36 protein-coding genes and 3 tRNA genes (1 of these 39 cut by a window edge) are annotated in these 45,861 nt (G+C 72.8%); 26 read left to right on the top strand and 13 right to left on the bottom strand.

Going from position 1 to position 45,861, the window contains the following annotated elements; all coding sequences use genetic code 11:
• The 3 genes from BUE45_RS33380 to BUE45_RS14670 form a co-directional block, all read right to left on the bottom strand.
• Nucleotides 1-706, bottom strand: a 706-nt coding sequence (locus tag BUE45_RS33380; RefSeq protein WP_245833169.1) for a thioester domain-containing protein, incomplete at its 3' end; no start/stop codon positions are given.
• Nucleotides 707-1,001: 295 nt separating this feature from the next.
• Entirely contained in the window at nucleotides 1,002-2,195 is a 1,194-nt protein-coding gene (locus BUE45_RS14675; RefSeq protein WP_073379867.1) for a thioester domain-containing protein, read from the bottom strand.
• Between the two features lie 383 nt (nucleotides 2,196-2,578).
• Nucleotides 2,579-3,700 carry a thioester domain-containing protein gene (locus BUE45_RS14670; protein ID WP_073379866.1) on the bottom strand — a complete coding sequence of 374 codons (1,122 nt, stop codon included), beginning with the start codon at nucleotides 3,698-3,700 and terminating at the stop codon, nucleotides 2,579-2,581.
• 241 nt (nucleotides 3,701-3,941) lie between these two features.
• Between BUE45_RS14670 and gatB the strand changes: the two genes are divergently transcribed.
• From gatB to BUE45_RS14605, 13 genes are all read left to right on the top strand, one after another.
• Complete coding sequence (gene gatB / locus BUE45_RS14665; RefSeq protein ID WP_073379865.1) at nucleotides 3,942-5,438, top strand: Asp-tRNA(Asn)/Glu-tRNA(Gln) amidotransferase subunit GatB; 1,497 nt, start codon at nucleotides 3,942-3,944, stop codon at nucleotides 5,436-5,438.
• A gap of 414 nt (nucleotides 5,439-5,852) precedes the next feature.
• Nucleotides 5,853-8,558 (top strand): putative bifunctional diguanylate cyclase/phosphodiesterase, encoded by a 2,706-nt coding sequence (locus BUE45_RS14660; protein WP_073379864.1) that lies wholly within the window; start codon nucleotides 5,853-5,855, stop codon nucleotides 8,556-8,558.
• 122 nt (nucleotides 8,559-8,680) lie between these two features.
• Nucleotides 8,681-8,923 (top strand): hypothetical protein, encoded by a 243-nt coding sequence (locus tag BUE45_RS14655; protein ID WP_073379863.1) that lies wholly within the window; start codon nucleotides 8,681-8,683, stop codon nucleotides 8,921-8,923.
• Between the two features lie 349 nt (nucleotides 8,924-9,272).
• Nucleotides 9,273-11,066, top strand: a complete 1,794-nt coding sequence (locus BUE45_RS14650) for an acetolactate synthase large subunit (protein ID WP_281256347.1) — start codon at nucleotides 9,273-9,275, stop codon at nucleotides 11,064-11,066.
• A 19-nt stretch (nucleotides 11,067-11,085) separates the two neighbouring features.
• The gene (gene ilvN / locus BUE45_RS14645) at nucleotides 11,086-11,610 is read left to right on the top strand and encodes an acetolactate synthase small subunit (RefSeq protein WP_073379861.1); all 525 of its coding nucleotides are present in this window, start codon (nucleotides 11,086-11,088) and stop codon (nucleotides 11,608-11,610) included.
• Nucleotides 11,611-11,683: 73 nt separating this feature from the next.
• Nucleotides 11,684-12,679, top strand: coding sequence for a ketol-acid reductoisomerase (gene ilvC / locus BUE45_RS14640; protein ID WP_178378541.1), 996 nt, complete (start codon nucleotides 11,684-11,686; stop codon nucleotides 12,677-12,679).
• Between the two features lie 156 nt (nucleotides 12,680-12,835).
• Nucleotides 12,836-14,425, top strand: coding sequence for a phosphoglycerate dehydrogenase (gene serA, locus BUE45_RS14635; protein WP_073379859.1), 1,590 nt, complete (start codon nucleotides 12,836-12,838; stop codon nucleotides 14,423-14,425).
• Nucleotides 14,426-15,067: 642 nt separating this feature from the next.
• Entirely contained in the window at nucleotides 15,068-16,129 is a 1,062-nt protein-coding gene (locus BUE45_RS14630; protein ID WP_073379858.1) for a 3-isopropylmalate dehydrogenase, read from the top strand.
• A 218-nt stretch (nucleotides 16,130-16,347) separates the two neighbouring features.
• Nucleotides 16,348-17,472, top strand: a complete 1,125-nt coding sequence (locus BUE45_RS14625) for a branched-chain amino acid aminotransferase (protein WP_073379857.1) — start codon at nucleotides 16,348-16,350, stop codon at nucleotides 17,470-17,472.
• A gap of 299 nt (nucleotides 17,473-17,771) precedes the next feature.
• Nucleotides 17,772-19,388, top strand: a complete 1,617-nt coding sequence (gene cimA / locus BUE45_RS14620) for a citramalate synthase (RefSeq protein ID WP_073379856.1) — start codon at nucleotides 17,772-17,774, stop codon at nucleotides 19,386-19,388.
• 299 nt (nucleotides 19,389-19,687) lie between these two features.
• Nucleotides 19,688-20,656, top strand: coding sequence for a carbohydrate ABC transporter permease (locus BUE45_RS14615; protein ID WP_245833166.1), 969 nt, complete (start codon nucleotides 19,688-19,690; stop codon nucleotides 20,654-20,656).
• The gene (locus tag BUE45_RS14610) at nucleotides 20,653-21,540 is read left to right on the top strand and encodes a carbohydrate ABC transporter permease (protein ID WP_073379854.1); all 888 of its coding nucleotides are present in this window, start codon (nucleotides 20,653-20,655) and stop codon (nucleotides 21,538-21,540) included. Before BUE45_RS14615 ends, BUE45_RS14610 begins: the two co-directional genes overlap by 4 nt.
• A gap of 70 nt (nucleotides 21,541-21,610) precedes the next feature.
• Nucleotides 21,611-23,008 carry an ABC transporter substrate-binding protein gene (locus BUE45_RS14605; RefSeq protein WP_073379853.1) on the top strand — a complete coding sequence of 466 codons (1,398 nt, stop codon included), beginning with the start codon at nucleotides 21,611-21,613 and terminating at the stop codon, nucleotides 23,006-23,008.
• A 146-nt stretch (nucleotides 23,009-23,154) separates the two neighbouring features.
• Here BUE45_RS14605 and BUE45_RS33375 read toward each other — a convergent pair whose 3' ends face one another.
• Together BUE45_RS33375 and BUE45_RS14595 are read right to left on the bottom strand one after the other, a co-directional pair.
• A complete protein-coding gene (locus tag BUE45_RS33375; RefSeq protein ID WP_245833163.1) occupies nucleotides 23,155-23,436 on the bottom strand; it encodes a Rieske (2Fe-2S) protein in 282 nt (93 codons plus the stop codon).
• Between the two features lie 220 nt (nucleotides 23,437-23,656).
• Nucleotides 23,657-24,427 carry a DUF3152 domain-containing protein gene (locus BUE45_RS14595; RefSeq protein ID WP_073379892.1) on the bottom strand — a complete coding sequence of 257 codons (771 nt, stop codon included), beginning with the start codon at nucleotides 24,425-24,427 and terminating at the stop codon, nucleotides 23,657-23,659.
• 270 nt (nucleotides 24,428-24,697) lie between these two features.
• On the opposite strand from BUE45_RS14595, the gene BUE45_RS14590 reads away from it, so the two are divergent.
• The 6 genes from BUE45_RS14590 (at nucleotide 24,698) to BUE45_RS14565 (ending at nucleotide 28,715) form a co-directional block, all read left to right on the top strand.
• Nucleotides 24,698-25,498, top strand: a complete 801-nt coding sequence (locus BUE45_RS14590; RefSeq protein WP_073379851.1) for a fumarylacetoacetate hydrolase family protein — start codon at nucleotides 24,698-24,700, stop codon at nucleotides 25,496-25,498.
• A gap of 232 nt (nucleotides 25,499-25,730) precedes the next feature.
• Entirely contained in the window at nucleotides 25,731-26,600 is an 870-nt protein-coding gene (locus BUE45_RS14585) for a GDSL-type esterase/lipase family protein (protein ID WP_394328516.1), read from the top strand.
• A gap of 100 nt (nucleotides 26,601-26,700) precedes the next feature.
• The gene (gene gltX / locus BUE45_RS14580; protein WP_073379849.1) at nucleotides 26,701-28,146 is read left to right on the top strand and encodes a glutamate--tRNA ligase; all 1,446 of its coding nucleotides are present in this window, start codon (nucleotides 26,701-26,703) and stop codon (nucleotides 28,144-28,146) included.
• A 173-nt stretch (nucleotides 28,147-28,319) separates the two neighbouring features.
• Nucleotides 28,320-28,391, top strand: a tRNA-Gln gene (locus BUE45_RS14575).
• 51 nt (nucleotides 28,392-28,442) lie between these two features.
• Nucleotides 28,443-28,518 (top strand) — tRNA-Glu (locus BUE45_RS14570).
• Nucleotides 28,519-28,639: 121 nt separating this feature from the next.
• Nucleotides 28,640-28,715, top strand: a tRNA-Glu gene (locus BUE45_RS14565).
• 146 nt (nucleotides 28,716-28,861) lie between these two features.
• Here BUE45_RS14565 and BUE45_RS14560 read toward each other — a convergent pair.
• Both BUE45_RS14560 and BUE45_RS14555 read right to left on the bottom strand, forming a co-directional pair.
• A complete protein-coding gene (locus BUE45_RS14560) occupies nucleotides 28,862-30,646 on the bottom strand; it encodes an SDR family oxidoreductase (protein ID WP_084737246.1) in 1,785 nt (594 codons plus the stop codon).
• Between the two features lie 52 nt (nucleotides 30,647-30,698).
• On the bottom strand, nucleotides 30,699-31,382 hold the full coding sequence (locus BUE45_RS14555) for an IclR family transcriptional regulator (RefSeq protein WP_073379848.1): 684 nt from the start codon (nucleotides 31,380-31,382) through the stop codon (nucleotides 30,699-30,701).
• A 126-nt stretch (nucleotides 31,383-31,508) separates the two neighbouring features.
• Between BUE45_RS14555 and leuC the strand changes: the two genes are divergently transcribed.
• The 3 genes from leuC (at nucleotide 31,509) to BUE45_RS14540 (ending at nucleotide 34,166) form a co-directional block, all read left to right on the top strand.
• Nucleotides 31,509-32,906, top strand: coding sequence for a 3-isopropylmalate dehydratase large subunit (leuC, locus tag BUE45_RS14550; RefSeq protein ID WP_073379847.1), 1,398 nt, complete (start codon nucleotides 31,509-31,511; stop codon nucleotides 32,904-32,906).
• Between the two features lie 32 nt (nucleotides 32,907-32,938).
• Nucleotides 32,939-33,532, top strand: a complete 594-nt coding sequence (gene leuD, locus BUE45_RS14545; RefSeq protein WP_073379846.1) for a 3-isopropylmalate dehydratase small subunit — start codon at nucleotides 32,939-32,941, stop codon at nucleotides 33,530-33,532.
• A 352-nt stretch (nucleotides 33,533-33,884) separates the two neighbouring features.
• Entirely contained in the window at nucleotides 33,885-34,166 is a 282-nt protein-coding gene (locus BUE45_RS14540) for an HU family DNA-binding protein (protein WP_073379845.1), read from the top strand.
• Nucleotides 34,167-34,300: 134 nt separating this feature from the next.
• Here BUE45_RS14540 and cofC read toward each other — a convergent pair whose 3' ends face one another.
• The gene (cofC, locus tag BUE45_RS14535; RefSeq protein WP_084737245.1) at nucleotides 34,301-34,987 is read right to left on the bottom strand and encodes a 2-phospho-L-lactate guanylyltransferase; all 687 of its coding nucleotides are present in this window, start codon (nucleotides 34,985-34,987) and stop codon (nucleotides 34,301-34,303) included.
• Nucleotides 34,988-35,278: 291 nt separating this feature from the next.
• Here cofC and BUE45_RS14530 point away from each other — a divergent pair, with 291 nt between their 5' ends.
• The 4 genes from BUE45_RS14530 (at nucleotide 35,279) to BUE45_RS14515 (ending at nucleotide 39,537) form a co-directional block, all read left to right on the top strand.
• Nucleotides 35,279-36,067: a lysophospholipid acyltransferase family protein gene (locus BUE45_RS14530; protein ID WP_073379844.1), complete on the top strand. Its 789-nt coding sequence runs from the start codon at nucleotides 35,279-35,281 to the stop codon at nucleotides 36,065-36,067.
• Nucleotides 36,064-37,125: an NAD(P)H-dependent glycerol-3-phosphate dehydrogenase gene (locus tag BUE45_RS14525; RefSeq protein ID WP_073379843.1), complete on the top strand. Its 1,062-nt coding sequence runs from the start codon at nucleotides 36,064-36,066 to the stop codon at nucleotides 37,123-37,125. The genes BUE45_RS14530 and BUE45_RS14525 overlap by 4 nt, the downstream gene beginning before the upstream one ends.
• Nucleotides 37,126-37,137: 12 nt before the next feature.
• Nucleotides 37,138-38,346, top strand: a complete 1,209-nt coding sequence (locus tag BUE45_RS14520) for a trans-sulfuration enzyme family protein (protein ID WP_073379842.1) — start codon at nucleotides 37,138-37,140, stop codon at nucleotides 38,344-38,346.
• Between the two features lie 63 nt (nucleotides 38,347-38,409).
• Nucleotides 38,410-39,537, top strand: coding sequence for a D-alanine--D-alanine ligase family protein (locus BUE45_RS14515; RefSeq protein ID WP_073379841.1), 1,128 nt, complete (start codon nucleotides 38,410-38,412; stop codon nucleotides 39,535-39,537).
• 59 nt (nucleotides 39,538-39,596) lie between these two features.
• Here BUE45_RS14515 and BUE45_RS14510 read toward each other — a convergent pair whose 3' ends face one another.
• The 5 genes from BUE45_RS14510 to BUE45_RS14490 all read right to left on the bottom strand — a co-directional run.
• Nucleotides 39,597-40,433, bottom strand: coding sequence for an EI24 domain-containing protein (locus BUE45_RS14510; protein ID WP_073379840.1), 837 nt, complete (start codon nucleotides 40,431-40,433; stop codon nucleotides 39,597-39,599).
• A gap of 129 nt (nucleotides 40,434-40,562) precedes the next feature.
• Complete coding sequence (gene cydC, locus BUE45_RS14505) at nucleotides 40,563-42,353, bottom strand: thiol reductant ABC exporter subunit CydC (RefSeq protein WP_073379839.1); 1,791 nt, start codon at nucleotides 42,351-42,353, stop codon at nucleotides 40,563-40,565.
• Nucleotides 42,350-44,068 (bottom strand): thiol reductant ABC exporter subunit CydD, encoded by a 1,719-nt coding sequence (cydD, locus tag BUE45_RS14500; protein ID WP_073379838.1) that lies wholly within the window; start codon nucleotides 44,066-44,068, stop codon nucleotides 42,350-42,352. Before cydD ends, cydC begins: the two co-directional genes overlap by 4 nt.
• Nucleotides 44,069-44,223: 155 nt before the next feature.
• Nucleotides 44,224-45,252, bottom strand: a complete 1,029-nt coding sequence (cydB, locus tag BUE45_RS14495; RefSeq protein ID WP_073379837.1) for a cytochrome d ubiquinol oxidase subunit II — start codon at nucleotides 45,250-45,252, stop codon at nucleotides 44,224-44,226.
• 14 nt (nucleotides 45,253-45,266) lie between these two features.
• Nucleotides 45,267-45,861: the end of a cytochrome ubiquinol oxidase subunit I gene (locus BUE45_RS14490; protein WP_073379836.1), read on the bottom strand. Its footprint extends 866 nt past the window's final position; 595 of the gene's 1,461 nt are visible here — the last part of the coding sequence; the start codon falls outside the window, past its right edge; it ends in the stop codon at nucleotides 45,267-45,269.

The following is a 45,861-nucleotide window of genomic DNA, read 5'->3' as shown; positions in this document are numbered from 1 at the left end:
AGACGGCCTCGCCGGTCTCCAGGTCGACCAGCTCCACGCCCTCGGGGGCCTGGACGGTGACCGGCACGGAGGCGGCGCTGGTCTCGATGGTGAACCCACCGATCCGGGAGCCGGCCTCGCCCTCGGCCGAACCCGGGGTGACGGTCAGCGAGGGGCCGGGCTCCTGGGGCAGGTCCTGCGCGCTGTCGACCAGGTGGCGGTAGACCCTGGTGACGTTGCCCGGGGCGCGCCCCAGGTCGGCGCCGTTGGTGAAGTGCCAGATGGCGGCCTGGGTGGCGGCCATGGCGTCGGCCTCGGACAGGCGGGGCAGGTCGACCTCCTGCCCGAGCGTCCGGGCGGGGACCGTCGGGTAGCTGTTCTGAAGGATCCAGTGGACCTTGCCCGGTGCGGTGAAGTCGCCCTTGCCGGGGTAGTTCGCCCAGGCGTCCTCGACGTACCAGGCGTTGTTCCGGGTGCTCGTCTCCAGGTCGATGCAGTACGCGCCGAGGGTGTCCCCGCCCTCCAGCGTGAGCTGGAACATCGTGGCACCGACGTTCTGGCCGTCCATCGTGATCTGAACCCTGTCGGGGCCGGTCGTGCCCGTGTACTGGGCGCGGACGGCGTTGTCGGCGGCCGCGGGGGCGGCCAGGCCGAGGGCGAGGAGCGCGGCCGCGCCGGCGGCGACGGTCGTGCGCCCGAAGGCACGGGGGATGGACACGTTCGTCACGTCTTTTCCTTGGGTTCTGTGGTGCTGTCCGCGTGGAGCCGGGGATGCGGGGACGCCCGTACGGCCGGAGGATCACCGTGAGGGGTGCGAGCGGGGAGGCGGCGATTGCCGCATGACCGATATTAGCGATAGGGGGTGTCCCCACCGAGCCGCGGGTGCGGTGGTGCCGCGGGTCCCGGGGCACGGTTCGCGGCCCCTGCGAAGAAGACGCGCAGGTCGGGCGAACGGTGCACAGGGAAGAGCCCCCTTCCGGAATCGGAAGGGGGCTCTCCGGGGGTCACCTCAGGGGCTGGGCTCAGCCCTCGGTGGAGGTGCCGGCCGCCTTGCGCTTGCGGCTCAGGTAGATCGCGCCGCCGCCGGCGCCGAGGGCGGCGATGCCCGCGGCGACCAGGCCGGCCAGGGCGCCGCCGGTGACCGGCAGGCTCGGCTCGTTCTGGTCATCGCCCGGAGGGGTCGGCTTCGGCGAGGTCGGCTCGCTGGGCTCCTCGGACGGGGTCGGGGACGGCTCCGGGGAGGTCGGCTCGCTGGGCTCCTCGGACGGGGTCGGCTCGGGGCTGGGCTCCTCGCCGCCGCCGGCGGTCCAGGTGGCGGAGGCGGAGGCGGAGACCTTGGTCTCGCCGCCCTCGGCCGTGATCAGGGTCTGGGTCGCGGACTCGCCCTCGGCGCCGCGGAACAGGCGGCCGGTGGCGACCTCGGCGGTGGTCTCCAGGCTGAAGGAGGCCTCGCCGGGCTCGGTGCCGGCGGGGACCTCGAAGCCGACCTTGTCGCCGTTCTCGACGGCGGAGACGGCCTCGCCGGTCTCCAGGTCGACCAGCTCCACGCCCTCGGGGGCCTGGACGGTGACCGGCACGGAGGCGGCGCTGGTCTCGATGGTGAACTCGCCGATCCGGGAGCCGGCCTCGCCCTCGGCCGAACCCGGGGTGACGCTCAGGGTCGCGTCGGGCTCGGAGGTCTGCGGCAGGTCCTGGGCGTTCTCGACCAGGTAGTCGTAGACGGCCGTGACCGCGTCGCTGCCGCGGGTCAGGTCGGCGCCGTTGCTGAAGTGCCAGATCGCGGCCTGGGTGGCGGCGAGGGCGTCCTTGTCGTTCAGCGAGCCGATACCGGCCGCGGAGGCCAGGTCGGCGGCGCTCACGCGCGGGTACGCGTTCTGGAGGATCCAGTGGATCTTGGCGGGCTCCTTGAAGTCGCCCTTGCCCTCATAGGTGTCCCAGGCGTCCTCGACGTACCAGGCGCCGCCACGGATGCTGGTCTGCAGGTCGATGCAGTACATCGTGAGCTCGGTGCCGTCTTCGAGACGCAGGTTGAAGAGGTTCGTCCCGACGTTCTGGCCGTCCATCCGGACGGAGGAACCGGTCGCGGCGTTGCGGGTGTATTCGCCGCGCACCGTCTCGGCGGCGGCGGGAGCGGCGATGCCGAAGGCGAGGAGGGCGGCGGCGGAGGCCGCCAGGCCCGCGCGACCGGCGGTACGGGGGAGGGAGATCTGAGTCAAGTCGTATCCCGGTGTCTTCTAGGGGTAACCGGATGGAAACGGATCGTGCCGCGGAAGGGGACCGCGGTGGTGGTCCATTGCGAAGGACGGACGGTTACGGGGCCGCTTCACGTGCGTGTCCGGGTCGGGGGTGTGCCACGTCGAGGACAGGCGGTGGAGCCGTGGGGTGGCGGGGGCGCGATGCGTCCCGGTCCCGGGCTGAAGCCGTCTCGCGGGTGGCGGGCCTCCGGCACGCCGCACAAGGTCGATCGCCCGCCCGATACTAGCGATCCGGTTCCGTACTTCCAACCCGGTTCGCGAAAAATGTGACGAGATACGGGCTAGAAAAAATCCGCGCGAAAAAAAGCCGCATTATGGCCACATGTTATGCAACGAAGTCGGGGTCACTCGCGTCGTTTGCGGCCCAGAACCAGGATGATCAGGCCTGATACCACCAGGGCGCCCGCGATGACCAGCAGGCCGGACAGCCAGGTGCCCGTCGCGGCCAGGTCGTCCTCCGGGATTCGGTCCGTCTCGGAGGGTGAGGCCTCCGGACTCGCGGCCACCTCCGCGAGCGGCGTGGCCGGTGACGGCTCCGGGGTTTCGGACGGGGTTTCGGGCTCCTGGCTCGGCTCCGGTGACGGGGCCCGCCAGGTGATCGTCGCCGTGGTGGTGATCGTCGCCTCGCCGGGCTCGGCGGTCACCAGCGGCCGGGTGCGCACCCCGTCGCGGCCGGTGAACAGGCTCCCCTCCTCCAGCGGCAGGTCCTCGCCGCGGACCTGGAGGGTGACCACCCCGGCCGGGACGGAGGGGCTCACGTCCAGGTACAGCTCGTCGCCGTGCGAGGCCTGGGCGGTGCGGCGGCCGTCGGCGTCCACCAGCCAGGAGGCGGGCGCGCCGTTGACCGACACCTTGAGCGGGCCGTCGCCGGTACTCGCCACGGCCAGCGGTCCCAGCGGCCCGTCGGGGGCGGTCGCCTCGACGTGGCCCGGCTCCACGGTCAGCGGACGCGGCCCCGGCGGCAGGGCGCCGCCCTCGACCAGGTGGTCGTACAGCGCCAGGACGGCCCCGTCGTTGGCCTCCCGGTCGGGCTCGGTGCCCGACAGCACCCGCCAGAGCGCGGCCTGGGTGCCGGCGATCGCCTGGTCCTCCCGCAGCGGCAGCCCCGTGTCCAGGCCCAGGGACAGCAGGTCCCGGTTGGGATAGGAGTGGGAGACGATCCAGCGCGCCCGCTCCGCGTCCCGCGCGGGGGTGTCGGACCAGCCCGACTCCACGTAGGCCGCACGGCGGCGGACCTCGTCGTCGGGTGAGGCGGTGTAGGCGCGCACGGAGTCCTCGCCGCCCACCCGCAGGCTGTAGAGCGCCGTCGCCACCGGCTCCCCGCCGGCGGGGACCAGGTCCGCCCCGGCCACGGGGTCGCGGTCCACGCGGGAGAAGTCGTCGGCGAGGGCGGCCGGGGTGCCGGCCAGCGTCGCGGTGAGGACGACCGAGGAAAGCAGCGCCGCGCACCGACGCAGGACGCCCATCTGCAGCTCCCGTGCTCGGCCTGGCGAAATCGTCTCCTGGGACTGATCAGACTAACGGTGCGGCACCGTGGGTGACCGGGTGACACCTCTACAGTGGCCTGATCGTGCGCATCACGTGACATCCGGCTCCGGCCGGGCCACCCCCGGGCGCTCGGTAGGCTGACCAGGAAGGTATGTCCTCTACGGAAACGGGTTTGCGGCGATGGCCCACGCGGTGACTCCTACCACGAACGGCGGCCCGGTGGCCTACGAACAGGCGCTGGCCAAGTACGAGCCGGTGCTCGGTCTGGAGACCCACATCGAGCTGGGTACCGCTTCGAAGATGTTCTGCTCCTGCCCCACCGGGTTCGGCGCGGAGCCCAACACCCAGGTCTGCCCGGTCTGCCTCGCGCTGCCCGGCTCCCTGCCGGTGGTCAACGCCAAGGCCGTCGAGGGCGCCATCCGCCTGGGCCTGGCGCTGAACTGCTCCGTCGCCCCCTGGGGCCGGTTCGCCCGGAAGAACTACTTCTACCCGGACATGCCGAAGAACTACCAGATCTCCCAGTACGACGAGCCGATCTGCGTCGACGGGCACCTCGACGTGACCGTCGACACCCCCGAGGGCCCGCGCGAGTTCCGGGTGGAGATCGAGCGCGTCCACATGGAGGAGGACACCGGCAAGACCTCCCACGTGGGCGGGGCCACCGGCCGCATCCACGGTGCCGAGTACTCCATCGTCGACTACAACCGCGCGGGCATCCCGCTGCTGGAGATCGTCACCAAGCCGATCACCGGCACCGGGGGGCTCGCCCCGCTGGTCGCCCGCGCCTACGCCGCCGAGCTGCGCGACCTGGTCCGCTCCCTGGGCATCTCCGACGTCCGCATGGAGGAGGGCTCCATGCGCTGCGACGTCAACGTCTCCATCAACGAGCGCGGCGCCGACGCCTGGGGCACCCGCAGCGAGACCAAGAACGTCAACTCCCTGCGCTCGGTCGAGCGCGCCGTCCGCTCCGAGGTCGAGCGGCAGGCCGGCGTGCTGGACGCGGGGGGCAGGGTCGTGCAGGAGACCCGCCACTTCCAGGAGCACACCGGTGCCAGCGTCTCCGGCCGCAGCAAGGAGGAGGCGCAGGACTACCGGTACTTCCCGGACCCCGACCTGGTGCCGGTCGCCCCGTCCGCGGAGTGGATCGAGGAGCTGCGCGCCACCCTGCCGGAGCTGCCCGCCGCCAAGCGGGCCCGCATCCGCGCGGAGTGGGACCTGAGCGACACCGAGCTGCGCGACCTGGTCAACGCCGACGCGGTCGAGCTGGTGGAGGCGACCGTCGCCGCCGGGGCGCCCTCGGCCGAGGCCCGCAAGCTCTGGCTGAACGAGCTGTCCCGCCGCGCCACCGAGCAGGAGGTGGAGCTGTCCGCCCTGCCGGTCACCCCCGCCCAGGTCGCTCGGATCATCGCCCTGGTCGCCGAGGGCACGCTCACCAACAAGCTGGCCCGCCAGGTCGTCGAGGGCGTGCTGGCCGGCGAGGGCGAGCCCGACGCGGTCGTGGAGGCCCGAGGACTGAAGGTCGTCAGCGACGACGGCGCGCTGGGCGCGGCCGTCGACGCCGCCATCGCCGCCGACCCCGACGCCGCCGACAAGGTGCGCGGCGGCAAGGTCGCCGCCGCCGGGGCGCTGGTGGGCGCGGTCATGAAGGCGACCCGTGGCCAGGCCGACGCCGGGCGCGCCCGGCAGCTCATCCTGGAGCGGCTCGGCGCCTCCTGACACGGCGTGTGCCCGGCGCCACGCCGGGCCCGGGACGGTGCCCGTCCCGCATCCCCTAGGGTTCTGGGTGTGTCGCGGCTCCGGGAGGGGAGCCGCGGCGCATCCTGTGAGCATCCGGGCCCCGGGCGTCCGCGGTCACGTCGGGTGACGACTCCGTCTTCATCTCTCGTCCGGTCCTCAATCGCCATGTGACCTTGGTTGCGTAGGGTTGCGAACGCACGGTGGTGCCGCGGTCGACGGAGACCGTTCGGCCACCGGTCCGTCCAGGTCCCGCGAGATCGTCGGTCCGCGCGCCGGACGCCCCCGCGCGCCCGGAATCGTCAGAACGCGAGGTGGGTGCTCCATGTCCGAGGAGAGAACGTGACCGCGGTGACCCCCCGCGGAATCCACGGCGCGCCCACTGGGAGGTCTGTGATGGGAACCCGGGCACGCCGCCTGTCGGTCGTCGGGCTCGTCGTCCTGTTCCTCGTCTACGTCGCGGCCACGCTGGTCCCCGTGGGGGAGGGCACCGTCGCCTCCCTGCTCGGCGAGTGGCCCGCCTCGGCGGCGGCCGGCATCGCCGGCGCCTCGCTGCTGCTGGCCTCGCGCCGCTGGGCGGCGACCGGGGCCGACCGGGAGGCCCACGCCGACGGTGCCGACGGCCCCGCCGCGCTGCGCAACCTCGGCTTCGCCGCGCTCGCCTGGTGCGCGGGCGGCGTCACCCACGGCATCACCCGGGTGCTCAGCTCCGGCTCCGTGCTGTCCCTGACCCTGGGCGACCTCTTCGCCCTGGCCGCGCTGCCCCTGTTCGTGGTGGGCTTCACCCGCTTCGCCCCGTGGCCGGGCGGCCTGCGCACCGCCCTGCGGCACATCACCGACAGCTACGTGTGCGCCGCCGCCGTGTTCTCCATGGTGTGGCTGCTGCTGTTCTCGCCCCTGTACGACGAACTGGGCGAGGGGTCGGGGGTGCTGGGGTTCGCCCTGGTGTACCCGGTCGCCGACATCGCGGTGCTGTGCCTGCTGGTCCCGCTGGTCTTCATGTCGCCGCACAGCACCCGCCGCGCGGTGCTGATGGCGATCGGCGCGCTCATCGTCATCGCCGCCGCGGACATGGTCGGCGCCATCACCCGCCTGACCGGCCCCCCGGTGGCGGGCGGGCTGGAGCACCCGCTGCGCTTCCTCGGGTTCGCGCTCATGGGCGCGCTGCCGTGGCTGGTGGAGCACCGGCCCGGCGCCCGGCCGCGCAAGATCACCGGCCGGGGGCTGTACCGGTTCGCCCCGGAGCTGGCCGCGGTGGGCGCGGTCGCGGTCGCCGCGGTGGTGCTCACGGTGGCGGGCCTGCGCCTGCCGGGGGTGGCCCCGGTGCTGCCGCTGGCGGCGGGGACCGCGGTGGTGGTGCTGCTGGTGCGCATCCTCGGGATGCTGGAGGAGAACGCGACCCTCACCCGGATGGTGCGCAACCGCGAGGGCCACTTCCACGAGCTGGCCCGCAACAGCGGCGACGTCATCCTGGTGCTGGACCGCGACGGCGGCGTGTCCTACGTCAGCCCGGGCACCGCCGAGGCCTTCGGGTACCGGCTGGAGGACGTGCTCGCCGCCCCGGTGACGGCGCTGATCCATCCCGAGGACATGGACCGCACCGAGGCGGTCACCGCGCTGTTCGACGAGCGCGACGGCCAGGGCGTCCACCTGCGGCTGCGGGTCCGCGCCGCGGACGGCACCTGGCGGCACACCGAGTCCACGGTGTCGCTGTACGAGCAGCCCGGCGACCCGGACCGGCTGCTGGTGACCACCCGCGACATCAGCGCCCAGGTGGCGCTCCAGGACGAGGTCGAGCACCTGACCTTCCACGACGGGGTGACGGGGCTGCCCAACCGCTCCTACCTGGAGGAGCGGGCCAGCGACGTGCTCGCGCACCGGGCGATCAGCGACGAGCCCACCGGGGACATCGCCGTGCTCTTCCTGGACCTGGACGGGTTCACCGCTGTCAACGACTCCGCGGGGCACGTGCGCGGCGACCACCTGCTGGCGCAGGCGGCGCGCAGGATGCGCGGGGAGCTGGAGCCGGGGGCGACCCTGGCGCGCTGGGGCGGCGACGAGTTCGCGGTCCTCATCGAGGGCATCCCGCGGGCGCAGCGGGTGGTGGACCTGGCCGAGCGGCTGGGCCGGGTGATCGCCTCCGAGCCGTTCCAGGTGGCGGACCGGGAGCTGGTGCTCACGGCCAGCCTGGGCGTGGCGTTCGCCGAGGAGGACACCGACAGCGGCGACCTGCTGCGCAACGCCGACGTGGCGCTGACCCGCGCCAAGGAGCGCGGGCCGGGCAACGTCGAGGTGTACGCGGCGCACATGCACGACACGGTGGTCTCCCGCCTGGAACTCCAGATCCGGCTGCGCCGGGCGCTGGCCGAGGGGGAGTTCTTCCTGGAGTACCAGCCCATCGTGGACCTGGGCTCGTCCCAGGTGACCTCGGTGGAGGCCCTGGTGCGCTGGAACCGGGACGGCGAGGTGGTGGGCCCGGACGGGTTCCTGGGCGCCGCCGAGGAGTCCGGGCTGATCGTCCCGCTGGGGGAGTGGATCCTGCGGGAGGCCTGCGAGAAGGTCGCGGTGTGGCGGGTGTCGGACTGGGACATCGGGCTGTCGGTGAACCTCTCCGTCAAGCAGGTGCTGTCGCCGCGCTTCGTGGAGACGGTGGAGGCGGTGCTCGCCGACTCGGGGCTGTCCGCGGAGGTGCTCACCCTGGAGGTGGACGAGGACGTCCTGCTCGACGGCGGCGGCGAGGCGGTGCAGCCCCTGGCGGAGCTGCGCGGGCTGGGCGTGCAGCTGGCCGTGGACGACTACGGGATGGGGTACGCCTCGCTGGCGCACCTGCGCAGGCTGAGCGTGGACGCCATCAAGATCGACCCGTCGTTCATCGCCGACCTGGGCCGCGACGACACGGTCACGCTGCTCACGCACACGATCATCCAGCTCGGCCGGGACCTGGGGGTCCAGGTGGTGGCCGAGGGCATCGAGCGCCCCGAGCAGCTGGAGCAGCTGCGCGCGATGGGCTGCGACCACGGCCAGGGCTTCCTGGTCGCCCGCCCCATGGCCGCCTCCGGCGTGGAGTCCCTCGTCGGCGGCGAGGCCGGCGCCAACCTCTAGGGCCGCAATTCGTACCTAATGCGGAAATAAGGTCTTTCACCTGCGGGAATGCCGATCCGACCGCTACTTTTCCGTCATGCCCTCCCGCCGGAGCCACGGCCCCCGGAATCCTGGAGACGCTCATGCAGCTGAAGGACTACGAGTTCAAGACCGAGTTCGTCGGACGCCTCTTCCGCGAGGGCAAGGCCGAGGGCAAGGCGGAGGCCCTGCTCACGGTGCTCGGGGCCCGGGGGATCGAGGTCTCGGAGGAGGTCCGCAGGCGGATCGAGGACGCGACCGAGCCCGACCTGCTGGACGTCTGGCTGGGCCGCGCGGTCGGCGCCGAGCGGGCCGAGGACGTTTTCGGCGGGCAGGGCCGGGCCTGACCGGCGAGCGGACCGCCGCGCCCCCGCCACGTGTTCTGCGTTACACGTGGCGGGGGCTTTCCGCTCCCCGGGCCGCTCGCAGGGGGGCGCGGAGCCCCGGTGCGGTCGCATGCTGACATCGGCGTCTCATCATTCGGGACAATATGAAGTTCTGGTTGACGGGCGGCCGGGTCTTCGGCCAAGGTTGGGAGGGTGAAGAGCAACTCCCTCATTCTCGTACTTGGTCGGCGCGCAGCCCACTGAGTCGCTTCTGCTGCGCGCCACCCCTCGACCGCCACCGGGCGGTGGGGGTTTTTTTATTGCCGGACCAGGCCGTGAAGAGTCAGACCCACCAAAGACCAGAGCATCCGTGCCGCTCTGGGCCCTCGCTAAGGATCTTGAGATGACCGAGCAGATGACCGGCGCACAATCGCTGATCAGGTCGCTGGAGCAGGTCGGTGTCGACACCGTCTTCGGGATTCCCGGGGGCGCCATCCTCCCCGCCTACGACCCCCTCTACGACTCCGCGAAGGTGCGCCACATCCTCATGCGCCACGAGCAGGGCGCGGGTCACGCCGCCGAGGGCTACGCCTACGCCACCGGGCGCCCCGGGGTCTGCATGGCGACCAGCGGCCCGGGCGCGACCAACCTGGTCACCCCGCTGGCCGACGCCTACATGGACTCGGTCCCGATGGTCGCCATCACCGGCCAGGTCGCCGCTCCCATGATCGGTACGGACGCCTTCCAGGAGGCGGACATCTGCGGCATCACGATGCCGATCACCAAGCACAACTTCCTGGTCAAGGACGTGCGCGAGATCCCGCGCACCATCGCGGAGGCCTTCCACATCGCCTCCAGCGGGCGTCCCGGGCCGGTCCTGGTCGACATCTCCAAGGACGCCCTCCAGGCCGGGGCGGACTTCGTCTGGCCCGAGCGCCTGGAGCTGCCCGGCTACCGGCCGGTCACCAAGCCCCACGGCAAGCAGGTCCGCGAGGCCGCGCGGATGATCCTGGAGGCCAAGCGCCCCGTGCTGTACGTCGGCGGCGGCGTCCTGCGCGCCGGGGCCGCGGCCGAGCTGCGCGTCCTGGCCGAGCTGACCGGCGTCCCGGTCGTCACCACGCTGATGGCCCGCGGCGTCTTCCCCGACAGCCACCCGCAGTTCCTGGGCATGCCCGGCATGCACGGCGACGTCGCCGCGGTCGGCTCCCTCCAGCGAGCCGACCTGATCGTCGCCCTGGGCGCCCGCTTCGACGACCGCGTCACCGGCCGCCTGGACAGCTTCGCCCCCGACGCCAAGATCGTCCACGCCGACATCGACCCGGCGGAGATCTCCAAGAACCGCCACGCCGACGTCCCCATCGTCGGCGACTGCCGCGAGGTGCTGGCCGACCTCGTCGTCGCGGTCCGCGGCGACCAGGAGAAGGGCAGGGCCGGGGACTACGGCGCCTGGTGGCAGCACCTCGGCCGTCTGAAGGACACCTACCCCAAGGGCTACGACGTCCCCGAGGACGGCAGCCTGTCCCCGCAGATGGTCATCGAGCGGCTGGGCAAGGTCGTCGGCCCCGAGGCCACCTACGTCGCGGGCGTGGGCCAGCACCAGATGTGGGCCGCCCAGTTCATCGGCTACGAGCGCCCCGGCGCTTTCGTCAACTCCGGCGGCCTGGGCACCATGGGCTTCTCCGTCCCCGCCGCGCTGGGGGCCAAGGTCGGCGACCCCGACCGCGCGGTCTGGTCGATCGACGGCGACGGCTGCTTCCAGATGACCAACCAGGAGCTGGCCACCTGCGCCATCGAGGGCATCCCCGTCAAGGTCGCCGTGGTCAACAACGGCAACCTGGGCATGGTCCGGCAGTGGCAGACCCTGTACTACGAGGGCCGCTACTCCAACACCGACCTCCAGACCTCCCCCCGCGACGAGAAGGTCCGCATCCCCGACTTCGTCAAGCTGTCGGAGGCGTACGGTTGTGTCGGCCTGCGGTGCGAGCGCGCCGAGGACGTCGACGCCACCATCGAGAAGGCCATGGCCATCAACGACGTGCCGGTCGTCGTCGACTTCACGGTGAACCACGACGCCATGGTCTGGCCGATGGTCGGCCCGGGCGTCAGCAACGACAACATCCAGTACGCGCGCGACATGGCGCCGAGCTGGGACGATGAGGACTAAGAGGAGCAGGCCGACCGCCATGAGCCGCCACACGCTTTCCGTTCTGGTGGAGGACACCCCGGGCATCCTCGCCCGCGCCTCCGCCCTCTTTTCCCGTCGTGGTTTCAACATCGACTCGCTCAGTGTCAGCACCACCGAGTATCCGGGCCTGTCCAGGATGACGATCGTGGTCAACTGCGACCTCCACCCCTTGGAGCAGGTGACCAAACAGCTCAACAAGCTGATCAACGTCGTCAAGATCGTGGAGATGGACACCACCGCGTCGGTCCAGCGCGAGCTCCTGCTCGTGAAGGTCAAGGCCGACGCGTCGAGCCGCACCCATGTGCTTCAGACGGCCGAGCTGTTCCGCGCGCACGTCGTGGACGTCAGCCCGGACGTCGTCGTCATCGAGGCCACCGGCGACCCCGAGAAGCTCGATGCCCTGGTCAAGAACCTGGAGCCGTTCGGCATCCGGGAACTGGTCAAGTCAGGGCTGGTCGCCCTGGGACGCGGGCCGCGGTCGATCACCGACCGCTCTCTGCGGGCGGTCGACCGCTCCGCCTGAGGATCCGGCACCCGGACACGGCCGGGTGCCGCCGCGCCCCCCAACGAATGTGAAGAACAAGGAGCAACCCCAAGTGGCAGCACAGATGTACTACGACGACGCCGCGGACCTCGGTCTCATCCAGGGCAAGAAGGTCGCCGTGATCGGTTACGGCAGCCAGGGCCACGCCCACGCGCTGTCGCTGCGGGACTCGGGCGTCGACGTGCGGATCGGCCTGGCCGAGGGCTCCAAGAGCCGCGCCAAGGCCGAGGAGGAGGGCCTGCGCGTCCTCAGCCCCGCGGAGGCCACCCGCGAGGCCGACGTCGTCATGATCCTGGTCCCCGACCACATCCACCGCGACCTGTACGCCGCGGAGATCGCGCCCAACCTGGAGCCGGGCAACGCCCTGTTCTTCGGCCACGGCTTCAGCATCCGCTACGGGCTCATCACCGCGCCCGAGGGCGTGGACGTGGCCATGGTCGCCCCCAAGGGCCCGGGCCACCTGGTCCGCCGCCAGTTCGAGGCCGGGCGCGGCGTGCCCTGCCTGGTCGCGGTCGAGAAGGACGCCAGCGGCCAGGCCTGGGACCTGGCGCTCTCGTGGGCCAAGGGCATCGGCGGCACCAAGGCCGGCGTCATCAAGACCACGTTCGAGGAGGAGACCGAGACCGACCTGTTCGGCGAGCAGGTCGTCCTGTGCGGCGGCACCGAGGAGCTGGTCAAGGCCGGCTTCGCCACCCTGGTCGAGGCGGGCTACCAGCCGGAGATCGCCTACTTCGAGTGCCTGCACGAGCTGAAGCTCATCGTCGACCTCATGTACGAGGGCGGCATCTCCAAGATGAACTGGTCGGTGTCGGACAACGCGGAGTTCGGCGGCTACACCCGCGGCCCGCGCCTGATCACCGAGCAGACCCGCGAGGAGATGCGCAAGATCCTGGGCGAGATCCGGGACGGCTCCTACGCCAAGGAGCTCATGGACGAGTTCGACGCCGGGCAGCCGACGTTCAAGAAGCGCCGCGAGGCCGAGCAGAACGAGCAGATCGAGAAGGTGGGCGCCGAGCTGCGCCCGCTGATGAGCTGGCTCAAGGGCTGATCGGAGCCCTGGTGAGAGGGGGGTGGGTGGCTTCGACCACCCGCCCCCCTCGGGCTTCCCTACCCCCGCAGTAGACTTTGTTCCGGCCGTCCTCACCCGATCTCGGTAGGGCTTGACCTGCGTGAATCGGGACGCAACACCCGAAAAGGAACCCCTGTGTCCAAACCCGCCGTACTCGTAGCGGAAGAACTCTCGCCCGCCGGAATCGCCCTGCTCGAAGAGGACTTCGAGGTGCGCCGCGTCGACGGCGCCGACCGCTCCCTCCTCCTCCCGGCCCTGGCCGACGTGGACGCGCTCATCGTGCGCAGCGCCACCAAGGTGGACGCCGAGGCCCTGGCCGCGGCCCCGCGCCTGCAGGTGGTCGCCCGGGCCGGCGTCGGCCTGGACAACGTGGACGTGGAGGCCGCCACCAAGGCGGGCGTGCTGGTGGTCAACGCCCCGACCTCCAACATCGTCAGCGCCGCCGAGCAGGCCGTGAACCTGCTGCTGGCCAGCGCCCGCAACACCGCCCCCGCGCACAACGCGCTGGTCAACGGCGAGTGGAAGCGGTCCAAGTACACCGGCGTGGAGCTGTACGAGAAGACCGTCGGCATCGTGGGCCTGGGCCGCATCGGCGCCCTGGTCGCCCAGCGCCTGCTGGCCTTCGGCACCAGCGTCATCGCCTACGACCCCTTCGTGCAGCCCGCGCGCGCCGCGCAGATGGGCGTGGAGATGACCACGCTCGACGACCTGCTCGGCCGCTCCGACTTCATCACCATCCACCTGCCCAAGAACAAGGACACCCTGGGCCTGATCGGTGACGAGGCGCTGCACAAGGTCAAGCCGAGCGTGCGGATCATCAACGCCGCGCGCGGCGGCATCCTGGACGAGGACGCGCTGTACCGGGCGATCAAGGACGGCCGGGTCGCGGGGGCGGGCATCGACGTGTTCGCCAAGGAGCCGTGCACGGACAGCCCGCTGTTCGAGTTCGAGAACGTGGTGGTGGCCCCGCACCTGGGCGCCAGCACCCACGAGGCGCAGGAGAAGGCGGGCACCCAGGTCGCCCGCTCGGTCAAGCTCGCCCTGTCGGGCGAGTTCGTGCCCGACGCGGTCAACGTGCAGGGCACCGGCGTGGCCGAGGAGATCAAGCCGGGCCTGCCGCTCACCGAGAAGCTGGGCCGGGTGTTCACCGCCCTGGCCGGGGCGCTGCCGAGCCGCGTCGACGTCGAGGTGCGCGGCGAGATCGCCGCCCACGACGTCAAGGTGCTGGAGCTGGCCGCGCTCAAGGGCGTGTTCGCCGACGTCGTCGAGGACACGGTTACGTTCGTCAACGCCCCGCTGCTGGCCAAGGAGCGCGGCGTGGAGGTCGACCTCGTCACCAGCGACGAGAGCGGCGACTGGCGCAACCTCATCGCGGTCCGCGGCGTGCTGGCCGACGGCACCCGGGTGTCGGTCTCGGGCACGCTCACCGGCCCCCGCCAGATCGAGAAGCTGGTGGAGGTCAACGACTACACCCTGGAGATCGGCCTGGCCGAGCACATGGTGTTCCTGTCCTACGAGGACCGCCCCGGCGTCGTGGGCAAGGTGGGCGCGCTGCTGGGCGACGCCGACGTCAACATCGCCGGCATGCAGGTGATCCGGAACCAGGAGGGCGGCCGGGCGCTCATCGCGCTGACCGTCGACTCCGCGGTGCCGGACGCCGTCCTGGCGTCGATCGCGGGGGAGATCGACGCCGCGGTGACCCGCCAGGTGGACCTGGAGGACTGACCGCGGGGGACGGGGCCCCGCGCCCCGTCCGCGTGGCGCACAGGGGGTCGTGCCGACGGCGCGGCCCCCTTTTCCGTGCCCCGGGCCATCGGCAGCGGGTGTTACATGGTGAAATGCACGCCTTTGTGAACTGCAAAGACACGCATTCGTCTCGCATGGTGAGAAGCTCTGGCCACATAGTTGGACATCCGATATTCTGTCGTCCTAGGAGCCCGCGGCGTCCGCCTGCACCGGTCGACGCCGCCGTCCGCCGCCTCCGCCCGCCCCCACCCGGGCTCGCGGAGACGGCCCCGGCGACCCGCCGGGACCACCGCTCCGGTTCCTCACGTCTCTCACGCGGTCACCGTGGACCGCGGCATCCGCCCGGCACGCCCACCCGGCCAGGTCCCGGGCGGGGCCGGTCACGCACCGCGATCGGAGTTCCACATGATGTACGACATGGTCGAGTACCCGTCCGCCTCCGACGTCGACGAAGAGATCTCGCGCGCGCTCCAGGACGCCCTGGACCGGCGCGACTGACCGCCGGGGCGCCGGACGCCGCCGGTCGTGCGGGCCGGTATGGTTGTCTCATTCAGTGTTCATTCTGATCTCACCATGTGAGAAATGGCCGGTGGGATCGCGATCGGAGCAGAGGCAGGCCGCATGGCAGCGCGCACGGTGAAACTGGCCGTCATCCCCGGCGACGGGATCGGACCCGAGGTCGTCGCCGAGGGCCTCAAGGTGCTGGAGGTCGCCGCCGCCCGGCACGACCTCGCCGTCGAGACCACCGAGTACGAGCTCGGCGCCCGGCTCTGGCACCGCACCGGCGAGACCCTGCCCGACTCCGTCGCCGCGGAACTGGCCGGGCACGAGGCCGTCTACCTGGGCGCGGTCGGCGACCCCACGGTCCCCAGCGGCGTCCTGGAGCGCGGCCTGCTGCTCCGCCTGCGCTTCGACTTCGACCACTACGTCAACCTGCGCCCCGTGCGCCTGTACCCCGGCGTGGAGAGCCCGCTGGCCGGTGCGACCCCCGAGGACATCGACATGCTCGTCGTCCGCGAGGGCACCGAGGGGCCCTACGCCGGGGCCGGCGGCGTCCTGCGCAAGGGCACCCCGCACGAGGTGGCCACGCAGGACAGCGTCAACACCCGCTTCGGCGTGGAGCGCCTGGTCCGCTTCGCCTTCGCCAAGGCCGCCGAGCGCCCGCGCAAGAAGCTCACCCTGGTGCACAAGGACAACGTCCTGACCTTCGCCGGCGAGCTGTGGCAGCGCGTCGTCCGCGAGGTCGGCGCCGAGTTCCCGCAGGTCTGCGTCGACTACTGCCACGTCGACGCGGCCGCGATGTTCTTCGTCAACCAGCCCGCCCGGTTCGACGTGGTCGTCACCGACAACCTGTTCGGCGACATCATCACCGACATCGGCGCCGCCATCACCGGCGGCATCGGGCTCGCCGCCAGCGGCAACATCAACCCCGGCGGGACCTTCCCGAGCATGTTCGAGCCGGTCCACGGATCGGCCCCCGACATCGCCGGGCAGGGCAAGGCCGACCCGACCGCCACCGTGCTGTCGGCCGCCCTGCTGCTCGACCACCTCGGCGTCCCCGAGGCGGCCCGCCGCCTGGAGGCGGCCGTCGCCGCCGACCTCAAGACCCGCACCCCCGGCGAGGCCCGCTCGACCTCCCGCATCGGCGACGACCTCGCCGCGCGAGTAGCCGAGCAGGGCTGACGCCCCGCGTCGGCCCTGCCCCCGAAGGACCAGGGCGCGGCCGACCGGAACAGCGATCGCGGACAGCCGTGAGGGCGCGCCCGGACACCTCCGGGCGCGCCCTCGCCGTGTCACGGGCCCGTCGCTCCCGCTCTGGCACAGGGTGCGCTCTTCCGACAGACTAGATCCCAGGTCGGCGGCGCTGCCGACCTGATGCATCCGAGAGGACCGACGACGACATGACCAACGACAACACCACCACGAGCGGGTTGGCGTTCGACATCCAGCTCTCCGACCGGCGGAAGACCCCGCAGGAGCGAGAGGCGCTGCTGGAGAGTCCGGGGTTCGGCCAGGTGTTCACCGACCACATGGTGAGCATCCGCTACACCGAGGGCCGGGGGTGGCACGACGCGAAGCTGGAGCCCTACGGCCCGCTGAGCCTGGACCCCGCCACCTCGGCGCTCCACTACGCACAGGAGATCTTCGAGGGGCTCAAGGCCTACCGCCACCCCGACGGCTCCCTGGCCTCCTTCCGCCCCGAGGCCAACGCGGCCCGCTTCAACCGCAGCGCCGTCCGCATGGCCATGCCGGAGCTGCCCGAGGACCTGTTCCTGAAGTCCATCGAACTGCTGCTGGAGCACGACGGCGACTGGGTCCCGACCAAGCCCGACTTCAGCCTCTACCTGCGGCCGTTCATGATCTCCACGGACGTCGGCCTGGGGGTCAACCACCCCTCCCGCACCTACGTCTACCTGCTCATCGCCTCGCCGGTCGGCTCCTACTTCTCGGGCGGCGTCAAGCCGGTCACCGTCTGGCTCTCCAAGGACTTCACGCGCGCCGCCCCGGGCGGCACGGGCGCGGCCAAGTTCGCGGGCAACTACGCGGCCAGCTTCCTGGCCCAGGCGCAGGCCGTGGAGAAGGGCTGCGACCAGGTGGTCTGGCTGGACGCCCGCGAGCACCGCTGGGTCGAGGAGATGGGCGGCATGAACCTGTGGTTCGTGTTCGGCTCGGGTGAGAACGCGCGCCTGCGCACCCCGCCGCTCACCGGGACGCTGCTGCCCGGCATCACCCGCGAGTCGCTGCTGACCCTGGCCCCCGAACTCGGCATCCCGGCGGAGGAGAAGCCCATCTCCACCGACGAGTGGCGCGAGGCCGCCGAGTCGGGCGAGCTGACCGAGGTCTTCGCCTGCGGTACCGCCGCGGTCATCACCCCGGTCGGTTTCGTCAAGAGCGACGACGGCGGGTTCACCGTCGGCGACGGCACCCCCGGCCCGGTCACCCTGCGCCTGCGCGAGGAGCTGGTGGGCCTGCAGACCGGCCACCGCCCCGACGGGCACGGGTGGGTGACCCGCTTCAAGGGGTGACCCCCGCGGGGAACGACGAGGGCCGCCGGGGATCCCCGGCGGCCCTTCGCGTCCGCCCGGTTCGTCCGGTGGGAGAAATCACTGTCCCACATGACGAGACAATCGTCCCGGGAGCAGGGACGCGGCGGTCCTCCTGTGGCACACTGGCCGCATGCCGTCTCAGGTGAGCATTATCGTGAGGCGCGCCGGCTGACAACGGACCCCGCCGGCGCGCAGACCTCTCATGTCCATGGGGGGTCTTTTTTGTTGACCGGGTCCGGGTCGGCCCACCACAGCATCCACCTTCGGGAGTTTCACCCATGAGGGACGACGGTTTCCACGTTTTCGACACCACGCTGCGCGACGGGGCCCAGCGCGAGGGGATCAACCTCCGGGTCTCCGACAAGCTGGCCATCGCGAAGCTGCTGGACGACTTCGGGGTGGGGTTCATCGAGGGAGGGTGGCCGGGGGCGAACCCCAAGGACACCGAGTTCTTCCAGCGGGCTTCACAAGAGCTCTCGCTGAAGCACGCGCGACTCACCGCGTTCGGCGCGACCCGCCGGGCCGGTGTGCGGGCCGCCGACGACCCCATGGTGGCCGCGCTGCGCGACAGCGGCGCGCCGGTCGTCACCCTTGTCGCCAAGAGTGACGGCCGGCACGTCGAGCGCGCACTGCGCACGACCCTCGACGAGAACCTCGCGATGATCGCCGACACGGTGTCCTACCTGCGAGAACACGGCCAGCGCGTGTTCGTGGACTGCGAGCACTTCTTCGACGGGTACCGGTACGACCCGTCCTACGCCCTCGACGTCGTGCGGACCGCCGCCGGTGCCGGGGCCGACGTCGTGGTCCTGTGCGACACCAACGGGGGCATGCTCCCCGACGACGTCTTCCGCACCGTCACCGAGGTGCGCGAGGCCACCGGCGCCCGCCTGGGCATGCACGCCCAGGACGACACCGGCTGCGCGGTGGCCAACACCCTGGCCGCGGTGGAGGCCGGGGCCACCCACGTGCAGTGCACCGCCAACGGCTACGGCGAGCGCGTGGGCAACGCCGACCTCTTCGCGGTGGCGGGCGCCCTCACGCTCAAGCGCGGCATGGACGTGCTGCCGCCCGGGTGCCTGGAGGAGATGACCCGGGTGTCGCACGCCGTCGCGGAGATCGTCAACCTGGCCCCCGACACGCACCGCCCCTACGTGGGTGTCTCGGCGTTCGCGCACAAGGCCGGGCTGCACGCCTCCGCCATCAAGGTCGACCCGGACCTGTACCAGCACACCGACCCGGAGCTGGTCGGCAACACCATGCGCATGCTCGTCTCCGACATGGCCGGACGCGCGTCCATCGAGCTCAAGGCCGAGGAGCTCGGCCTGGACCTGGCCGGCGACCGCGCCCTGTCGGGGCGGGTCGTGGAACGGGTCAAGAGCCTGGAGCTGTCGGGGTACAGCTTCGAGGCGGCCGACGCCTCCCTGGAGCTGCTGCTGCGCGAGGAGATGGGCGAGCCGGTCCGCTACTTCGAGACGGAGTCCTGGCGGGTCATCACCGAGCGCCGCCCCCGGGACGGGGCGCCGCTGTTCGGCGCGTACGAGAGCCTGACCGAGGCGACCGTCAAGCTGCGGGTCAAGGGCGAGCGCGTCATCGCCACGGCCGAGGGCAACGGCCCGGTCAACGCGCTGGACCGGGCGCTGCGCTCCTCCATGGAGGGCGTGTACACGGCGCTGGCCGGGCTGGAGCTGGTGGACTACAAGGTCCGCATCCTGGAGGGCAGCTCGGGCACCAACGCCATCACCCGCACGCTCGTCACGTTCAGCGACGGGACGGGGGAGTGGACGACGGTCGGGGTGGGGCCCAACGTCGTGGACGCCTCCTGGGTCGCCCTGGAGCAGGCCTTCGACTACGGCCTGCTCCGGCAGGGCTACCCCCGCGACCGGCGGGCGTGACGGCCGGGCCGCCACGCGCCGCGGCCGAACGGGCCCCTCGTCCGGAGGAAACCGGACGAGGGGCCCGTCGCGTATCCGGAAGGGGGCAGAACCGGCGGAACCTTACTTACGGGTAAGGGATACCTGGCGCGAAGGATATAGCCACTGTGTCCCGGACCACTCGAAACTGTGAACTTCCGATGACCGGCAAGTGACGAGTGGTGACCGATCTTGGACGAAACCGCCCCGCGTCCCCCCGTTGGCGCACCGTTCTCCCGACGGCGGGATACCGGTCATCCGCCCGGACAAGACTGCGGGACGTGTCCTCACCCACCACCCTCACCGGCCGGGGAGGGGGCGTGACCAGCACCGTCACGGCCACGCCGTCCCCCGCGACCGCGCCGCCACGGCGCCCCCGCACCCGGGAGACCGCGCTGGCGTGGGCGTTCCTGGCCCCCTCCATCGCGGTCTTCGCCCTCTTCCTCGCCTACCCGCTGGGCCGGACCGTCTACCTGTCGATGCACGGCAACGACATCATCGGGCGGCCCAACCGGTTCGTGGGCCTCAGCCACTTCGCCGAGATGGCCTCCCCCGAGTTCGGCCGGGTCCTGCTCACCACCCTGCTCTTCACGCTCGGCACGGTCGTGCCCGGGGTGCTCGGCGCGCTCGCGGTCGTCCTGCTGCTGGAGGGCGTCATCCGCGGGCAGCGCTTCCTGCGCGGGGCCTTCGCCCTGCCGTTCGCCTTCTCCGTGGCCAGCGCCTCGGTGATCTTCGTGGTGTTCTACAGCTCGGGGAACAGCGTGCTCAACGGCGTCCTGTACCGGCTGGGCCTGTCCCAGGTCCCCTGGCTCACCTCGCAGGAGATGGCCCTGTGGTCGGTGTGCATCACGACCGTCTGGATGAACCTCGGCTACGGGGTGCTCGTCCTGGCCGCCGGGATCGGGTCCATCCCCAGGGAGGTCAACGAGGCCGCCCGCATCGACGGCGCCACCGGCGTGCGCCTGGCCCGCGACGTCACCGTGCCCCTGCTCGGCCCGCAGCTGTTCTTCCTCGTCGTGATCTCCACGATCAACGCCCTCCAGGGCTTCGGGCAGATCCACATCCTCACCCGCGGCGGGCCCAGCGGCTCCACGACCACCCTGGTCTACTCGATCTTCGAGGAGGCCTTCGCCTACAGCACCAGCGACTTCGGCCGGGCCAGCGCCCAAGCCCTCGTCCTGCTGCTGGTGGTGCTGGTGTGCACCGCGGTCCAGTTCGGAGTCATCGAGCGGAAGGTGCACTACGCATGACCGCCGCCCCCCTGGCCGGTCCCGCCCCCGCCGCCCCGGCGGTCCGGCGCCGCCACCGGCCCACCCCGCGCTTCCTGCTCGGCCGCGCGGTGCTCTACCTGCTGCTGCTCGTGTTCCTGGTACCGACCCTGTTCCCGCTGTACTACGCGGTCGTCGGGGCGTTCATGGACCCCCGGGAGCTGTCCGGCTTCCCCGCCCCGCTGCTGCCCACCGGCCTGCACACGGACAACATCACCGGGGTCCTGAACGCCGTGCCGCTGGTGCGGATGTACGGGAACTCGCTCCTCATGGCGGGCATCATCACGGTCTCCCAGCTGGCCACCTCGTCCCTGGCCGCGTACGCCTTCGTCTTCCTGCGCTTTCGCGGGTCGGCCGTGGTGTTCGCCCTGTTCCTGGCGACCCTGATGGTCCCGGGCGAGGCCACCTTCATCCCCAACTACCTCACGATCGGCTCCTGGGGCCTCACCGACACCTTCGCCGGCCTGGTGATGCCCTTCCTGGCCTACGCCTTCGGCACGTTCCTGCTGCGCCAGAGCTTCAAGCAGTTCCCCCGGGAGCTGTACGACGCCGCGCGCATGGACGGCATGGGGCACCTGCGGTTCCTGTGGACGGTCCTCGTCCCGCTCAGCCGCCCCGCGCTCTCCGCCGTCGGCGTCTACGTGTTCATCACCAGCTGGAACATGTACTTCTGGCCGCTGATCATCACGCGCAGCACCGACATGCAGACCCTCCAGATCGGCCTGAACAGCCTCAAGACCGGCGAGGCCTCCAACCCCGGCCTGCTGCTGGCCGGTGCGGCGCTCTCCGTCCTGCCCACCCTCGCCCTCGTGATTTTCGGACAGCGCTTCATCGTCCGCGGGCTCACGGCCGGCGCGGTGAAGTAGCCGGTCCCGATCCACCGCCCCCCGCGGACGCGGGAGCGGTCCCTTTACCGACCAGAGGAAGCGACGAAGCATGAGCATCTCCCCCCGGCGGCACACGGTCCGTGCCGCCGCGCTGATCACCGGCCTCGGCCTGCTCCTGAGCGGCTGTTCCGGAGGCGGCGGCGGTGACAGCACCCTCACCGCCCCCGGCGCGGACGTCCTGGAGGGCCTGGACGAAGCCGTCCAGGTCGAGTTCTGGCACAGCATGGACGCCACCAACGGCCAGGTCCTCGACGGCCTCATCGAGGACTTCAACGCCCGGAACGAGGGCCGCGTCGAGGTCACCGGCTCCTTCCAGGGCGACTACGACACCGCCCTGGCCAACCACCGCGCGGCCATCCAGCAGGGCGAGACCGCCGAGCTGATCATGATCTTCGACCTGGGCACCCAGTTCATGATCGACTCCGGCCGGACCGTCCCCGCGCAGTCCTTCATCGACGCCGACGGCTACGACACCGGCTCCGTCGAGCCCGCGCTGCTCAACTACTTCACGGTCGACGGCGACCTGCGCTCCTTCCCGTTCAACAACTCCACCCCGCTGATGTACATCAACCGGGACGCCTTCGAGGAGGCGGGACTGGACCCGGACTCCCCGCCCGCCGACCTCGCGCAGATCCGCGAGGCCGCCGAGGAGCTGACCGTCCGGGACGACGACGGCACCGTGGTGCAGTACGGCTTCGGCGCCGCCGTCTACGGCTGGTTCATCGAGCAGTTCATGGCCCGCGCCGGAGCCCCCTACTGCGACAACTCCAACGGCCGCAGCGGCCGCGCCTCCGAGGTGCTCTTCGACGACCCGAAGGTCGTCGAGCTGGTCGAGTGGTGGCAGGGCATGATCGACGACGAGCTGGCCCTGCAGATCGGCCGCAACACCGACGAGGCCCAGGCCGCGTTCAACTCGGGCCGCGTCGCCATGACCCTGGAGTCCACCGGCGCCCTGGGCGGCTTCATCGAGCAGTCCGACTTCGAGGTGGGCGCCGGGTACTACCCGCTCGTCTCCGAGGGGGACCCGGGCGGCTCGATCATCGGCGGCGCCTCCCTGTGGATCAACGGCGAGGGCCACAGCGAGCAGGAGGTCCGCGCCTCCTGGGAGTTCGTGCAGTTCCTGCTCACCCCCGAGTCCCAGTCCGCCTGGCACGCCGGGACCGGCTACCTCTCCGTGAACACCGAGGGCTACGACGGCCCGGAGGCGCAGGAGCGCGCCGAGGAGTTCCCGCAGTTCTCCGTCGCGGCCGCCCAGCTCGCCGACTCCGAGATCAACGAGAACACCGCCGGCTGCATGATGGGCGTCATGGCGGAGGCGCGCGCCACCGCCGAGGAGGGCTGGGAGACCGCCCTCACCAGCGACACCCCGGCGGAGGAGGCCATGGCCGCCGCCGCCGAACGGCTGAACACCCCCATCGAGGAGTACAACGCCTCCGTGGAGGAGTGACCCGCGCCGACCGGGCCGGAGCCGCGGGCCGGGGCGACGCCCCGGCCCGCGGGCGTGCCCGGGCCCGCCCCCGGGCGGCCCGGTGCCGTTTCCTGCGTCGGCCGGACCGCCGGTCCCGCCGGGCCCGCCGCGGGCCGCGCCGGTCCTCAGCCGACGACCAGGCCGCCCTCGCCGGTGACGGACACCGGGTACTCCTCCAGCGGCTCCGTGGCCGGGCCGTCCGTGCGGGAGCCGTCGGCGATGGAGAACCGGCTGCCGTGGCACGGGCACACGATCTCCCCGTCGGCCACCTCGTCCACCGGGCACCCCTCGTGGGTGCAGGTGGTGGAGAACGCCCGGAACTCGCCCTCCCGCGGCTGGGTGAGGACCACGGCGGCGCCGGCCAGGACGACGCCCCCGCCGACCGGCACCTCGTCGACGGTCGCCACGGACTCCTCCGGCGAGGGCGCCGCGTCGGTCCCGGGCGCCGGGGAGGAAGGGGCACCGGAATCCCCTGCGGGGCTCGCACAGGCGGCGACGGCACCGGTGACCGCGCCCGCGGTCACCACACCCAGGGCCGCCCGTCTGCTCACCGGGGAGGCCGGGATGGGAAGGTTCACGGGGGCACGGCGCTCGCACACGGTGCGGCCTCTCTCCTCGGGGAGGTGGTCAGTCGTCCGACCCGTCCTCGGGAGGGTCGTTGTCCGGGTGCACCCACCCGTTGGCCTCGCATCCCTGGAGGTCCAGCGTCTGCTGCTGCATCACCGGGGCGACCTCGCCCTCGCCGGAGCAGAACACGTGGCCGTGGCCCAGGGTGTGGCCCACCTCGTGGTTGATCAGGTAGACGCGGTAGGTCTCCAGGTCGCCGTCGAAGTGCGGGACGCCGGACACCCAGCGGTTCTGGTTGATGACGGCCCGGTTGCCGTTGGCGCAGGAGACGTACCCGTTGGTGCGCAGCGGCGCGCACATGCGGTCCACCGTGTCGGGGGCGGCCAGCAGGACCCGGACGTCGGCGTCGTCGCCGTCCACGCGCTGTAGCGACCGCTTCCCGTCGTCGCCCCAGCTGCGCGGGTCGCCCAGGATCAGCTCCACGGCGTCGACGAAGTCCCGGGCCTCGCCGGGCAGGCCCTTCTCGACCTCGACCGCGAACGTCGTCACCGGCCCCTCGCCCATGACGTCGCCCTCGCCCTTCATCACGGAGAAGTCCCCGCTCGCGGTGTCGACCTCCTCCACGACCGAGCGCAGCAGCACCGGCTCCTCCTCCCCCTCCTCCTCGGCGGGGGACGCGGAGGGCGACGGCGCGGCGGGCGGGGTCTCGCTCCGCCCCTCGGCGCCGGCCACCGGCGGGGCCCCACTGCCGTCGGGCACCCCGTCGCCGACCGGGGCGGAGGAGCCCGCGGGGGTGCCGGAGTCCTCCAGCGGCGGCGGCACGCTGACCATCAGCACGGTGGAGGCGCCCGAGACCAGGCACAGGCCCAGGGCGAGTCCCGCCGAGTACCGGCGGGTCCGGCGGCGACCACCGCGGCGGCCTCCGGAGGACGGAGCGGACGTGGGCACGGAGCACCTCTCAGTAGCGGATGACGGACCCCAGCATGCCACGACCGGGCCCCTTCCGAGGGACAAGCCGAAGGTGCGGCACCGCCGTCGTGCCGTCGGGGGCGGGCGCGGATAACCTTCAAGCGCAAACGTGTCGATCTGGGAGGACAACAGGTGCGCATCGCACGGTTCGCGGTCGGTGACGAGGTCGGCTTCGGCCTGGTCGAGACCGATTCCGACAGCGGCGGCGAGTACGTCGCCAGGCTCAACGGACACCCCCTGCTCGGGGACATCCAGGTGACCGGGGAGCGGGCGAAGCTGGCCGACGTTCGCCTGCTGTCGCCGGTCCTGCCCACCAAGGTGGTCTGCATCGGCAAGAACTACGCCGACCACGTCGCGGAGATGCAGGACATCACCGGCGAGGCCACGGACGAGCCCGTGGTCTTCCTCAAGCCCTCCACGGCCGTGGCCGGGCCCGTGGACCCCATCTTCCACCCGTCGGTCTCCGAGCGGGTCGACTTCGAGGGCGAACTGGCCATCGTCATCTCCCGGCCCTGCCGCGAGGTGCCGCGGGAGCGGGCCGCCGACGTCATCTTCGGTTACACCGTGGCCAACGACGTCACCGCCCGCGACCTGCAGAAGAAGGACAAGCAGTGGACCCGGGCCAAGGGGTTCGACTCCTTCTGCCCGATCGGACCGTGGATCACCACCGGGCTGAGCATCGAGGAGGCGCAGGACCTGGCGGTCACGACCACCGTGGACGGCGAGATCCGCCAGAGCGGGCGAACGTCACAGTTCATCCATGACATCCCGGGCATGATCTCCTACGTCACCTCATTCATGACGCTGCTCCCCGGCGACGTCCTCCTCACCGGCACACCCGCCGGCGTCGGCCCGGTGCGGGTCGGCCAGGAGGTCTCGGTCACGGTGGAGCGCCTGGGCACCATCAGCAACCGGGTCGTGGCCCGGGACTGACCGTCCCCGGCCCGGCCGCCAGGCCGGGCCGCACCGACCCGGGCGGCGGCCCCCGCGCCGTCCTGAGACCGAACGGAGGGGTACCGAAGTGGCCGTTCCCCCGACCCGCCGTACCGGCACGCTGGTCCTGTCCGGCCTCCTCGCCCTCGCGGTGGTCGCGGGCGGCGGCTATGTGTGGGCGACACGCACGGACGACCGTGGAACCGACTCCCGAGCGGAGGCCGAAACACCCGTGAGCGGAACACTGCGCGTCATGCTCGCCGGAGACTCCATGACACAGGGGGCCAACGGCGACCGGACGTGGCGCTACCACCTGTGGAACCACCTGGAGCCCGGCGTCGAGGGGCTGGACTTCGTCGGCCCCTACACCGACCCGGCCACCACCGACATGATCATCCCGGTGCCCACCGACGGGGAGGCACCCACGGCGGAGCCCACCGCCGGCGGGCCCGCCGGGCAGGGGGAGGGGCCCGAGGACGCCGCGGCCCCCGCCCTCTCGCCCGAGGACGCCGAGGCCCTCGCCGAACTCGTCGACCACGGCTGGCCGGGCGACGACGGGGACCCCGGCACCGGCGAGTACCGCGACCCCGACTTCGACCAGGACCACAACGCCGTGTGGGGCCGGACCCTGCGCGACGCCGCGGCCAGCATCGGGGAGGAGGTCGGCCGCTACGAGCCCGACGTGCTGTGCGCCCTCATCGGCGTCAACGACCTGCTGTGGCCGATCGGGATGGACGAGATGGAGGAGCGGCTGCGCCGGTACGTCGCGGGCGCCCGCGAGGGCAACCCCGACGTGAAGATCGTGCTGGCCGAGGCGCTGCCCATCGCCTACGCCGACAACGACCCCGGGTTCGCGCTGCGCCTGTACTCCTACAACGTCCTGGTGCGCGACCTCACCGCGGAGCTGTCCACCGAGCGCTCCCCGGTGACCAGCGTCGACATCGCCGAACGCGAGAAGTGGGACGTGGCGGCCGACACCTACGACGGCACCCACCCCAACGCGCGCGGCGAGACCAAGATCGCGGCGGCCTTCGCCGACGTGCTCGCCGAGGCGCACGGGCTGGGCGGGCCCTACCCCCGCCCCCTGCCCGAGCCCTCCTGAGCCGGCGGCGGGCCCGGACCCACCGCCCGGACCCCCGCGGCGCCGTGTGCGGCCGGCGGGCCGGGGCCCGGGCACTCCGTTCGGCAATACCCTGGTAGGCGTGACCGAGACTTCGATTCGTACCCGCTTCGCCCCGTCCCCTACGGGCATGTTCCACGTCGGCGGCGCCCGATCCGCGCTCTTCAACTGGGCTCTGGCACAGCAGCGGCCCGAGGGGCGCATGGTGTTGCGCATCGAGGACACCGACGCCGCGCGCAACCGCCCGGAGTGGACCGAGGGCATCATCCGCGCCCTGGCCTGGCTGGGCATCGGGGAGGACGACCCCCACTTCGAGGGGCCCTACTTCCAGTCCGCCTACGCCGACAAGCACCGCGAGACCGCGCAGGAGCTGTACAAGAACGGCAGCGCCTACTACTGCGACTGCACCCGCGAGCAGCTGGAGGCGCGCCGCGACAACCCCAACCTGGGCTACGACGGCTTCTGCCGCGACCGCGGCCTGGAGGCCGGGCCCGGCCGCGCGCTGCGCTTCCGCGTCCCCGAGGGCGGCCCGACGGTCGTCGACGACCGGATCCGCGGCCGGGTGGAGTTCGCCCACTCCGCCATCGAGGACTTCGTGATCGCCCGTGCGGACGGCTCCCCGCTGTTCGTGCTGGCCAACGTGGTCGACGACGTCGAGATGGGCATCAACCAGGTCGTCCGCGGCGAGGAGCACCTGTCCAACACCCCCAAGCAGCAGCTGCTGTGGGAGGCGCTGGGCCACACCCCGCCGGTGTGGGCGCACCTGCCCGTCATCGTCAACGAGCAGCGCAAGAAGCTGTCCAAGCGCCGCGACAAGGTCGCCCTGGAGTCCTACCAGGAGGAGGGCTACCTGGCCGAGGCGATGGTCAACTACCTGATGCTGCTGGGCTGGGCGCCGGGTGAGGACCGGGAGATCATGCCGTGGGCGGAGATGGTCCCGCTGTTCCGCGTCGGCGACGTCAACGCCTCCAGCGCGTTCTTCGACGAGAAGAAGCTGCGCGCCTTCAACGGCGAGTACATCCGCGCGCTCTCCGTCGACGCGTTCGTCGAGCGCTGCACCCCCTGGCTGACCGGTGGGGGCGTCCCCTGGGACGCCGCCGACTACGACCCGGAGGTGTTCCGGGCGGTCGCGCCGCTGGCCCAGAGCCGGGTGGCGGTGCTGTCGGAGATCGTGCCCAACGTCGACTTCCTGTTCCTGGACGAGCCGGTGCGGGACGAGAAGAGCTGGGCCAAGGCCATGAAGCCCGGGGTGGGCGAGGAGATGCTCGCCGCCGCCCTGGAGCGCTTCTCCGACCCCGGCCTGGAGTGGGGAGCCGAGGCGCTCAAGACCGCCACCGAGGAGGCCGGCGCCGGCCTGGGCCTCAAGCTCGGCAAGGCCCAGGCCCCCGTGCGCGTGGCGGTCACCGGCCGCACCGTCGGCCTGCCGCTGTTCGAGTCGCTGGAGCTGCTGGGCCGCGAGCGCGTCCTGGCGCGCGTGGCCGCGGCTCTGGAGAGGCTGCGCGCCCAGGGGGCGGCCGGGCAGGCGTGAGAACGCCGCCGGGCGCGTGAGTCCCCTGCTCGCGGGGGCTCGGAACGGGGTGGGCGGGGTCACCGGCCGCCCACCCCGTATTCGGTTCGCGAGCACTCTGAAACTCCGCTAGAGTTGTCCACGTCGCCGAGGGGGACAGGGAAGCGCAAAGCGGACCGGTCCTCCCAGAGCACTGGGGTATGGTGTAATCGGCAGCACGACTGATTCTGGTTCAGTTAGTCTAGGTTCGAGTCCTGGTACCCCAGCGCGGTCCGCGTGAGAGCGCGGGCTTTCGGGTCCGGAGGGACCCGGCACGCGCCCCCGTCGTCTAGTGGCCTAGGACGCCGCCCTCTCAAGGCGGTAACGGCGGTTCGAATCCGCTCGGGGGTACCACAGGGAGCGCCTCCCACATCGTGGGGGGCTTCTTTCTGGCCGACGCTCGTCGTCGGTGTCCGGTTCGACCGGATATCGTGGGGTCAGGTGCTCGCACCGGCCAGCACGGGAGAATGTTCAGGCCCCCGTCGTCTAGTGGCCTAGGACGCCGCCCTCTCAAGGCGGTAACGGCGGTTCGAATCCGCTCGGGGGTACCACAGGAGAGGCCCCGCCCACCAGGGCGGGGCCTCTCCCTTTTCTTTCCCCGCCGCGACCGGTCCCGTGGGACACCGCCCCGGTGACGGCCTCCCGGCCGCTCCCCCCGGACCCGCCTCCGGTCGGCGGGCCCGGGCCGGAGACCGGCTCAGAACGGGAGCCCGACCCGGGCCAGGGCGCGGACGGCCCCCGGGCAGAACCGGGCCAGGTACAGCCCCAGGCGGGCCTCGGCGTTGACGGGCAGGACGCCGGGGGCGTCCGCCACGGCGTCGGCGATCCGGCGGGCCGCCCGCTCGGGCGGGCAGCCCCCCAGGCGGCTCAGCCGGTCGAGGCGCTCCCGGGTCCGCTCGGCCCGCGGGAGCGCGGACAGGCGCGCGGAGCCGATGATGCCGGTGTCGACCAGGCCCGGGCAGACGGCGGTGACGGCGACGCCGGAAGGGGCGAGTTCGCCGCGCAGGGAGAGGCTGAGCGACAGCACGGCCGCCTTGGTGGCCGCGTACGCCCCGTAGACGCGCGAGGGGAGGTAGGCGGCGACCGAGGCGGTGTTGAGGATGCGGCCGCCGCCCCCGGCCCCGGCCATCATCGGGGCGAAGGCCCGGCAGCCGTGGACCACGCCCCGCAGGTTGACGTCGATCAGGCGGTCCACGTCCTCCGGGGGAGTGGCCGTCAGGGGGCCGGCCGCGCCGATCCCGGCGTTGTTGACGACCAGGTCCGGCACCCCGAACTCCGCGCGCACCCAGGAGGCGAGCCCGTCCACGGCGCGGGCGTCGGCGACGTCCACCCGGCGGGCGGCGGCGCCCGGGGTGAGCAGGGAGCACCGCCGCGCGGTGTCCTCGGCCGCCGGGCCGTCGATGTCCACGGAGACCACCCGGGCCCCGCGCCCGGCCAGTTCCAGGCACAGCGCCCGTCCGATACCGCTGCCCGCGCCGGTGACCACCGCGAGCTGGCCGGAGAAGGCGCCGCCGCCGCGCCGGGCGGCGGGGCGGCGCGGGGTCCCCGACTCCACCTCCCCGACGAACGCGCGCAGCCGGCCGGCGACCGCGCCGGGGCGCGAGCGCAGCGACCAGTGCCCGCCGTGGAAGCGGTGGAAGCGCAGGTCGTCGACCCAGCGCCCGGCGTTGGACTGGAGCTGCTCGACCATGAACGGGTCGCGTGTGGGCGCCAGCACCTGGACCGGGACCGCGGTGCGGCGCTCGGCCGGGCGGGAGAGCCGGGAGCCCGTGTTGGCCCGGTACAGGGCCAGACCGTTGACGTAGTCGCGGGTGGTGCGGCGGGCCGGGCGCACCGGGCCGCCGCCGAGGCGCTCCGTCCCGGCCAGGGCCAGTCCGCCCAGGCCGGTCAGCCAGAGCAGCTCCGGGACGAGCGGGGTGTGGAAGAAGCCGATGTAGCCGGAGCGCCCCGCCTGGCGCAGGACGCGGCGCGCGCCGTCGGGAGCCGAGCGGAACCAGTGCCCGGCGTGGTCCAGGCTCGGGCCGGAGACGGAGGTGAAGGAGGCGAACCGGTCCGCGTACCGGGGCTCGGTGACGGCGTGCCAGCCCTGGATGGACCCCCAGTCGTGGCCCACCAGGTGGACCGGCCGGTCCGGGGCCACCGCGTCGGCGACGGCGACCAGGTCGGCGGCGAGCACGTCCATCCGGTAGCCGGAGCGGTCGTCGGGGGCGGTGGACCGCCCGGCGCCGCGCACGTCGTAGGCGGCGATCCGGTACTCGCCCGCCAGCTCCCCTATGAGGGCGTCCCAGACCGAGGAGTTGTCGGGGTAGCCGTGGACGAGCAGCAGGACGGGCCGGTCGGCGGGGCCGGCGGTGCGCACGGCGAGGCGCTGGCCGTCCGGGGCGGTGACGTACCGGTGTCCCCGGCCCGGCGGGCCGGAGTCGGCGGCCGCGTTCCCCGCGCCGCCGTGGCCGGTGTCCCCGGCCGCCTTCTCATGGGGCATCCCGCCATGTTAGGCAGGGCGCCGGCGGGAGTCCACGGACGGGACGGCGCGGTCAGTGGCCCTCGACGCTGTGCAGGGACTCGCTGATCTTCTCGGCCGCGGACAGGATCGCCTGGGAGTGCATGCGCCCCGGGGAGCGGGTCAGCCGCTCTATCGGACCCGACACCGACACGGCGGCGATGACGCGGCCTCCCGGACCGGACACCGGCGCCGACACCGAGGCGACGCCCTGCTCGCGCTCGGCCACGCTCTGGGCCCAGCGCCGGCGGCGGACCTGGGCCAGGCTGGCGGCGGTGAAGCGCGCGCCCACCAGGGAGCGGCGGATGCGGTCCGGGTCCTCCCAGGCCAGCAGGACCTGTGCCGCCGACCCCGCGTTCATGGGCAGCTCGCTGCCGACCGGAACGGTGTCGCGCAGGCCGCTGGTGCGCTCGGAGGCGGCCACGCACACGCGCACGTCGCCCTGGCGGCGGTACAGCTGGGCGCTCTCCCCGGTGAGGTCGCGCAGCTGTACCAGCACGGGGGAGGCCACCGCCAGCAGGCGGTCCTCCCCGGTCGCGATCGACAGCTCGCCCAGGCGCGGACCCAGCACGAAGCGCCCCTGGCTGTCCCGGGTGACCATGCGGTGCCGCTCCAGGGCGACGGCCAGCCGGTGGGCCGTGGGCCGGGCCAGCCCGGTGATCTGCACCAGCTGGGCCAGGGAGGCCGGTCCCGATTCCAGGGCGTCCAGGACGGACATCGTCTTGTCGAGTACTCCGACGCCGCTGGATGAGCTAGAGTTGTCCATGACTTGATATTGCCGTCTCGAAATATGGAATGCAAGTCAGAGTCCGCGCAACGGCACGAACGAGAGAGGCGATCGCCCATGGCACGCACGATGGCCGAGAAGGTCTGGGAGGAGCACGTCGTCCGGCGTGCCGAGGGCGAGCCGGACCTGCTCTACATCGATCTCCACCTCGTGCACGAGGTGACCAGCCCCCAGGCCTTCGAGGGCCTGCGGCTGGCCGGCCGCCCGGTGCGCCGCCCGGACCTGACCATCGCCACCGAGGACCACAACGTCCCGACCCTGGACCTGCTGGCCCCCATCGCGGACCCGGTCTCCCGCAAGCAGGTCGAGACGCTGCGCAAGAACTGCTCCGACTTCGGGGTCCGCCTGCACCCCATGGGCGACATCGAGCAGGGCGTCGTGCACGTGGTCGGCCCCCAGCTCGGCCTGACCCAGCCCGGCATGACCGTGGTCTGCGGCGACAGCCACACCAGCACCCACGGCGCGTTCGGCGCGCTGGCCTTCGGCATCGGCACCAGCCAGGTCGAGCACGTGCTGGCCACCCAGACCCTGCCGATGGCCCCCTTCAAGACCATGGCCGTCACGGTCGACGGAACGCTCCGGCCGGGTGTGTCCGCCAAGGACATCATCCTGGCCGTCATCGCGAAGATCGGCACCGGCGGCGGCCAGGGCTACGTCCTGGAGTACCGGGGCGAGGCCATCGAGGCGCTCTCGATGGAGGCGCGGATGACCGTGTGCAACATGTCCATCGAGGCCGGGGCCCGGGCCGGGATGATCGCCCCCGACCAGACCACGTTCGACTACATCGAGGGGCGCCCGCACGCCCCGCAGGGCGCGGACTTCGACGCGGCCGTCGAGTACTGGAAGACCCTGCGCACCGACGAGGGCGCCGTCTTCGACGCCGAGGTCGTGCTGGACGCCGACGAGCTCAGCCCGTTCGTCACCTGGGGCACCAACCCCGGCCAGGGCGTGCCCCTGCACGGCGAGGTCCCCGACCCCGCCTCCTACGAGGACCCCTCCGAGCGCGCCGCCGCGGAGAAGGCCCTGGCCTACATGGACCTGGAGGCCGGGACGCCGATGCGCGAGGTCAGGGTGGACACCGTCTTCCTGGGCTCGTGCACCAACGGGCGCATCGAGGACCTGCGCACCGCCGCCGAGATCATCCGGGGCCGCAGGGTCGCCGACGGCGTCCGCATGCTGGTCGTCCCCGGCTCCATGCGGGTCAAGGAGCAGGCCAACGCCGAGGGCCTGGGCGCGGTCTTCGAGGAGGCCGGCGCCGAGTGGCGCGAGGCGGGCTGCTCGATGTGCCTGGGCATGAACCCCGACCAGCTCGCCCCCGGCGAGCGCAGCGCCTCCACCTCCAACCGCAACTTCGAGGGGCGCCAGGGCAAGGGCGGCCGCACCCACCTGGTGTCGCCGCAGGTCGCCGCCGCCACCGCGGTGCGCGGCACGCTGTCCTCGCCCGCCGACCTGTAGCCGAGCCCGACCACGACAGGAGGAGACCTGCCATGGAGAAGTTCCACGTCCACACCGGCCGGGCCGTGCCGCTGCGCGCGAGCAACGTCGACACCGACCAGATCATCCCCGCCGTGTACCTCAAGCGGGTCAGCCGCAACGGGTTCGAGGACGGCCTGTTCGCCCAGTGGCGCGAGGACCCCGACTTCGTCCTCAACCGGCCCGAGCACCGGGGCGCGACCGTGCTGGTGGCCGGACCCGACTTCGGCACCGGCTCGTCCCGCGAGCACGCCGTCTGGGCGCTTCAGGACTACGGCTTCAAGGCCGTGCTGTCCCCCCGGTTCGCCGACATCTTCCGCGGCAACTCCCTCAAGGGCGGCCTGCTGACCGTGCTGCTGCCCCAGGAGGTCGTCGAGCGGCTGTGGAAGGCCGTCGAGGCCGACCCGGACACCGAGATCACCGTGGACCTCGTGCAGCGCGAGGTGCGCGCTCCCGGGGCGGGCGTGCGGGAGCCGTTCGAACTGGACGACTACACCCGCTGGCGGCTCATGGAGGGCCTGGACGACATCGGGCTGACTCTGCGTCACACGGACGCGATCACGGAGTTCGAGAAGCACCGGAAGCCGTGGGCGCCGGTGACCCTCTAGGGTCGTGAACCCCTTACGGGACGGGGGTCGACGGGGCTGTGTGATGCAGCGCACCCGTCGGCCCCCAAATATTTTACCTTTACTTGGTGTGACCGAACGGCGGCACTTCCGGTATCCGTGAACGGGGTCCACCGCTCGCCCGGAATCCGGTTATACATAGGCATTTGAGGATCACAGAGGGGGGCAAATGGGACCCTCTGCGGTGGCTCCGATGGTGCAGTAGACCCGTCCCGGAGAGTGACGGTGCAGGTGGGACCGGGCCCGACACGCCCTAACCGCAGGCGTTTGTATTTGTGCAAGGGCCTCTGTGTCCCCTAATTTCGTGCGAGCAAGGGGGAACCGGAGGAACCTTATGAACAAGCGTGACCTGATCGACGCGATCTCCGACCGACTCGGAGACAAGAAGACCGCGACCGAAGCGGTCAACGCTGTGCTTGAGACCATTCAGGCCACCGTGGCGTCGGGCGACAAGGTCGCCATCACCGGCTTCGGTGTTTTCGAGAAGGCGGAGCGTGCCGCGCGCACCGCTCGCAACCCCGCCACCGGCGCCACCATCGACGTTCCCGCGAGCTTCGTTCCGAAGTTCCGCGCCGGCGCCGACTTCAAGGCGCTCGTCAACGGGGACAAGAAGTAGGCACGGCTCACAGGAGACCGTGACCGCACTCCGCCCGGGTCCGACGGACCCGGGCGGAGGCATGTCCGGGCCGTGCCGCGCGCGGCACCCCAGGCGGGACCTGGCGCGGACCGGTGAGGCGTCCGCAGGGGCCCTCAGGGGGCCGGAGGGCCCGGCTGGAGCAGGACGGCGGCCGCTTCCCGGGTGCGGGGGCCCACGCCCAGCTCCAGCGCCGCTGCCATGTCCGCGGGGGTGTCCACGTCGCGGCGCACCGACTCCGCGTCCGGGAGCAGCAGCTCCCGCGCCCCCGAGGCCAGGTGCCGCGCGCGCGAGGCCCCCTCGAACGCGGGGGAGAACGCGTGGCCCGGCGCCGCCGCGTACAGGGTCGTCCCCACCCCGGGGGCGTCGGCCAGGAACGACCGGCCGTACCCGGCCGCGGCCTCCAGCACCCGGCCCAGCTCCCGAGGTCGCAGCGCGGGCAGGTCCGCCGACAGCGCGCACACGCCCGCCGCCGGCGCCGTCAGCCGGGCCGCGCGCGCCCCGTGCTCCAGCGCCGGGTTGAGGCCGGTGCCCGGCTCCCCGGTCACCACCACCGCCCCCAGGGCCGCCAGCCCGGCGCCCGCACGCGGGTCGTCGGTGACCGCGAACACCGCCGCGACGGCCGGGCAGGCCAGCGCCGCCGCCACGGTGTCGCAGGCGAACGCCAGGGCCAGCTCCGCCCGGCGCGGCCCCAGGGCCGGGGCCAGGCGCGACTTGGCGAGCCCGAGGTGCTTGACTGGGACGACCAGGGACCAGCGCACTCCGGGGCCCGCGGACCCCTCCCGCTCTCCGACGCCGGTCACGTTCTCCCCCCGGGACGTTCGTACGGCCGCGACAGTGACGAGGGTAGGGCCTCGGCAGCCGCGCGGCACGGGCGAACCGCGCCGGACCGCGTCCGCGGGCGGTCCGGCGCGGACGCGTCGCCCGGCGCCGCGGCCCGGGGTCCGGGCGGGCGCCGCCGGCCCGGGACGGCGCGGCGAAGGCGTGCCGGGGCGCCGTGGAGCAGGGCGAGTACCTGCGGCACACGTCCTAGACTGAACCGATTGTGCTTCGGGGTCCGGTAGGGACCCGGGAGCGATGGAATGAGGAGTCCCGTGGCCAAGCAACGAGAATCGCGGTGGGTGAAGGCGGTCGTCTCCCGGATCGTCCGCTTCGTCCTGTGGTTCGTCACCAAGCCCGACTGGAAGGGCACCGAGAACGTCCCGGCCCGGGACGGCGTGATCATCGCGACCAACCACCTGTCGCTGGTCGACCCGCTGACGGTGGCGCACTTCCTCTACATCGGGGCCCGCCGCTGGCCCACCTTCACCATGAAGGACGGGGTCATGAAGATCCCCGTGGTGCGCTCGGTCGCCAAGAGCACCGGCCAGATCCCGGTCAAGCGCGGCACCACCGACGCCGTCAAGGCCCTCAAGGAGGCCGAGCTGGCGCTCACCCGCGACGGCTCCTCGGTGATCTTCTACCCCGAGGGCACCTGCACGCGGGACCCCGGCCTGTGGCCGATGAGCGCCAAGACCGGCGTCGCCCGGCTGGCCCTGACCACGGGTGTCCCCGTCGTCCCGGTGGCCCACTGGGGCGAGCAGCACATCCTGCCCTACGGCGCCAAGCGCCCCCGCCTCTTCCCGCGCAAGCGCCTGGAGTTCCTGGCCGGGCCCCCGGTGGACCTGGACCGGTTCCGGGGCAAACCGCTGACGTCGACCCTCCTCAAGGAGGCCACCGAGGTGATCATGGACGACATCACGGGCCTCCAGGCGAAGATCCGCGGCGAGCAGCCGCCCGCGGTGCGCTACGACCTCAAGCGCGCGCGGCTGGACAGGGCCGCCCGGGACGAGGGCCCGGCGGCCGGCGAGGGCGACGGTACGGCCACGGGCGCGGCGGAGTGAGGGCCCCGGGCAGCGGCGCGCGGATCGCCGTCCTGGGCTCGGGCTCGTGGGGCACCGTGTTCGCGAACGTCGTCGCGGACGCCGCCGACCACGTGCGCGCCCAGGACCCGGCGGCCCCCGCCGCGGAGGTCGTCCTGTGGGGGCGGCGGGCCGAGGTGGCCGACGCCGTCAACCGGACCTCCGAGAACCCCGACTACCTGCCGGGGATCGCCCTCAACCCGCGGCTCACCGCCACCGCCGACGCCGCCGAGGCGCTGGCCGGGGCCGACGTCGCGGTGCTGGCGGTGCCCACCCAGTCGCTGCGCGAGAACCTGGCGCGCTGGCGCGGCCACCTGCGGGAGGACGCGGTGGTCGTCAGCCTCATGAAGGGCGTGGAGCTGGGCACCCACCTGACGGCCTCGCAGATCATCGCCGAGGTGCTGGAGCTGCCCGCCGAGCGCATCGCCGTGGTCTCGGGCCCCAACCTGGCCCGGGAGATCGCGGAGCGCCAGCCCGCCACCGCCGTGGTCGCCTGCCCGCACGAGGAGACGGCCGTCCGCCTCCAGGCGCTGTTCAAGGCCCCCTACTTCCGCCCCTACACCAGCGCGGACCTGGTGGGCGTGGAGATCGGCGGCGCGATGAAGAACGTCATCGCGCTGGCGGTGGGCGTGGCCGAGGGCATGGGCTTCGGCGACAACACCAAGGCCTCGCTCATCACCCGGGGCCTGGCCGAGACCACCCGCCTGGCGGTGGCCCTGGGCGCCGACGAGCACACCCTGTCCGGCCTCGCCGGCATGGGCGACCTGGTCGCGACATGCTCCTCGCCGCTGTCGCGGAACCGGACCTTCGGTGAGAAACTGGGCAAGGGCAAGACCCTGGAGCAGGTCATCGCCGAGACCCGGCAGACCGCCGAGGGCGTCAAGTCCTCCGAGTCGGTCCTCCAGCTCGGATGGGCCCGCGGGGTCGACCTGCCGATCACCGAGGCCGTCGTCAAGATGATGCACCACGACCTGAGCCCGGCCGAGGCACTCGTCGCCTTCATGGCGCGCAGTGCGAAACCCGAGCGCTACGGGGTCTGAGAGCGAGAAGCGATGTCGTACACACCCGCGTCCGGGGGCGAGCACACCCGGGCGGTCTCCCCGCCGCCGGCCGCCGTGCCCGCCGAGCGCCCCATGCGGATGCCGGTCCACCGGGCCACCACCTACGCCTTCGACACCTCCCAGGACTACGCCGACGTCCTGGCCGGCGCGAAACAGGGCTACTCCTACGCGCGCATCGACAGCCCCACCGTCGACGCCTTCGCCGAGGCGGTCGCGGCGCTGGAGGGCGCGGGACTGGCCGAACCGGTGCGCGGGCAGGCGTTCGCCTCCGGGATGGGCGCGCTGAGCACCGTGTTCATGGCGCTCACCGGGGCGGGCTCGCACGTGGTGGCCTCGCGGTCCATCTACGGCAACACCTACTCGCTGCTGGACCGGCTGCTGCGCCGGTTCGGGGTGCGGACCGACTTCGTCGACATCACCGACCTCGAAGCGGTGCGCGGGGCCGTGCGCCCGGACACCGCGGTGCTGTTCACCGAGACGCTGTCCAACCCCGCCATGACCGTCTCGGACCTGCCAGGGCTGGCCCGGATCGCCCGGGAGTCCGGCGCGGCCCTGGTGGTGGACTCCACCTTCGCCTCCCCGGCGGTCTGCCGGCCCCTGGAGCACGGCGCCGACGTGGTGGTGCACTCGGCCACCAAGTACATCGGCGGGCACAGCGACACCACGGGCGGCGTGGCCGTGGCCTCGCCCTCCCTCATCGACCGGATCCGGTCGGCTCGGGTGGACCTGGGCCCCTGCCTGGCCCCCGACGAGGCGTACCTGCTGCACCGGGGCCTGGAGACCCTGCCGCTGCGCGTGCAGCGCCAGTGCGCGACGGCGGCGGAGTTCGCCGCGGCGCTGGAGGGCCACCCCCTCGTGGAACGGGTCGACCACCCCTCCCTGGACTCCCACCCGCAGTCCGCGCTCGCCGCGAAGCTGTTCGACCCCGGGCGCCTGGGCGCCGTCGTCACCGTCCACCCGCGCGGCGGGTGGGAGGCGGGGATGGCCTTCGCGGACCGGCTGGAGGTCGCCACCATCGCCGCGTCCCTGGGCGGCACGCACACCCTGGCCGGTCACGTCGCCTCCACGTCGCACCGGAACATGAACGACGCCGAACTGGCGGACGCCGGCATCTCACCGGGTGCGGTGCGGTTCTCCATCGGCCTGGAGGACCCCCGGGACCTCATCGGGGACGCCCTGGCGGCCCTCGGCGGCAACTGACACACAGCAGCGGCCGGGGGGACCCCCGGCCCGTTCCGGTAACGAGTACAAAGGGTCAGCACCATGGCGTCCGAGCAGCGAAGGATCCGGGTCGCCGTCGTCTTCGGCGGTCGCAGTTCCGAACACGAGATCTCCTGCGTCACGGCGGGCAGCGTCCTGTCCGTGATCGACCACGACCGCTACGAGGTCGTGCCGGTCGGCATCACCAAGAGCGGGAACTGGGTACTGACCTCGGGCGATCCCGAGAGGCTGCGCCTCCGGGAGGGCGCCGAGGCCCTGCCGACGGTGGCGGAGGGGGAGGGGCGGAACCTGGCCCTGCCCTTCGACTCCGCCGGGCGGCTGATGGTCGTGGACCCCGCCGAGGGCCCCTCGCGGCTGGCCGAGGTCGATGCGGTGCTGCCGCTGCTGCACGGCCCCTTCGGCGAGGACGGCACCATCCAGGGGCTGTTCGAGATGATGGGCGTGCGCTACGCGGGCGCCGGGGTGTTCTCCAGCGCCGCCGCCATGGACAAGGTGTTCATGAAGGCGATCCTGACCGGCAACGGGATCCCCACCAGCGACTACGTGGCCGTCACCGACCGGCGCTGGCGCACCGAGCGCAAGAAGGTCCTGGACGACATCGCCGAGCTGGGCGCCACCGTGTTCGTCAAGCCCGCGCGGGCGGGCAGCAGCGTGGGCATCAGCAAGGTGGGGGACTCCTCCGACACCGACGCGGTGGTCGCGGCGGTCGAGGCGGCCCGCGAGCACGACCCCAAGGTCCTGGTGGAGGCCCAGGTCGTGGGCCGCGAGATCGAGTGCGGGGTGCTGGAGGCCGAGGACGGGGGCGCGCCGGACGTGTCCTTCCCGGCGGAGGTCCACGTGGCGGAGGGCTTCGACTTCTACGACTTCGAGGCCAAGTACCTGTCGACCAGCGGCCTCACCATCCCCGCGCGGATCCCCGAGGACGTCACCGCGCGCCTGCGCGGGCTGGCGGCCGACGTGTTCGAGGCGATGGGCTGCGAGGGGCTGGCCCGGGTGGACTTCTTCTACACCGAGGACGGCGAGGTCCTCGTCAACGAGCTGAACACGATGCCCGGGTTCACCCCGGCGTCGGCGTTCCCGCAGATGTGGGCCGCCACGGGACTGGACTACGCGGCGCTGGTGGAGCGGATGATCACCACCGCGCTGCGCCGCTCGCCGGGCCTGCGCTGAGCCGTACGGGAAGGGGGGCGGCCCGCACGGGCCGCCCCCCTTTTTTTCGCCTCGTGTGTTCAGGCCGGAGGCGCCTGCGGGTGCCCGTGCGGCGGGGGCACCGGCGGGACCGGGGCCGAGCGGGCGGCGCCCCGCGGCAGCTCGGGCACGCCCAGCAGCTGGCGGGCCAGGATGGTGCCGCCCGCCGTCGCGGCCGGGAACACCACGACCGCCACGAACGGGATCGCCAGCAGCAGGTAGGTGGGGACGGTGAACCCCAGCACCCGCAGCCGCCGGGTGCCCATCGACCTGCGGCGCTCCTTGATGGTGAGGTACCCGCGGCGGTCGAACGACCCCGCGACCAGCTCGATCCCCAGCAGCCAGCCGCCCAGCACGGCGGCCAGTACCGCGCCGATGACCGCGCCCGCCACCGGGATGAACCCGATGAAGAACACCAGGACCGTCACCAGCAGCGAGGCCAGGATGATCACCAGGGACTGGCGGACCGCCCGGCCCATCGACGACCAGAGCGACTCGTCGGAGTCGGCCGGGGGGTTGCCCAGCTCCTGTTCGACCAGGTCGGTGATCTTGTCGTAGATCGGCGCGCCCAGGGCCAGCGTGAGGGTGGTGAAGGACACCACCATCAGCAGGATCGTCCCGGCCAGCGCGCCGACGGCGACGGCGCCGCGCACCAGGTTCCGCCAGACCTCGTCCCAGCCGTCGGCGAACGGGGTCGCCCAGGCGGCCAGGTCGGTCAGGTTCATCACCAGGACCACGAACAGCGCCAGGAACAGCAGTGACGTGATCAGGGCGGGGAGCGCGCCCAGCAGGAACAGGCGCGGTCTGCGCAGCAGCAGGCCGAAGCCGCGCGCGAGCGCGCCGACTCCGCCGAGGATTTCGCGAACGGGATTGGCCACGCACGAACATTAGGGCAACCCCGCGCGCCCTGCCAGTCGGCCCCCGGCTTCCCCGAACCGCCCCCGGACCCGCCCCCGCCGCCGTGGCCCGGCTTCGCCCCCGACGGCCGCGGCCGTCGGAGGCGGTGCTCAGGCCAGGTCGGGGTGGACGTCGCGGTACCACCCCTCGGCGGCGAGCAGCTCGGCGTGGGTGCCGGTCTGCACGACCCGGCCGTCGCGGACCACCACGATGCGGTCCACCCGGTCCAGGCCGGTCAGGTCGTGGGTGATGAGCAGGGTCGAGTAGTCCTCGGCGGCGGCCAGCAGGTCGGCCACCACCGCGTCGCGGGTGTCGGGGTCCAGGTGCGCGGTGGGCTCGTCCAGCACCAGCACCCGCGGGGCCGCCAGCAGCGCGCGGGCCAGCGCCAGGCGCTGCACCATGCCGCCGCTCAGCCCCAGGCCGTGGGTGCCGACCCGGGTGTCCAGGCCCTCGGGCATCGCCTCGACCTCGTCGGCCAGGCGGGCCCGGCGCAGCGCCTCCCACAGGTCGTCCTCGTCCGCCTCCGGGCGGGCCAGCCTGAGGTTCTCGCGCAGCGAGGAGGCGAACACGTGCGGGTCCTGCGGCACGCCCGAGACCACGGCGCGCACCTCGTCGGCGGGGTGCGCGGTGATGTCGGCCCCGCCCAGCTCCACGCGGCCCGCGTCGGGGTCGCGGAACCGCAGCAGGACGGAGGCCAGCGTGCTCTTGCCCGCCCCGCTGGGACCGACCACCGCGACCGTCTCCCCGGCCGGGACGTCCAGGTCCACGCCGTCCAGCGCCCACGGCCCGTCCTCGGCGTAGCGCACCCGCAGCCCGCGGACCCGCAGGGAGGGGTCCCCGTGCGGGTCCAGGCCGGTCCGGCCGGCCGGGGCGGTCGCCGCCGGGGTGTCCAGCACCCCGAACAGCCGCGCCCCGCTCTCCCGGATCGCCCCCAGCTTCGCGGCGACCGCGGGCAGCGGTGCGACGATCTCGAACGCCGCCAGGGTCACCAGCACCAGGACCGCCAGGGAGACCGCGTCCAGGCTCCCGCCCTCCACGGCCAGGACCCCCAGGAACAGGGCACCCCACACGCTCAGCCCGGTGATGAGCGCCGTCGCGCCCGCCCCCAGGCCCAGGACCGCGGCGTCGCGCCGCGCCATCCGGGTCAGCTCCTCGTCGGCCTCGTACACCCGGGCCGCCTGGCGGTCCATCGCCCCGTAGGCGATGAGGTCCGGCGCCCCGTGCAGGGTGTCCACCAGGGCTGTCGACAGCCTCCCGCGCGCCACCGCCTGGCGGCGGCCCGGGGCCCGGCCCAGGGCGGCGGCCGCCCACGGCACGGCCAGCCCCGCCAGCAGCAGGCCCCCGGCCAGCAGCGCCCCGCCCGGCGCGTACACGGCGGTGACCACCAGGACGGTGGCGCCGCCGGTCACCAGCGACACCAGCGGCGGGGTCAGCCCGCGCACCAGCAGGTCCAGGGTCGCCTCGGTGTCGTTGACCAGCCGCGACACCAGGTCGCCGGACCGGAACCGGCCGAACGGCTCGGTGGCGGCGAGCCTGCGGTACACCCGCACCCGCACCTCGGCCAGCGTGCGGAACGCGGCGTCGTGGGTGACCAGGCGCTCCAGGTACCGGGCGACGCCCCTGCCCACGCCCAGCGCCCGGGTGGCCACCACCGAGATCCCCAGGGCGGTGATCGCCGGGTGCGAGGCGGCGGTGGCCAGCATCCACGCGGCCACCCCCAGCAGCGCCACCCCGGCCCCGGTGGCCGCGGCGCCCAACAGGACGCCCAGGGCGAAGCGCCCGGCCCGGGGCCGGGCCAGCGCCGTCATCCGCCGCAGCGGGTCGCGGCGCCGCTCCGCCTCGGGGACGGGGGCGGTGTCGGCCGCGCAGGCTTCGGTGCGCGGGGTCTCGGTCGTGCTCATCGGTTCAGGGCCCCTTCGCGTCCGGGCAGCGGGAGTCCGACGACCCGGGCGCCGAGGACGGCCTCGGCCCAGCCGGTGTCGTGGGCGACGATGACGGCGGTGCGGCCCTGGAGGAGGCGGTCCACGGCGGTGCGGACCGCGGCGGCGTTCTCCGGGTCCAGGTGGGCGGTGGGCTCGTCCAGCAGCACCAGCGGCGCGTCCCGGCAGAACGCCCGGGCCAGCGCGATCCGCTGGCGCTGGCCGGCGGAGAGCCGCGCGCCGCGCTCGCCGAGCCGGGTGTCGTACCCCTCGGGCAGCGCCGACACGAACCCGTCGGCCTCGGCCAGCCGGGCCGCCTCGCGCACCCGCTCCAGGGACGCGTCGGGGGCGCCCAGCCGGATGTTGTCGGCCACCGACACGTCGAACAGATAGGGGTGCTGGGGCACCCAGGCGACCCCCAGCCGCCAGTCGTCGGCGGGCACGGACTCCAGCGGCGCCCAGTCGCCGCCGGGCGCGCGCACCTCGATCCGGCCCGCGTCGGGGGTGTTCATCCGCAGCAGCAGGGACAGCAGGGTGGTCTTCCCCGACCCGCTGGGGCCGGTGAGCAGCACCCGTTCCCCCGCGCGCACGGTCAGGTCCACGCCGGACAGGGCGGGCAGGTCCCTCCCGGGGTAGGTCAGCGCCACCCCGCTCAGCCGCAGGTCGCCGGAGGCGGCCGGGGCGCGCCCGCCCGAGGGCGCGGGGGCGTCGCCGCTCCCGGACCGGGGCCGCTCCAGTTCGGCGAACACCTGGTCGGCGGCGGCCACGCCCTCCATGCTCGCGTGGAACCGGGCGCCGACCTCGCGCAGCGGCAGGTACGCCTCCGGCGCCAGGATCAGCACCAGCAGCGCCGTCTGGTAGTCCATGTACCCGCCGAGCAGCCGCAGCCCCACTTCCACGGCGACCAGCGCCACCGCCAGGGTGGCCAGCAGCTCCAGGGCGAACGCCGACAGGAACGCGACCCGCAGTGTCCCCATGGTCGCCTTGCGGTGCTCCTCGCCCACCTGCCGGATGAGCGCGGCCTGCGCCTTGGCCCGGCGGAAGACCGCCAGGGTGGGCAGCCCCTCCACCACGTCCAGGAAGTGGCCCCCCAGCCTGCTCAGCAGCCGCCACTGCCGCTCGGTGCGGCTCTGGGTGTGCATGCCGATGAGCGCCATGAAGACCGGGATGAGCGGCACCGTCACCAGGATGACGATCCCGGAGATCCAGTCGGCCCAGAACACCACCACCAGCACGGCGACCGGCACGATCGCCGCCAGGACCAGCTGGGGCAGGTAGCGGGCGAAGTAGTCGTCGAGCGCGTCCAGCCCACGGGTGGCCAGGGTGACCAGCTCGCCGGCCCTGGGAGCGTCCCCGTCCGCGCCGCGCCCGGCGGTCCACACCGTCCCGTCGCCGGTGACGCGCCCGATCAGCCGCCGCCGCAGGATCGACTTGGTGCGGGCGGCGCTGTGCAGCGCGGAGGCCTCGGCCAGGTACGACAGCAGGGCACGGGCCAGGGCGATCCCGGCGACCGAGGCGACGGCCCACCCCAGCGCGTCGAACCCCGCCCCGGCGAAGGCCTGCGAGATGACGTGGGCGAGCAGCCAGGCCTGGGCCAGGATCAGCCCGGTGACCGCCACCCCGCTGAGCACGGAGACGGCCAGGTGCGCGCGGACCGCGTCGGCGGTCCGCACCAGGCGCGGATCGAGCGGTTTCAAAGGAACCCCTTCGGTGGATGGGCGTGCATCCGGACAGGGCTGGGCCGGAGGCGTCCGCGGGCGGGTCGGCGGACGCACACGCCCAGTCTGTCCGATCGCCGCCGGACGCGGCGCGGTCCCCGCCCCCGGGGCGGCGGGGGCGGGGACCGCGGGGCTCAGGCCCCGGAGGCGCCCGGGGCCACGGTCTCGCCGGTGACGGTGGCGCCGGTGACCCGCTTGCGGAACACCCAGTAGCTCCAGCCCTGGTACAAGAGCACCAGCGGCAGGAAGACCACGGCGACCCACGTCATGATGGTGAGCGTGTAGTCGGCCGACGAGGCGTTCTCGACGGTGAGGCTGAACGCCGGGTCGGTGGTGGAGGGCAGCACGTTCGGGAACAGCGAGCCGAACAGGACGACCACGGCCGCCGGGATGGTCACCGCCGTGAGCGCGAACGCCACCCCCTCGCGCCGGAGCCGCGCCGCGGCGACGGCGCCCGTGAGGGCCAGGGCGGCCAGGGCCACGAGAGGCCAGGTCCACGCCGGGCCGTGGGCCAGCTGCGTCCACAGCAGGAACGCGGCCGCAGCGGGCACCGCGACGCAGGCGGTGCGCAGGGCCGCGGTGCGGGCGCGCGCCCGCACCGGCCCGTCGGTCTTCAGGCTCAGGAACACGGCGCCGTGCAGCGTGAAGAGCGACAGGGTGGTCAGCCCGCCCAGCAGTCCGTACGGGTTGAGCAGGTCGAGCACCGAGGCGGTGACGACGTGGTCGGCGCCCATGGCCACGCCCTGGACGATGTTGGCGAAGGCGACGCCCCACAGCAGGGCGGGCGCGGCGCTGCCGAAGAAGATGGCCCGGTCCCACCACAGGCGCCAGGACGCGTCATCGCGCTTGCCGCGGTACTCGAAGGCCACGCCGCGCAGGATGAGCGCGACCAGGATGAGGAACAGCGGCAGGTAGAACCCGCTGAACAGGGACGCGTACCAGGCGGGGAAGGCGGCGAACATGGCGCCGCCCGCGGTGAGCAGCCACACCTCGTTGGCGTCCCACACCGGCCCGATGGAGTTGATGGCGACCCGGCGGTCGACGGAGTCGCGCCTGCCCATGAACGGCAGCAGGACGCCGACCCCGAAGTCGAACCCCTCCAGGACGAAGTACCCGATCCACAGGACCGAGATGGCGATGAACCAGATGACGGCCAGATCCATGTGCAGGGACCTTCTTAATAGCTGAAGTGAGGGATCTTCGACTCGTCGCCGTCCTTTTCGAGGTCGGGGACGAGGTGGGACGGGCCCGCCTTGATGTACTTGACCAGCAGCCCGACCTCGACGACGGCGAGGGCGCCGTAGAGGAGGGTGAACCCGGCCAGGCTGAACGCCACGGTGCCCAGGCTGACGCCGGGCGAGACGCTGGCGGCGGTGAGCAGGTAGCCGTGGACGGTCCAGGGCTGGCGGCCCATCTCGGTGAGCACCCAGCCGAAGATGTTGGCGGCCAGGGCGGCGGGCAGCGCGAGCACGGCGAGCGGGTAGAACCAGCGGGTCAGCCGGCCGTCGACCGACGGCGTCCGGTCCCGGCCCCGGGTGAGCCACAGCCCCACGGCGGCGATGGCGACCCCGGACAGGCCCAGGCCCATCATCAGGCGGAACGACCAGTACGTGACGAACACGTTGGGGATGTAGTTCCCCTCGCCGTACTCCTCCTCGTAGGCCTCCTGGAGGTTGTTGATCCCGTGCACCTCGCCGTCGAACTCGCCGGTGGCGAGGAAGCTGAGGATGTTGGGCACGGTGATGTCGATGGGGTTGTACCGGGCCTCGGTG

The sequence above is a fragment of the Nocardiopsis flavescens genome (assembly GCF_900141985.1).
GTDB lineage: Bacteria > Actinomycetota > Actinomycetes > Streptosporangiales > Streptosporangiaceae > Nocardiopsis > Nocardiopsis flavescens.
The sequence above is the reverse complement of the archived record's forward strand: the minus strand, read 5'-3'. Positions and strand labels throughout refer to the sequence as shown.

Coding starts and splice junctions, on each gene's coding strand:
- cydB (WP_073379837.1), bottom strand. CDS start 45,252: ATGGATCTGGCCGTCATCTGGTTCATCGCCATCTCGGTCCTGTGGATC.
- BUE45_RS14630 (WP_073379858.1), top strand. CDS start 15,068: ATGGCAGCGCGCACGGTGAAACTGGCCGTCATCCCCGGCGACGGGATC.
- BUE45_RS14655 (WP_073379863.1), top strand. CDS start 8,681: ATGCAGCTGAAGGACTACGAGTTCAAGACCGAGTTCGTCGGACGCCTC.
- BUE45_RS14610 (WP_073379854.1), top strand. CDS start 20,653: ATGACCGCCGCCCCCCTGGCCGGTCCCGCCCCCGCCGCCCCGGCGGTC.
- BUE45_RS14595 (WP_073379892.1), bottom strand. CDS start 24,427: ATGGTCAGCGTGCCGCCGCCGCTGGAGGACTCCGGCACCCCCGCGGGC.
- BUE45_RS14560 (WP_084737246.1), bottom strand. CDS start 30,646: ATGCCCCATGAGAAGGCGGCCGGGGACACCGGCCACGGCGGCGCGGGG.
- leuC (WP_073379847.1), top strand. CDS start 31,509: ATGGCACGCACGATGGCCGAGAAGGTCTGGGAGGAGCACGTCGTCCGG.
- BUE45_RS14555 (WP_073379848.1), bottom strand. CDS start 31,382: ATGTCCGTCCTGGACGCCCTGGAATCGGGACCGGCCTCCCTGGCCCAG.
- BUE45_RS14520 (WP_073379842.1), top strand. CDS start 37,138: ATGTCGTACACACCCGCGTCCGGGGGCGAGCACACCCGGGCGGTCTCC.
- BUE45_RS14540 (WP_073379845.1), top strand. CDS start 33,885: ATGAACAAGCGTGACCTGATCGACGCGATCTCCGACCGACTCGGAGAC.
- BUE45_RS14660 (WP_073379864.1), top strand. CDS start 5,853: ATGGGAACCCGGGCACGCCGCCTGTCGGTCGTCGGGCTCGTCGTCCTG.
- cimA (WP_073379856.1), top strand. CDS start 17,772: ATGAGGGACGACGGTTTCCACGTTTTCGACACCACGCTGCGCGACGGG.
- leuD (WP_073379846.1), top strand. CDS start 32,939: ATGGAGAAGTTCCACGTCCACACCGGCCGGGCCGTGCCGCTGCGCGCG.
- BUE45_RS14515 (WP_073379841.1), top strand. CDS start 38,410: ATGGCGTCCGAGCAGCGAAGGATCCGGGTCGCCGTCGTCTTCGGCGGT.
- cydC (WP_073379839.1), bottom strand. CDS start 42,353: ATGAGCACGACCGAGACCCCGCGCACCGAAGCCTGCGCGGCCGACACC.
- ilvN (WP_073379861.1), top strand. CDS start 11,086: ATGAGCCGCCACACGCTTTCCGTTCTGGTGGAGGACACCCCGGGCATC.
- BUE45_RS14625 (WP_073379857.1), top strand. CDS start 16,348: ATGACCAACGACAACACCACCACGAGCGGGTTGGCGTTCGACATCCAG.
- BUE45_RS14605 (WP_073379853.1), top strand. CDS start 21,611: ATGAGCATCTCCCCCCGGCGGCACACGGTCCGTGCCGCCGCGCTGATC.
- BUE45_RS14670 (WP_073379866.1), bottom strand. CDS start 3,700: ATGGGCGTCCTGCGTCGGTGCGCGGCGCTGCTTTCCTCGGTCGTCCTC.